50 protein-coding genes and 3 pseudogenes (2 of these 53 cut by a window edge) are annotated in these 55,954 nt (G+C 61.3%); 20 read left to right on the top strand and 33 right to left on the bottom strand.

What is annotated here, in order from left to right:
* Positions 1-961, top strand: the 3' portion of a protein-coding gene (locus tag ACEPAJ_RS04120; protein WP_425913718.1) for a PilT/PilU family type 4a pilus ATPase. Its footprint begins 170 nt before the window's first position; the window shows 961 of its 1,131 coding nt (coding positions 171-1,131); the start codon falls outside the window, past its left edge; its stop codon occupies positions 959-961.
* A 105-nt stretch (positions 962-1,066) separates the two neighbouring features.
* Positions 1,067-2,713: a Na/Pi cotransporter family protein gene (locus ACEPAJ_RS04115; protein WP_425913716.1), complete on the top strand. Its 1,647-nt coding sequence runs from the start codon at positions 1,067-1,069 to the stop codon at positions 2,711-2,713.
* A 59-nt stretch (positions 2,714-2,772) separates the two neighbouring features.
* Here ACEPAJ_RS04115 and ACEPAJ_RS04110 read toward each other — a convergent pair whose 3' ends face one another.
* From ACEPAJ_RS04110 to ACEPAJ_RS04085, 6 genes and pseudogenes are all read right to left on the bottom strand, one after another.
* Positions 2,773-3,135, bottom strand: a complete 363-nt coding sequence (locus ACEPAJ_RS04110) for a DUF2237 family protein (RefSeq protein ID WP_425913715.1) — start codon at positions 3,133-3,135, stop codon at positions 2,773-2,775.
* A gap of 26 nt (positions 3,136-3,161) precedes the next feature.
* Entirely contained in the window at positions 3,162-4,256 is a 1,095-nt protein-coding gene (locus ACEPAJ_RS04105; protein ID WP_425913713.1) for a lipocalin-like domain-containing protein, read from the bottom strand.
* Complete coding sequence (locus ACEPAJ_RS04100) at positions 4,246-6,717, bottom strand: FtsX-like permease family protein (protein WP_425917928.1); 2,472 nt, start codon at positions 6,715-6,717, stop codon at positions 4,246-4,248. Before ACEPAJ_RS04100 ends, ACEPAJ_RS04105 begins: the two co-directional genes overlap by 11 nt.
* Positions 6,717-7,381, bottom strand: a pseudogene (locus ACEPAJ_RS04095) (ABC transporter ATP-binding protein). The gene ACEPAJ_RS04100 and the pseudogene ACEPAJ_RS04095 overlap by 1 nt, the downstream one beginning before the upstream one ends.
* 142 nt (positions 7,382-7,523) lie before the next feature.
* Positions 7,524-10,091: a TRAP transporter permease gene (locus ACEPAJ_RS04090; RefSeq protein WP_425913711.1), complete on the bottom strand. Its 2,568-nt coding sequence runs from the start codon at positions 10,089-10,091 to the stop codon at positions 7,524-7,526.
* Positions 10,092-10,279: 188 nt separating this feature from the next.
* Positions 10,280-11,251, bottom strand: a complete 972-nt coding sequence (locus ACEPAJ_RS04085) for a TAXI family TRAP transporter solute-binding subunit (RefSeq protein ID WP_425913710.1) — start codon at positions 11,249-11,251, stop codon at positions 10,280-10,282.
* Positions 11,252-11,445: 194 nt separating this feature from the next.
* On the opposite strand from ACEPAJ_RS04085, the gene ACEPAJ_RS04080 reads away from it, so the two are divergent.
* The gene (locus ACEPAJ_RS04080; protein WP_425913708.1) at positions 11,446-12,471 is read left to right on the top strand and encodes an AraC family transcriptional regulator; all 1,026 of its coding nucleotides are present in this window, start codon (positions 11,446-11,448) and stop codon (positions 12,469-12,471) included.
* A gap of 4 nt (positions 12,472-12,475) precedes the next feature.
* Here the strand turns inward: ACEPAJ_RS04080 and ACEPAJ_RS04075 are convergent, their stop codons facing one another.
* Complete coding sequence (locus ACEPAJ_RS04075; RefSeq protein ID WP_425913706.1) at positions 12,476-13,426, bottom strand: SDR family oxidoreductase; 951 nt, start codon at positions 13,424-13,426, stop codon at positions 12,476-12,478.
* A 253-nt stretch (positions 13,427-13,679) separates the two neighbouring features.
* On the opposite strand from ACEPAJ_RS04075, the gene ACEPAJ_RS04070 reads away from it, so the two are divergent.
* Entirely contained in the window at positions 13,680-14,693 is a 1,014-nt protein-coding gene (locus ACEPAJ_RS04070; RefSeq protein ID WP_425913704.1) for a DUF5924 family protein, read from the top strand.
* 235 nt (positions 14,694-14,928) lie between these two features.
* On the opposite strand, the gene ACEPAJ_RS04065 is transcribed toward ACEPAJ_RS04070, so the two are convergent.
* The 5 genes from ACEPAJ_RS04065 to ACEPAJ_RS04045 form a co-directional block, all read right to left on the bottom strand.
* A complete protein-coding gene (locus ACEPAJ_RS04065; protein WP_425913703.1) occupies positions 14,929-16,158 on the bottom strand; it encodes a nucleoside recognition domain-containing protein in 1,230 nt (409 codons plus the stop codon).
* Positions 16,159-16,356: 198 nt separating this feature from the next.
* Entirely contained in the window at positions 16,357-16,815 is a 459-nt protein-coding gene (locus tag ACEPAJ_RS04060) for an inhibitor of vertebrate lysozyme family protein (RefSeq protein ID WP_425913701.1), read from the bottom strand.
* A gap of 10 nt (positions 16,816-16,825) precedes the next feature.
* Positions 16,826-16,990 (bottom strand): DUF1328 domain-containing protein, encoded by a 165-nt coding sequence (locus ACEPAJ_RS04055; RefSeq protein ID WP_274087370.1) that lies wholly within the window; start codon positions 16,988-16,990, stop codon positions 16,826-16,828.
* An 84-nt stretch (positions 16,991-17,074) separates the two neighbouring features.
* Positions 17,075-17,509 carry a ferritin-like domain-containing protein gene (locus ACEPAJ_RS04050; RefSeq protein WP_274087371.1) on the bottom strand — a complete coding sequence of 145 codons (435 nt, stop codon included), beginning with the start codon at positions 17,507-17,509 and terminating at the stop codon, positions 17,075-17,077.
* Between the two features lie 79 nt (positions 17,510-17,588).
* Positions 17,589-18,425, bottom strand: coding sequence for a BON domain-containing protein (locus ACEPAJ_RS04045; protein WP_425913699.1), 837 nt, complete (start codon positions 18,423-18,425; stop codon positions 17,589-17,591).
* A gap of 232 nt (positions 18,426-18,657) precedes the next feature.
* Between ACEPAJ_RS04045 and algB the strand changes: the two genes are divergently transcribed.
* Together algB and ACEPAJ_RS04035 are read left to right on the top strand one after the other, a co-directional pair.
* Positions 18,658-20,004, top strand: a complete 1,347-nt coding sequence (algB, locus tag ACEPAJ_RS04040; protein WP_425913698.1) for a sigma-54-dependent response regulator transcription factor AlgB — start codon at positions 18,658-18,660, stop codon at positions 20,002-20,004.
* Positions 20,001-21,776: an ATP-binding protein gene (locus ACEPAJ_RS04035; RefSeq protein ID WP_425913697.1), complete on the top strand. Its 1,776-nt coding sequence runs from the start codon at positions 20,001-20,003 to the stop codon at positions 21,774-21,776. The genes algB and ACEPAJ_RS04035 overlap by 4 nt, the downstream gene beginning before the upstream one ends.
* Positions 21,777-21,902: 126 nt before the next feature.
* On the opposite strand, the pseudogene ACEPAJ_RS04030 reads toward ACEPAJ_RS04035, so the two are convergent.
* The 3 genes and pseudogenes from ACEPAJ_RS04030 to ACEPAJ_RS04020 all read right to left on the bottom strand — a co-directional run bounded on the left by ACEPAJ_RS04030 (position 21,903) and on the right by ACEPAJ_RS04020 (position 24,969).
* Positions 21,903-23,386 (bottom strand): annotated as a pseudogene (locus tag ACEPAJ_RS04030) (nucleobase:cation symporter-2 family protein).
* Between the two features lie 207 nt (positions 23,387-23,593).
* Positions 23,594-24,379, bottom strand: coding sequence for an N-acetylmuramoyl-L-alanine amidase (locus tag ACEPAJ_RS04025; protein ID WP_425913696.1), 786 nt, complete (start codon positions 24,377-24,379; stop codon positions 23,594-23,596).
* Positions 24,376-24,969, bottom strand: coding sequence for a MarC family protein (locus ACEPAJ_RS04020; protein WP_274087377.1), 594 nt, complete (start codon positions 24,967-24,969; stop codon positions 24,376-24,378). Before ACEPAJ_RS04020 ends, ACEPAJ_RS04025 begins: the two co-directional genes overlap by 4 nt.
* A 178-nt stretch (positions 24,970-25,147) precedes the next feature.
* Between ACEPAJ_RS04020 and ACEPAJ_RS04015 the strand changes: the two genes are divergently transcribed.
* On the top strand, positions 25,148-26,566 hold the full coding sequence (locus tag ACEPAJ_RS04015; protein ID WP_425913695.1) for a DASH family cryptochrome: 1,419 nt from the start codon (positions 25,148-25,150) through the stop codon (positions 26,564-26,566).
* Positions 26,567-26,577: 11 nt separating this feature from the next.
* Here the strand turns inward: ACEPAJ_RS04015 and ACEPAJ_RS04010 are convergent, their stop codons facing one another.
* From ACEPAJ_RS04010 to ACEPAJ_RS03990, 5 genes are all read right to left on the bottom strand, one after another.
* Positions 26,578-28,503 carry a diguanylate cyclase gene (locus ACEPAJ_RS04010; protein ID WP_425913694.1) on the bottom strand — a complete coding sequence of 642 codons (1,926 nt, stop codon included), beginning with the start codon at positions 28,501-28,503 and terminating at the stop codon, positions 26,578-26,580.
* Between the two features lie 15 nt (positions 28,504-28,518).
* On the bottom strand, positions 28,519-29,382 hold the full coding sequence (locus ACEPAJ_RS04005; protein WP_425913693.1) for an endonuclease/exonuclease/phosphatase family protein: 864 nt from the start codon (positions 29,380-29,382) through the stop codon (positions 28,519-28,521).
* A 24-nt stretch (positions 29,383-29,406) separates the two neighbouring features.
* Positions 29,407-30,036, bottom strand: coding sequence for a thiol:disulfide interchange protein DsbA/DsbL (locus ACEPAJ_RS04000; protein ID WP_425913692.1), 630 nt, complete (start codon positions 30,034-30,036; stop codon positions 29,407-29,409).
* Positions 30,037-30,189: 153 nt separating this feature from the next.
* On the bottom strand, positions 30,190-30,795 hold the full coding sequence (locus ACEPAJ_RS03995) for a c-type cytochrome (protein ID WP_274087382.1): 606 nt from the start codon (positions 30,793-30,795) through the stop codon (positions 30,190-30,192).
* Between the two features lie 45 nt (positions 30,796-30,840).
* On the bottom strand, positions 30,841-31,131 hold the full coding sequence (locus tag ACEPAJ_RS03990; RefSeq protein WP_425913690.1) for a c-type cytochrome: 291 nt from the start codon (positions 31,129-31,131) through the stop codon (positions 30,841-30,843).
* Positions 31,132-31,379: 248 nt separating this feature from the next.
* On the opposite strand from ACEPAJ_RS03990, the gene yihA reads away from it, so the two are divergent.
* On the top strand, positions 31,380-32,033 hold the full coding sequence (yihA, locus tag ACEPAJ_RS03985; protein WP_425913688.1) for a ribosome biogenesis GTP-binding protein YihA/YsxC: 654 nt from the start codon (positions 31,380-31,382) through the stop codon (positions 32,031-32,033).
* Positions 32,034-32,323: 290 nt separating this feature from the next.
* On the opposite strand, the gene polA is transcribed toward yihA, so the two are convergent.
* Positions 32,324-35,173 (bottom strand): DNA polymerase I, encoded by a 2,850-nt coding sequence (gene polA, locus ACEPAJ_RS03980; protein ID WP_425913686.1) that lies wholly within the window; start codon positions 35,171-35,173, stop codon positions 32,324-32,326.
* A gap of 74 nt (positions 35,174-35,247) precedes the next feature.
* Between polA and ACEPAJ_RS03975 the strand changes: the two genes are divergently transcribed.
* Positions 35,248-35,532 carry a DUF2782 domain-containing protein gene (locus ACEPAJ_RS03975; protein WP_274087386.1) on the top strand — a complete coding sequence of 95 codons (285 nt, stop codon included), beginning with the start codon at positions 35,248-35,250 and terminating at the stop codon, positions 35,530-35,532.
* A gap of 15 nt (positions 35,533-35,547) precedes the next feature.
* A complete protein-coding gene (locus tag ACEPAJ_RS03970) occupies positions 35,548-36,498 on the top strand; it encodes a homoserine kinase (RefSeq protein WP_425913685.1) in 951 nt (316 codons plus the stop codon).
* Between the two features lie 15 nt (positions 36,499-36,513).
* Here ACEPAJ_RS03970 and ACEPAJ_RS03965 read toward each other — a convergent pair whose 3' ends face one another.
* Positions 36,514-37,467 (bottom strand): zinc ABC transporter substrate-binding protein, encoded by a 954-nt coding sequence (locus ACEPAJ_RS03965; protein ID WP_425913684.1) that lies wholly within the window; start codon positions 37,465-37,467, stop codon positions 36,514-36,516.
* A gap of 66 nt (positions 37,468-37,533) precedes the next feature.
* On the opposite strand from ACEPAJ_RS03965, the gene ACEPAJ_RS03960 reads away from it, so the two are divergent.
* The 7 genes from ACEPAJ_RS03960 to ACEPAJ_RS03930 all read left to right on the top strand — a co-directional run bounded on the left by ACEPAJ_RS03960 (position 37,534) and on the right by ACEPAJ_RS03930 (position 43,252).
* Complete coding sequence (locus ACEPAJ_RS03960) at positions 37,534-38,019, top strand: Fur family transcriptional regulator (RefSeq protein ID WP_425913682.1); 486 nt, start codon at positions 37,534-37,536, stop codon at positions 38,017-38,019.
* Entirely contained in the window at positions 38,016-38,822 is an 807-nt protein-coding gene (gene znuC, locus ACEPAJ_RS03955; protein ID WP_425913680.1) for a zinc ABC transporter ATP-binding protein ZnuC, read from the top strand. Before ACEPAJ_RS03960 ends, znuC begins: the two co-directional genes overlap by 4 nt.
* The gene (znuB, locus tag ACEPAJ_RS03950; protein ID WP_425913678.1) at positions 38,815-39,603 is read left to right on the top strand and encodes a zinc ABC transporter permease subunit ZnuB; all 789 of its coding nucleotides are present in this window, start codon (positions 38,815-38,817) and stop codon (positions 39,601-39,603) included. Before znuC ends, znuB begins: the two co-directional genes overlap by 8 nt.
* Before the next feature lie 68 nt (positions 39,604-39,671).
* Positions 39,672-40,517 (top strand): PA5502 family lipoprotein, encoded by an 846-nt coding sequence (locus tag ACEPAJ_RS03945; RefSeq protein ID WP_425913677.1) that lies wholly within the window; start codon positions 39,672-39,674, stop codon positions 40,515-40,517.
* A 201-nt stretch (positions 40,518-40,718) separates the two neighbouring features.
* On the top strand, positions 40,719-41,726 hold the full coding sequence (locus tag ACEPAJ_RS03940) for a methionine ABC transporter ATP-binding protein (protein ID WP_425913676.1): 1,008 nt from the start codon (positions 40,719-40,721) through the stop codon (positions 41,724-41,726).
* A complete protein-coding gene (locus ACEPAJ_RS03935; protein WP_425913674.1) occupies positions 41,726-42,403 on the top strand; it encodes a methionine ABC transporter permease in 678 nt (225 codons plus the stop codon). Before ACEPAJ_RS03940 ends, ACEPAJ_RS03935 begins: the two co-directional genes overlap by 1 nt.
* A 78-nt stretch (positions 42,404-42,481) precedes the next feature.
* Positions 42,482-43,252, top strand: a complete 771-nt coding sequence (locus ACEPAJ_RS03930) for a MetQ/NlpA family ABC transporter substrate-binding protein (protein WP_425913673.1) — start codon at positions 42,482-42,484, stop codon at positions 43,250-43,252.
* Between the two features lie 59 nt (positions 43,253-43,311).
* Here the strand turns inward: ACEPAJ_RS03930 and ACEPAJ_RS03925 are convergent, their stop codons facing one another.
* From ACEPAJ_RS03925 to ACEPAJ_RS03910, 4 genes are read right to left on the bottom strand one after another with little or no spacing between them, the layout of a single operon-like run.
* Entirely contained in the window at positions 43,312-44,715 is a 1,404-nt protein-coding gene (locus ACEPAJ_RS03925; protein ID WP_425913672.1) for an ABC transporter ATP-binding protein, read from the bottom strand.
* Positions 44,712-45,509: an ABC transporter permease gene (locus tag ACEPAJ_RS03920; protein WP_425913670.1), complete on the bottom strand. Its 798-nt coding sequence runs from the start codon at positions 45,507-45,509 to the stop codon at positions 44,712-44,714. The genes ACEPAJ_RS03925 and ACEPAJ_RS03920 overlap by 4 nt, the downstream gene beginning before the upstream one ends.
* Positions 45,509-46,447, bottom strand: a complete 939-nt coding sequence (locus ACEPAJ_RS03915; protein WP_425913669.1) for an ABC transporter permease — start codon at positions 46,445-46,447, stop codon at positions 45,509-45,511. The genes ACEPAJ_RS03920 and ACEPAJ_RS03915 overlap by 1 nt, the downstream gene beginning before the upstream one ends.
* The gene (locus ACEPAJ_RS03910) at positions 46,435-47,970 is read right to left on the bottom strand and encodes an ABC transporter substrate-binding protein (protein WP_425917926.1); all 1,536 of its coding nucleotides are present in this window, start codon (positions 47,968-47,970) and stop codon (positions 46,435-46,437) included. The genes ACEPAJ_RS03915 and ACEPAJ_RS03910 overlap by 13 nt, the downstream gene beginning before the upstream one ends.
* Positions 47,971-48,172: 202 nt before the next feature.
* Here ACEPAJ_RS03910 and ACEPAJ_RS03905 point away from each other — a divergent pair, with 202 nt between their 5' ends.
* Positions 48,173-49,531, top strand: a complete 1,359-nt coding sequence (locus tag ACEPAJ_RS03905) for an OprD family porin (RefSeq protein WP_425913667.1) — start codon at positions 48,173-48,175, stop codon at positions 49,529-49,531.
* Here ACEPAJ_RS03905 and ACEPAJ_RS03900 read toward each other — a convergent pair.
* A complete protein-coding gene (locus ACEPAJ_RS03900) occupies positions 49,526-50,395 on the bottom strand; it encodes a LysR substrate-binding domain-containing protein (RefSeq protein ID WP_425913666.1) in 870 nt (289 codons plus the stop codon). The genes ACEPAJ_RS03905 and ACEPAJ_RS03900 overlap by 6 nt on opposite strands.
* A gap of 109 nt (positions 50,396-50,504) precedes the next feature.
* Between ACEPAJ_RS03900 and ACEPAJ_RS03895 the strand changes: the two genes are divergently transcribed.
* Positions 50,505-50,930 carry a VOC family protein gene (locus ACEPAJ_RS03895; protein WP_425913665.1) on the top strand — a complete coding sequence of 142 codons (426 nt, stop codon included), beginning with the start codon at positions 50,505-50,507 and terminating at the stop codon, positions 50,928-50,930.
* A 4-nt stretch (positions 50,931-50,934) separates the two neighbouring features.
* Here ACEPAJ_RS03895 and ACEPAJ_RS03890 read toward each other — a convergent pair whose 3' ends face one another.
* The 5 genes and pseudogenes from ACEPAJ_RS03890 to ACEPAJ_RS03870 form a co-directional block, all read right to left on the bottom strand.
* Positions 50,935-51,567: an SCO family protein gene (locus ACEPAJ_RS03890; protein WP_425913663.1), complete on the bottom strand. Its 633-nt coding sequence runs from the start codon at positions 51,565-51,567 to the stop codon at positions 50,935-50,937.
* Between the two features lie 192 nt (positions 51,568-51,759).
* Complete coding sequence (gene cyoE, locus ACEPAJ_RS03885; RefSeq protein ID WP_425913662.1) at positions 51,760-52,659, bottom strand: heme o synthase; 900 nt, start codon at positions 52,657-52,659, stop codon at positions 51,760-51,762.
* A 24-nt stretch (positions 52,660-52,683) separates the two neighbouring features.
* Positions 52,684-53,724, bottom strand: a complete 1,041-nt coding sequence (locus ACEPAJ_RS03880) for a COX15/CtaA family protein (protein ID WP_425913660.1) — start codon at positions 53,722-53,724, stop codon at positions 52,684-52,686.
* 25 nt (positions 53,725-53,749) lie between these two features.
* Complete coding sequence (locus tag ACEPAJ_RS03875) at positions 53,750-54,334, bottom strand: hypothetical protein (protein WP_425913658.1); 585 nt, start codon at positions 54,332-54,334, stop codon at positions 53,750-53,752.
* Positions 54,309-55,039: pseudogene (locus ACEPAJ_RS03870) on the bottom strand (SURF1 family protein). Before ACEPAJ_RS03870 ends, ACEPAJ_RS03875 begins: the two are co-directional and overlap by 26 nt.
* Before the next feature lie 85 nt (positions 55,040-55,124).
* On the opposite strand from ACEPAJ_RS03870, the gene ACEPAJ_RS03865 reads away from it, so the two are divergent.
* Complete coding sequence (locus ACEPAJ_RS03865; protein ID WP_425913657.1) at positions 55,125-55,328, top strand: twin transmembrane helix small protein; 204 nt, start codon at positions 55,125-55,127, stop codon at positions 55,326-55,328.
* A gap of 5 nt (positions 55,329-55,333) precedes the next feature.
* Here the strand turns inward: ACEPAJ_RS03865 and ACEPAJ_RS03860 are convergent, their stop codons facing one another.
* Positions 55,334-55,954, bottom strand: the 3' portion of a protein-coding gene (locus ACEPAJ_RS03860) for a cytochrome c oxidase subunit 3 (protein ID WP_425913655.1). The gene runs 276 nt beyond the window's last position; only the last 621 of its 897 coding nucleotides appear in the window; its start codon lies beyond the right edge, outside the window; it ends in the stop codon at positions 55,334-55,336.

Here is a 55,954-nt window from a genome sequence, read left to right as displayed (position 1 = left end):
GCAGCTGGCCTATCAGCTGATGAGCCAAAAACAGATCATGGAGTTCGAACGTGATCTGGAGATGAACCTGGCGGTCGGCGTGCAGAATGCCGGGCGCTTTCGGGTCAACGTTTATTATCAGCGCGGCCAGGTCGCCATGGTTGTACGCTCAATTAAGAGCAACATCCCTAATTTCGAAGCGCTCGGCCTGCCGCGTCTGCTGGAAAAACTCAGCATGCAGGACCGCGGTTTGATTCTCGTGGTGGGCGCGGCCGGCTCGGGTAAATCAACCACCCTGGCGGCCATGCTGGATTTTCGTAACCGCCATAAAGGCGGGCATATCGTCTGCATTGAAGACCCGATCGAGTTTCTCCACGCGCACCAGCTGTCGATCATCGATCAGCGCGAAATCGGCTTGGATACCCACAGCTTTGCGGATGCGCTGCGTAACGTCCTGCGCGAAGCACCTGACGTGATCATGCTCGGTGAAATTCGCGACGCCGCGACCATGCAGCATGCGCTGCATTACGCCGAAACCGGCCACCTGTGCATCGCCACCTTGCACGCCACCAGCAGCAGCCATGCGATCGAGCGTATTGTGCGGTTTTTCCCCGATGACGCCCGCAAACAGGTGCTGGCCGACCTGGCGCAAAACCTCTTGGCGGTAGTGGGTCAGCGTTTGGTGCCGGGCGTGCAGCAAAAGCGCGTGGCGGCGATCGAAATGCTGCTGGGCACAGCCTATATCCGTGACCTGATCCAGCGCGACCAGCTCAGTGACCTGCGCGAAGCCACCGCCCGCGGGCAAGAACAGGGCCTGCAGACATTCGATCAACACCTCTATCTACTGCTCGAAGCGGGCCGCATCACCCTGGCCGAAGCGCTCAAGTTTGCTGACTCACGCACCGACCTGGGCCTCAAGGTCAAACTGCAGCGCGGCTTCTCTGCCGAAGACAACGAACTCAAGGTGATGCGCGACGCCTGAGCACGCCTGACGCGGCTCAACGAAACGACTAATAGCCCGTACAACGCCGCCATCACGTACTGGGCACATAACAAGCGCCAACAAGGCGCGTAAGAGACGGCCACCATGCTGACGCTGCTCAACCTGCTTTCCGCCATCGCCCTGCTGATCTGGGGCACCCACATCGTCCGCACCGGCATCCTGCGCGTGTATGGCTCGCACCTGCGCAAAGTGCTCAGCCATAACGTCAGCAAACGGCCCATGGCCTTTGCCGCGGGCATTGGCGTGACCGCGCTGGTGCAGAGCAGCAACGCCACCGCGCTGCTGGTCACCTCCTTCGTATCCCAGGGGTTGATGGCGCTGACCCCGGCGCTGGCGATCATGCTCGGCGCGGATGTCGGCACCGCGTTAATGGCGCGGGTGCTGACCTTCGACCTGAGCTGGCTGAGCCCGCTGCTGATCTTCCTCGGAGTGATCTTCTTTCTCTCGCGCAAGCAGACTCGCGCCGGCCAGCTCGGCCGCGTTGGTATTGGCTTGGGCCTGATGCTGCTGGCGCTGGAGCTGATCGTCGCGGCCGCCACACCGATCACTCAGGAACAAGGCATCCGCGTGCTGTTTGCTTCGCTGACCGGCGACCTGCTGCTGGATGCCCTGGTCGGCGCGCTGTTTGCGCTGATCTCCTATTCCAGCCTGGCCGCCGTGCTGCTCACGGCCATGCTCACCGGCGCAGGGCTGATCAGCCTGCCCGTGGCTATCGGCTTGGTAATCGGCGCAAATATCGGCAGCGGCATACTGGCCTTTCTCACCAGCAGCCTGCAGACCCCAGCCGGTCGGCGGGTGGCCCTCGGCAGCCTGCTGTACAAGCTGATCGGCCTGCTACTGGTCATGCCTTTCCTCGACCCCTTGGCCAACTGGCTGGACAGCCTGAACTGGCGCCCCGAGGAAGTGGTGATCGGCTTTCATGTGCTCTATAACAGCCTGCGCTGCCTGCTGATGCTGCCCAGCGTCGGGCTGATGGCGCGCTTCTGCAATTGGCTGCTGCCGGATCGCGTCGAGGAAAACGGCGTGGCCCGCCCACGCCACCTCGACCCCACCGCGCTGTCTACGCCGAGCCTGGCGCTGGCCAATGCTGTGCGCGAAACCCTGCGCATCGGCGACCTGATCGAAACCATGCTCAGCCATTTACTGGAGGTGCTGCAGGGTGGGCAAGTAGCCCTCAGCAAAGAGCTACGCCGCCTCGATGATGATGTGGATGCCCTCTACAGCGCGGTCAAGCTCTACCTTGCCCAGGTATCACGTGACGGCTTGAGCGAGCACGACAGTCGACGCTGGGCGGAAATCATCGAACTGGCGGTCAACCTGGAACAGGCCGGCGACATTATCGAGCGCATGCTCGGCAAGGTGCAGGATCAGAAGACCGCCCAGCGCCACGCCTTTTCCGACAGCGGTCTGGAAGAGCTGGCCAGCCTGCATCGGCAACTAACGGCCAATCTACGCTTGGGCCTTTCGGTATTTCTTTCCGGCGACAAGGAAAGCGCCCGCCAACTGCTACGCGAAAAACGCCGCTTCCGCGCCCAGGAGCGCCGCCTGGCCCACGCGCATGTCGGGCGCCTGCACCACCAAGTGGTGCAAAGCATCGAAACCAGCGGCCTGCACATGGAACTGATCGCCGATATGAAACGCCTCAACTCGTTATTTTGCGCCAGCGCCTATGTGGTGTTGGAGAGTGGTGAGACGGGGGCCCTGCATCACGAAGACAACGGCGCGGAGTAAGGCCGCACGCGCAACACTGCTGCGTCCCCGGTAACGGCGCGCCTTAAGGCAGCATCCCGTCACTCATAGGCTTGCAGCACATCCAGGCTGATAATTTCAGTGGCTTTTTCGTGGCAGGCATCAAGCAACACCGGCGGCGCTACGCCCGCTTCATGCGCCTCCAGCCAGCGGCTGGCGCACAGGCACCATCTGTCACCCGCTTTAAGGCCCGGAAAATCCCACTCAGGCCTGGGCGTAATCAAATCATTACCCTGCGCCAGGCTGAATTGCAGGAAGGCGTCGGTGACGACAGCGCACACCACATGCCGGCCCTTATCTGAGTCGCCGGTGTGACAAAAGCCATCGCGGTAGAAGCCCACACGGCTCTGACCGCAGCATGGCTCCAGCGCCGTGCCCAATACATTTTTGGCTGCTGACTTCATCTCACCCTCTTTCTTAGGTCGTTGCTTCAATAGCCGGTCATTTCGAGGTAGCCGACCGCTGTATGGCTGCCTGTGACATTGACCGGCCCCTCCCAATAGGGAATACCGGTGCCCATCCAGGCATTTGGGTTGAGCGCTTGCGCAGTCACATCGAAATTTTTATGGGCTATCTGCAGCCGCCACTGCGTCGGCAGCGTTCGACCTGCCACTTTACTCTCGGCTAACGGCGTCATGCTGATCGCCGAGGCATCCAGCGGCTCTGCCAGGCCTTCGGGCGTGATCCAGGTGCCCGAATAGAAGTGGCTATCGTCATCGCTGCGCAGGCGGAACAGCATCAGTTTGCTGCCATCGTGCAGGTGCAGGGAAAACCAGTCCCAGCCTTGTTGATCCGCCGCCAGCGGCTGGCTGCTCCATTCTCTATCCAGCCAGGCTTTGCCGCTGACCCGGCGCGTTTCGCCTTGCCATTGCACCTCGCCATCGACCTGGAAAAATGGCTGGCTGTAATACCACGAGGCCTGGCCCCGCTCAGATTTTTGGCTGAAACCACGGTCGCCGTGCAGCACCAGCGGCGTGCTCGTGTGCAGGTTAAGGTCGTAGCTAAAGTTCGCTCCAGCGGCCCGGACCTGCAATGGACTGAGCTGCAATGAATTGACTGGCTGGGCGGCGTCGCCAGCCAGCGACCAGTCATCGATCCATGCTTGGAAAGGCTGCGCACGCACCCCAGCCTGGCCAATACCGCCACGGGCTAAACGGTCGGCGTGTTGATGACCGTCTGCGCGGGTCAGCGCGGCGTGACCGAGCCACACTTGGGCGCTTTGCCAGCCTGCCTCGGCCTCGCTGCTATTTTGTGGCGCCATGGCTTGGCGGAACAGGGTCCACTGCACGCCCCATTGCTCACCGCTCTCGTCGGTCAGGTTGGCGGTGACGTACCACCATTCAATCCGGTATCCGGGGTGCGCAGCGAAATCCGCTGGGAAAGCCAACGGCTCACCGCGCGTCACAGCGCTAAAACCCTGAGCCTCACTGCCCAGGCCGGCAAAACCGGCTGGCGCAGGCGCCTGCGCGCCATCGCAACCCAGCAACACGCTACAGCTGAGCGCTACCAGCCACCTACGCATCATGGGCAAAGCTCCTAAGCAGTCGGGTTGGCCCGGTGCGCAAAATACGCCAGGCAGGGCCGATACTTGCCAGCAACACCGCGAGCAACGCCAGCAGCACCAGGGTCAGCCACTGCCCGGGAAACCAATGCCACGGCAGACGCCAGCCAAAGGCTTGAACGTTGACCACCTCGACCAGACACCAGGCCAGTATCAAGCCCAGCGGGATCGCCAGCAGGCAGGTAAACGCTGCTAGCACCAGCATCTGCGCCACACTCAGCGTAGCCAGCTGAGCGGGCCGCAGGCCCATGGCCCACAGCGGCGCAAGCTGGCTCAGGCGACTGTCGGCCAGCCCCAGCAGGCTGGTAAACAAGGCCACGGCGGCCACTCCGAGGGTGAGGGTGTTGAGCGCGGCGGTGGCGGCAAAGGTCTGCTCGAAAATGGTTTGCGAATAGGCCTTAAGCGCCGCCTGATCGATCACACGACTGTCGCCCAACTCGAAGGCGTCACGCAGCGCCGCCACCAGCGGCGCTGCTCTGTCCGGCTTGGCCAAAATCCCGATACCGCTTACCGGCTGGTCGGGCCAGCGTTGTTGCAGGCCTGCGGCGCTGACCAACAGCTGCCCCTTGGGATTGCCGTAGTCGGCATAGCGCCCGAGTATCCTCAGCGGCCAAGAGCCCGCGGGGGTATCCAGCGTCAGGGTGTCGCCCAGTGACAGCTTCAGGCGAAAGGCCAGTTGCTCGCTGACCAGCGCGCCCTCACCTGCCGCCAGCTGTGGCCAAGGATTGCTGATTGATTCGAGCAACGGCCAGGTTTGCGCATACAGCGGATGATCGATCACACCGCTCACCTGAGTAGGCCAGCCACCGACACGCGTCTCCAACTCCCAGGTCGGCAGCTGCGCGCTGACCTGCGGCTGCTGATCCAACCAGCGACCGATGGCCGACGCCTGCGCTGCATCTTGCGGGCGCACATAGATATCGGCCGCCAACCGCTGATCCAACCAGCCGGTAAAGGTCTGGCGAAAACCCTCGGTCATGCTGCCGACACCAATATTGGCGGCCAACGCCAGCAGCAGCGCCATCAGCGCGATGCCCAGGCCTGAGACCTGCTGTTGGCTGTCCGCCCAGAACCATTGCCGCACTGGGCCTGCGGGGCACATCTGGGCAAGGCGCAACAGCGTTTGCAGGCATAAGGGCAGCAATAAGGCCGCTCCGAGCAGCAGGCAGGCGAGCAAGCCGAAGCCGCTGCGCAGGGAGTCACCCCACACCGCCAGCAACGCTGCCAGCGCAAGCAACATTATGCCAAGCAACGTTTGCAGCCTGATTGCCCGCCCCTGCGCTTCACGCCAGGCTTGTGGTCGAGCCCAGGCCAATACCGGCAGGCGCATGGCCGCTAGCACACTGCTACCGCCGGCTATCAGGGTGCCGAGCAGGCTCATGCCCAGCCCGGTCAGCCACCAGCTGGCATTCAGCGCTAATTGACCGGCCACTTGCGCGCCATACAGGCCGCGCAGGCTGGCGGCGATGTCGCCAATCAGCAACGCGGCCAAGGCAAAACCGCTGAGTACGCCCAGGCTGCCGCCGATCAGGGCCAACACCAGCAACTCTAGCAGTAGCACCGCGAGCAGGGTTTTCAGGCTGACGCCGCAGGCGCGCAGGGTCTGCAACAGGCCACGGCGCTGCTCCATGGCCAACCCTGCGGCAGAGTGGACAATAAACAGCCCGACCACGAAGGCCAGCAGGCCAAGTGCTGTCAGGTTGAGGTGAAAGCTGTCGGTAAGGCGCGCCAGGTCAGCCTCACCGCTCTCTTGCCACACCAATGGCAAGGTGTCCGGCAGCGGCGGACGAGTCGCCGCGAAAGACGACTCAACCAAGAGCTGGCTGACCTTGCCGGGCTGGTCGAGCAAGCGCTGGGCCTGGCTGATGTCCACCAGCAACATACCCGGCGGCAAGCCCGGCACCACGTGCAAAGGCGGCAGGGGTTTACCGTCGACCAAGAGCGGAGTAGCCCCGGGTTCAAGGCCCAAGTCGGCCAGGGTGTCCGCCGCTATCCAGGTCATCCCAGGCGCCAGCATAAAGGCACGCAAGCTGTCCTGATCCTGCACTTCGGTCTCGACTGCGCCGCCAGCCGGCAGGGTCAATGGCTCAATACCGGTGAGCTGTAAACGCTGCACTGCGGTAGCACCCGCCACCTGCACGCTGCCCTGCAACATCGGCGATACCGGCCAACCTGCACGCCTTAGGGTGACGAAGTGCTGTTGCGCGAAAACCTGTCCACCAGGGGCGACCAGCACCGTCTGCGCGCCACCGGCAAACAGCTCGGCGGCGCGGTCATAGCTGTCCCGCGCCTGACTGTTGAGCGCCTGCACGCCGGTCCAAAGCGCGGTCGCTAACCACAGGCCCACCAGCAGGCAGGCGGCCTGAAGTGGATGCCGACGCCAATGGCTGAGCAGCGTGTGCAGCACCCAGCCGGCATGGCGGATCACGCCTCAGCCCCGTGCACGCGGCCGGCCTTGAGCACCATCTGCCGGTCTAACCGAGCCGCCAGGCGGGCGCTGTGGGTGACCATCAGCAAACTCGCACCGGCCTGCTGCACCAGATCGAGCAACAGGGTCATCACCTCGTCCGCCGTGCTTTCATCGAGGTTACCGGTCGGCTCATCAGCCAGAATCAGCGGTGGCCGTACGGCCAGTGCGCGCCCCACAGCAACGCGTTGTTGCTGCCCCCCGAGAGTTGCTCCGGGTAGCGCTGCAACAGTTCACTAAGGCCCAACTGCTGCGCCAACTTGCTCAGCCAAGCTTCATCCTCCCGCCCGGCGAGACGCGCCTGAAACGCCAGGTTATCGACCACGCGCAGCGACGGAATCAGGTTGAACTGCTGAAAGATCACCGCCACGTGGCTGCGCCGAAAGGCTGCGCGGGCCGCTTCATCCAGCCCGGCAAGTGATTGGCCACCTACATGGATGGCGCCACTGTCAGCCTGGTCCAGACCGGCCACCAGGTGCAGCAACGTACTCTTACCGCTGCCAGATTCGCCCATCAGCGCAAGACTCTGCCCAGCCTCGAGGCGCAAACTCACCCCATCCAGCACTGCAAGCTTGCCCTGCGGCCCGCTGTAGGTTTTTTTCAGGTTCTTTACATCTAGCATCTTGAGTGCCTCCCGAGCTGACGTGAACCCGCGCATCAATCAATGGCTGCAGACGAATAATCCACCCTATCAGGCTTTATAAAACAAACGGCTAAAACTACAAAGGCAGCCGAGGCTGCCTTTGTAGGACGAGGTTAGCGCATCACGCGTGCGCTGTGCCTAAGGCGGAACGCCTCCGGCGCTGTAACCAGACCACCAACGCAAACAACAGGAAGCCGGGGATCCACATCAGTTCTTTGGTCATACGCTGAGTAGGCGCACGCACCTTGAGGATTTGCTGGTCGAACTCCAGACCGGCCTCGGCGGCGGGGCTGGCGAAGGTCACGCTGTCGACCAGCACCTTGTCGCCGTCCTCATAGGTCAGCAAGCCGAGCTTCTGTAGACGCTCTTCGCCACTGGCACCCTCAGGCACTGGTAGCAACAGGCTGAACTCGCGCGCATCACCCACGGCATCTTCACCTTTGATGCGCAAACGCAGCTGGCTACCCGCCTCAACATCACCCAGGGCCTGAGCCAGTTGTGCCGGCGGAATGTCGCGGTAAGGGTCGTGCACGATATCCATCCAGAAGCCTGGGCGGAACAGGGTGAAGGCAACCAGCAGCAGCATGACGTTTTCATACCAACGGCTGCGCACCAGGAAGAAGCCCTGGCTGCCTGCGGCGAAGATCAGCATCGCGACGGTGGCGATGATGAAGATCAGCACGCCGTGCCAGAAGTCCACGTCGATCAGCAACAGATCGGTGTTGAAGATAAACAGGAACGGCAAGATCGCCGTGCGCAGGCTGTAGTAGAACGCCGCGATGCCGGTCTTGATCGGGTCACCCTTGGACACCGCCGCCGCGGCAAACGAGGCCAAACCCACCGGCGGCGTCACGTCGGCCATGATGCCGAAGTAGAAAACGAACAAGTGCACGGCAATCAGCGGCACGATCAAGCCATTCTGCTGGCCGAGGGTGACGATCACTGGCACCAGCAGGCTAGACACCACAATGTAGTTGGCGGTAGTCGGCAAGCCCATGCCCAGCACCAGGCTGAAAATGGCGGTGAGCACCAGCATCAGCAGCAGGTTGCCCATCGACAGCAGCTCGACCAGATCGGCCAAGACCAGGCCCACACCGGTTTGCGAGACCGCACCGACGATCATCCCCGCCGCAGCGGTGGCAATGCCTATACCGATCATATTGCGCGCACCGGCAATCAGGCCTTCACGCAGGTCGATCACGCCATCCATAAACGAGCCGTGAGCATGCGTGCCGTCGGTGCGCAGCCAGGTCAGCAGCGGGCGCTGGGTAAGCAGGATGATCACCAGCATCACGCTGCCCCAGAAAGCCGACAGACCGGGGGACAGGCGCTCGATCATCAGGCACCAGACCAACACCACCACCGGCAGCAAAAAGTGCAGACCGGACAGCAGTACGGCGCGCGTTTGCGGCAGTTTGTCGAGCGGCGCGTCCGGGTCTTCGGCAGGCAACACCGGTACGCTGGCGGCAATTTTCAGCAAGCCGAGATAGACCAGCGCCAGCAGCGCGCCGATGCCCGGCAACGCGTAATCACCTAGCGTTGGTTTGAGCCAACCGAGACCGTAGTAAACCGCCAACGACAGGCCACTGATCAAGGCAGCGCCGAAGGCAAAGCCGGTCAGGCGGCGTAACCACGGCTTGGGCTGATGGCCGCCAATGGGCTGCAGGCCGAGCTTGAGCGACTCCAGGTGAACGATATACAGCAGCGCGATGTAGGAAATCGCCGCTGGCAGGAAGGCGTGCTTGATGATCTCGACATAGGGCATGCCGATGTATTCGACCATCAAAAAGGCCGCTGCGCCCATCACCGGCGGCATGATCTGACCGTTGACCGACGAGGCCACTTCCACCGCCCCGGCTTTCTCGGCCGAGAAGCCGGTGCGCTTCATCATCGGGATGGTGAAGGTGCCGGTGGTGACCACGTTGGCAATCGACGAGCCGGAGATCAGCCCGGTCAAGCCGGATGCAACCACGGCCGCCTTGGCCGGGCCGCCACGGAAGTGCCCGAGCATGCTGAAAGCCAGCTGAATAAAGTAATGCCCGGCGCCGGCGCGATCCAGCAGTGCGCCAAACAGGACAAAGAGGAACACGAAGCTGGTGGACACCCCAAGGGCAATGCCAAACACCCCTTCGGTGGTGATCCACTGGTGGTTGGCCAGCGCATTGAGGCTAACCCCACGGTGCGCCAACAGCCCCGGCATATAGGGCCCGGCCAGGCTGTAGATCAGGAACAGCACAGCAATAATCGCCAACGGCGGGCCGAGCACCCGGCGCGTGGCTTCCAGCAGCAATGGTATGCCAATACAGGCCGTCAGCATGTCCGCAGTGGTCAGGCTGCCCGGACGCAAAGCCAGCTGCTGGTAGAAAATAAACAAGTAGGCGGCACTGGAAGCAGCGACCAGGCCTAGCGCGATATCCAGCAGCGGCACGCGATCGCGCGGCGACTTCTTGAACGCCGGGTAGGCGAGGAAGGCCAGCAGCAAGGCAAACGCCAGGTGGATAGAGCGAGTTTCGGTGTCGTTGAACACACCAATGCCGAAGACAAACGGCAGCGGCGAGGCGATCCACAGTTGAAACAGCGACCAGAGCAGGGCCAGGCCGGTGATCACCTGGGCCATGGCCCCCAGCGGGGTGCGCGCACCGACATCCTGGGCGATCAGTTCTTCGGTGGACAGTTGCTTGTCATGCATGGGTCGAACCTGCATTCGAGAGTACGGAAAACGGCAAAACCCGCAGCCTCGCAGCTGCGGGTTTGCTTATGTATAGACGCTAGCCTGTTTCCAGACAGTGAGCCGTCTTAAACCTGCTTTCGATCCTACGAGCTAGACACTGTTGTTAATCCAACAGAACCTGCGCGCAGCAGACCGAAATCAGGTTTTTACAGCCAGCCGCGCTCTTTGTAGTAACGCACTGCACCTTCGTGCAGCGGCGCACTGAGGCCGACTTTGATCATGTCTTCTTCTTTCAGGTCGGCAAACGCAGGGTGCAGACGCTTGAAGCGATCAATGTTGTCGAACACCGACTTAACCAGCTGGTAAACCACTTCCGGGCTGGCCTTGGCCGAGGTCGACAGCACAGCCTTGCCGCCGATCGACGGAGTCGGTGCATCGTTGCCCTTGTACACGCCGCCTGGGATCTCAGCCTTGGTGTAGTAGCTCTTAGCCGCCAGCAGCTTGTCGATTTCCGCGCCGGTCACCGGCACCAGCACCGCGTCGGTGGTGGTGGTGGCTTCCTGGATCGCGCCATTCGGATGGCCAACGAAGTAGGTCATCGCATCGATGTTGTTGTCGCCCAGCGCCGAGGCTTGCTCAGCAGGCTTCAACTCAGCCGCTAGGGAGAACGCCGAACGGTCCCAACCTTTGACCTGCATGATTTCTTCCAGGGTGTCGCGCTGACCGGAACCTGGGTTGCCGATGTTGACGCGCTTGCCTTTGAGGTCATCGAAGCTGGCGATATTGGCGTCACGGCGAGCGAGGATGGTGAACACTTCGCTCTGCAGCGAGAACACCGCGCGGATGTCATCCATCGCGCCTTCTTTCTCGAACGGTGTTACGCCTTTCATGGCCTTGAACTGGTGGTCCGACTGCATGATGCCGAAGTTGAATTCGCCACTGCGGATACCGTTAACGTTGGCCACGCCGCCGCCACTGGCTGGGGCGTTGCACTTGATACCGTGGTCAGCTGCGCCACGGTTAAGGAAACGGCAGATAGATTGACCAGCCACGTAATAAACGCCGGTTTGACCGCCGGTGCCAATGGTCACGAATTGTTCTTCGGCCTGTACGGCGCTGCTCAGGGTAATACCCGCGAGTGCAGCTGACAGGGCCCATGCCAGGGATTTACCTTTCATGGGAGTTCTCCTTTTCTGTTTATTTTGGACCCGCACGCCCCTTTTGAGTGCGCCCGGAAGGACAAGAGTCTAACCGCTCAGGCGCAGGTTGCACGACGTAATAGCGAACAACGCTGGTAACCAGGTATTTATTACCCCGCGCACCGGGCGTCTTAACGCTACCGCCAAGCCACGGCTTTGGGCAGAATCAGGCCATGCTCAAACACTCGCTCGACTCACCACACACCTCGGTTAGCGCCAGCATCACCCTTGCGGTGCTGCATGCCGCCAGCCGCCTGGGCATTGATCGCAGCCAATTGATGAGTGCATGCGCGCTCAGCGACAGCCAGCTCAGTGACCCCGATGCCCGCGTGCCCTTCGCCACCCAGGAACAGCTGTGGCAACACCTCAGCCGCATCGAACATGCCGAACCCGGCCTAGCCCTGGGTTGCAACCTCGCACCAGGCCCGTTCAGCGTGCTCGGTTATCTGCTGCAAAGCAGCCCCACATTAGGTGATGCGCTGGCCGCTGGCCGCCGCTATCAGCGCCTGGTGGGCGAAGGCGGCGAAGTGCAATTGCACGAACAGGGCGATGAACTGCAACTGCTCTACCGCCCACTGCACCCCGAGCTACCTGCTACCCGTACCCGCGTCTTGGCGCTGATGGCCTGCTGGGTGCAGATGCTGCATCCGTTGCTGGATAACTGGCAGCTGCTGCGTGCGCAGTTCGCCCACGCGCAACCGCCGGCGCTCGACAGCTACACCGCAATTTTCGCCTGCCCGTTGCAGTTTGCCGCCAGTGATTACGGCATCGTATTGCCACGCAGCCTCGCCAGCGCGCCGCTGATCCAGGCCAACCCGCCGTTGCAAAACCTATTGCGCCAGCATGCCGAAGCCCTGCTCGCACGCCTACCCAGCGAAGGGCTAAGCGCCCGTGTGGTGGCCTTACTGGGCGAACAACTGGCGCGGGGCGAACCGGACCGCAGCGAACTGGCGCGCCATCTACACCTGAGCGAACGCACCCTGCAGCGGCGCCTGGCCGAGGAAGGCTGCCACTACCAACAATTGCTCAGCGACACCCGCCGACAACTGGCCGAACAACACCTGAGCAGTGGCGACTTACCCGCCGCAGAAATTGCCCTGCTGCTGGGCTACTCGGAACCCAGCGTGTTCTTCCGCGCCTTTCGTCAATGGACAGGGTTAACGCCGGGCGAATATCGCGCTCGGCAGAAAGCGCTCTAGCGCCTCAAAGCCCCTGCGCCTGCAAGAACGCCAGAAAAGCCTCGCGCGAGCTGTAGCGGGGGCTAAAGCCGAAGTCCTGTTTAAGCCGGCGATTGCTCAGCACTGGGCGATAGCGCAGAAAATCCACCTGCTCCGGGCCGTATGGGCTTAAGCCGAGGGGGTTTAGCACGCGTAACGCGGCGCGAATCAACCAGGCCGGCAGAGCGCGATACGGTTTACCGAGCAGTTCGGCGATTTCCTTCAGTGACAGCGCGCCGTCGCCGGCCAGGTTGAAGATGCCGGCGCTCTGCTGGCGCAGACCGCGGCAGAAGATGTCCACCACATCTTGATCCCAGATGAACACGAAGCGGCTGTCGCTGCCGCGGATGCCCAGTACTGCGGACTTCTTGAACAGCTCGGTAATCTGATTGTTCACCCGTTTACCCAAAATGGTGCCGGGGCGCAGCACCAGCTGCTTGAGTTGCGGGTGCTGCACCCTTGCCTCAGCCAGCAGCAGCTCTACTTCGCGCTTGTGCTTGGCATAGGCAAAGTGGGCGTGTCCGCGCAGCGGTTGGTCTTCGTCCAGCCACTCGGCATTTTGCGGGTCATAGCCATAGGCGGCGCCGGAGCTGGTGACGATCAACTGTTCGACGCCATGGGCCGCCGCCGCGCGGATCAGCGCCTGGGTGCCGCCGACATCAATGGCATGCAAGTGCGCCTCGCTCATACCGGGCGGCGGGGTGACCACCGAAGCCAGGTGCACGATCGCTTGCGGCTTCCAGGTGGCCACACAGTGTTCCACGGCGGCCGGCTGGCTGATATCGAGCAGCACCGGCTCGATATTCAGCTTCATGCCCGCGCGGTTCTGCGGGCGGATATCGGCGGCAATCAGTGTCCACTGCGGGTGCTGAATAGCCAGTTGGTTAAGCAGCTGCTGGCCGATATAGCCGGCTGCACCTGTGATCAAAACGCGCATTACCCTCTCCATACGCAGCGCGGCCCGAGGGCGCGAAGGCTGCGTTTCTACCGACTGTGATTTCCCATTGCAGCCTATCCAGCGGGTTGCGGGGAGGCAGTGGCAAGGCTGGCCAAACAGCGTGGCCAAAGGCGACAGATGCTTACGCCCCGGTGCGCTGGGCGCGCTATGCTCTGCGCCCCGTGATTGATCCAGGCATGCCCACACAAGCCTGACGGTAGAACCTGCGCACCGCCTACATCGAGTTCATCCAATGCCCGCACTGAAACAACAGCTTTTCAAGCTGATCGCCCTGGTACAACGCAACCCGGGGCTGGTCGCGATTTTTGGCTTTGCCTCGGGGCTGGCGAGCTTTCTGCTGGTCGAGCGCCAGGCCGAACTGGCGCGGGTGCTTGCATTGGTGATGCTGGTCAGCTGGCTGTGGCTGATCATGGAAAATATCCTGCGCGAGCGCATCGCCCAACGCTTTGGCTTCGAATTACCGCCGCCGTTGTTGCGTTATGCCACGCAGATGATCCACCAGGAGAGCCTGTTCTTCGTACTGCCGTTCTTCTTTATCACCACCACCTGGAACAGCGGCCAGTTGCTGTTCAGCGGCCTACTGGCGGCTGCTGCGCTGATCTCGATCATCGACCCGCTGTACTACAAGTGGCTGGCGCCGAAACGCTGGCTGTTTCTCGCTTACCACACCCTGACGCTGTTCGCCGTGCTGCTCACGGCGCTGCCGATCATCTTCAAACTGACCACGCCGCAGAGCTATCAGCTGGCGCTGGCGGCGGCGGTGATCCTGTCATTCCCCTCACTGTTCACGATCATCACCGTACAACGCTGGTGGCGGGGCTTGCTGCTGGTCGGGATGACCCTAGCGATAGGTGCTGGCGGCTGGCTGGTACGCGTCTGGGTGCCGCCCGCGACCCTATGGCTGACCGAGGTGGCGGTCACCAGCGAATTCGACAACCAGAACCGCGCGCCGGGCGAAAGCATCAAGGAGTTGAGTGTGGCGCAACTGCGCAGCCAGGGCCTGTTCGCCTACACGGCGATCAGCGCGCCACGCGGGCTGAATGAGCGGATTTATCACGTCTGGCGCCGTGATGGTGGCGAAGTCGAGCGCATCGCCCTGGATATCCATGGCGGGCGCAAGCAAGGCTATCGCGCCTGGACCCACAAGCAGAACTTCCCCGCCGAGGCCGTTGGCCGCTGGCAGGTGCAGGTGCTAACCGAGGCCGGACAGATGATTGGCGTACTGCGGTTTAAGGTGGTGGAGTAACGGGTAGGTTGACGTTGAGGAGCAAAGCGCCGACGCCCAACGCGGCTACTACGCTTCGGTGTGGTGGAGTAAGCGTAGCTAAACCTATCTGAGATCTCGCGAGCTAGAGTCCTGCAAGGCAAAAACAGGCGAGGAAGCGGAGTGTACTTTTGTACCTGAGCATTCCGACTGGGCTCGCATACGAGCCCGTTTTTAACGCCGCAGGGCCGACGCGCAGCAGATCGCTGCCATACACCTAACCGAAGAACCAGTAGCAGACGGATATGGCAGCTACGACACCGGCAAACTCGGCCAGTAGCGCACAGCCCACGGCATGCCGCACGCGCTGAATGCCGACCGCACCAAAGTACACCGCCAGCACGTAGAAGGTGGTTTCTGTGCTGCCCTGCACCGTGGCGGCAATCAGCGCAGGGAAGCTGTCGACGCCCTGGGTTTGCATGGTTTCAATCAGCATGGCGCGCGCCGCACTGCCGGAGAAGGGTTTGACCATGGCCGTGGGTAGCGCTTCAACAAAGCGCGTGTCCCAGCCAATCGCCTCGACCAGCCAACGAATGCCGTCGAGGCCAAACTCCAGCGCGCCAGACGCACGCAACACACCAATCGCGCAGAGCATGGCCACCAGATAGGGCAGCAGGCTCTTGGCCACGTCGAAGCCTTCTTTCGCGCCTTCGATAAATTCCTCATACACCGGCACTTTCTTCAACGCGCCCATCAGCAGAAACAGCAGGATGATGCCGAACAGGGTGAGGTTGCCGGCCAGCGACGAGAGGGCCGCCAGCGCCGTGGCTGACATGCCGGCGAGCAGCGCCATAAAGGCACCCAGCGCCAACGCGCCGGGCACCAAGTAGGCCAACACCACCGGGTCCCACAGGCGCAGGCGCTGCATCAGTGCCACGGAGAGCAGGCCGACCAACGTCGAAGCGCTGGTGGCCAACAGAATGGGTAGGAATACCAGGGTTGGATCAGGCGCACCCTGTTGGGCGCGGTACATAAAGATGGTCACCGGCAGTAGGGTCAGCGATGAAGCATTCAGCACCAGAAAGAGTATTTGCGCGTTACTTGCAGTGGTGCTGCTGGGGTTGAGCGTCTGCAGCGCACGCATGGCTTTTAGGCCGATTGGCGTGGCGGCGTTGTCCAGGCCCAGGCCATTGGCGGCGAAGTTCATGGTGATCAGGCCGAGAGCCGGGTGGCCACGCGGCACCTCGGGCATCAGCCGCGAAAACAGCGGGCCGAGCATCCGCGCCAGGGCATCGACCAAACCGGCTTTCTCGGCGATACGCAGCAGGCCGAGCCACAGGGTCAGGGTGCCGAACAGCAGCACCATCACCTCAACCGACAGCTTGGCCATGGCAAACAGGCTTTCCACCATGGCGGCAAACACCGCGGGGTCATCACCGAGTAACCAGCGCGACAGCCCGGCAATGGCCGCCACCACGAAAAACCCCAGCCACAAGCCGTTGAGCATGCTGTCTCTCCCCAATCAATGGGCGCGATGATAGCGCGGCTGATGCAGATGGGGTGTGGTGTTGGGGCTTTTCATCGCGCCCATGTGGCGTATGGGTGCGATATGTCGAGGTTATATGGGAGGCGCTCCGCTTGAGCCGCGATTGGCCTTGAAGACGCTGAAAGCATCGCGGCTAAAGCCCCTCCCACAGGCGCAACACTAATACCAGTTAGGGTCGCTCTTCAGCTGCTCTTGCAACAACTGTTGGGTCGCTTCGTCCGGTTCACCCAGCCAGCGCAAGGTGGCATGTTGGCTGGGGGCTTTATCCGCTGGCAGGCCGTCGGGCAGTTGCACATACAGGCCATAGGCGTCTTCCTTGTCCCAGCTGAAGGCTACGTAGAGGCGCTGGTTGAAGCAGTTATTCTCCTCACACAGCTGGCCGACCAGGTACTTGTCACCGTCGTCATCCAGGCCCTGCATCGGGCTGGCGATGCCGTTGAGGTTGATCACCCACTCCGGCAGACGGCTTTCGTCTTCTACCAGTTCCTGCCAGCTCTGCTGGTAGGCCGGGTCACTGGACAGCAGTTCATTGAGGCGGAATTGGCCATCGGTATCCGCGGCCAAAGCCGCCGCACTGCCGCCCAGCAACAGGGCGGCAAGCAGCGTCTTGATGGTCATGGGAACTCCTTTAACCACGTGGCCGACGGCCGATGATAAAGGACACGATAAACATCACCAGGAACACCACGAAGAGAATCTTCGCGATACCCGTAGCGGTGCCGGCGATACCGCCAAAGCCCAGAACGGCAGCGATGATGGCAATGATCAGAAAGGTAATGGCCCAACTCAACATGGCGAAACTCCTTCTCTACTCAAGTGTGCGCCGCGGCGCGAGATGGACCGGTGTGGTACTGGCCACACCGGGCCGGGCTTGCTGTTACTGCATGGACTGCTTCAGATTGCGCATGCGGTCATGGCTGGCGCGCACTTTGGGCATTTCGGCCGCGAGCAGGGCTTGCACGCCCGGCTCGGCACTTTCCAGCGCATCCTCAAAGGCATGCAGGATGCGGTCTTCAGCCTCTTCCAGTTGCGCCACGTAGGTGGCCTCGGTGTCGCTGACCAAGTTGGCCTTGGTATCGGCATACACTTGGCGCAGCTTGCCGATGAAGGTGCCGCCGTCAGCGGGTTTCTGCTGGTTGGCGGCGACTTTTACCGACAGCGCGCGAATCAGCTCGGTCTTGTTCTGCGACATGTCGCGGAACAGCGCCTGCAAGCGCACATCTTTCACTTCGTCGTGGGCGTGCTGATAAAAGCGCTGGCCGTCACGGGTAATTTCAATCAGCTCGTTCAGTTGCTGGATTTTGTCAGTCATGGTGACGCTCCTCTGGCTGTAACGGCGGCGGTAACCGCCTTAAAAGTTGACTGCCGCGGATAAGCGACAGCCCGCTGAATTAACTCTCGATGCGCAATCCATCAGCGTCTACGCCGCGCACACCACGAATGTTGCGCGCGGTTTCTACGGCCAATTGTTTTTCGGCATTACTCAGCACCAGGCCGCTCAGGTTGACCATGCCGTTCTGGGTATCCACGGTGATGCTCAGGCCGTCCAAGTTGCGGCTGTAGATCAGGCTGGATTTAACCTTGCTGGTAATCCACGCATCACTGATCGCGGCAGCCGCATCATCCGCCGCGTCTTGCGCCTTGGCCGCGGTGCTGTCGGCGGCGCTCACGCTTAACAGGTTGCTCACCTCGCGCACGCCATCGGTGTTGGCGGCCAAGCGGCCGGCCAGCTCCTTGGCCTCCGGCGTTTGTGCGCTACCGTTCAAGGTCACCTTGCCGTTCTCGGCATCAACATTGATGTCCAGGCCCTCGGTGTTGCTGTTCCACAGCAGCTTGGACTTAACGGTGGCCGCCAGCGTGGCGTCTTCAAAACGCTGCGCCATATTCGGTTCGCTACTGGCTTTGGCCTCGAACTTCGGGTCCAGCTTGAGCTGGTTGTCGACCTTGTTCACGCCATCGACACCCAGGGCAATCTGCTCAGCCAAATCACGTTCGACCGAATTTTCCACGGTGCCGCTGATGGTCGCAGTGCCGTTCTCGACATCCACATCAATGGCAAACGGGTTGAGATGACGATTGAGGGCGAATGCAGTCCACACCGAGCCTTCCTGGCGAGCCGCACTGAGCTCACGGCTCATATCACCCTCTGCGGCAAATGCGCTGAACGGCACCAGTGCGATCATCCCGGCGGTCGCGGTGGCCAAGGCCAGAGTCTTCAACTTATGCATGGCAGTTCCTCCAATGGATTGCAGTGTCTGTGTCGCTGTGGGCGACTTACACCTCACTGTCGCAAGGCCCATGCCAGGCCATAAGAAAATAATAAAACTATTAAAAACAATTAGTTATGACAGAAAAAAGAAACCGGCCAGTGTGCAAGCTGCATGATTGCCTACTCTGCGCCGTGCAACTTGCACGACAGATCACGGACTAAGCCTCAGTACCCCCGCCAAGGAGAGCACTATGAACACCTCTTCACAGCCCCTCGGTCGCATTCTGCTAGTCGATGATGAGCCCGCCATCCTGCGCACCTTCCGTTATTGCCTGGAAGACCAGGGCTATCAGGTCAGCACGGCCAACAGCGCCGCTCAAGCCGACGCGTTATTGCTACGCCAGGTGTTTGATGTGTGCTTTCTCGACCTGCGCCTCGGCAACGATGACGGCATGGAAGTCCTCACCCACATGCGCGTGCAGGCACCCTGGATGCGGGTGGTGATGATTACCGCGCACTCCGCGATCGACACCGCCGTGGACGCCATCCAGGCGGGCGCGGCGGATTACCTGGTGAAGCCGTGCAGCCCCGAGCAATTACGCCTGGCCGCCAGCAAACAGCTGGAAGCTCGGCACATGGCCGAGCGCCTGGAGCACCTCGAAGGCCATGCGCGTAAGCCCGGCGAAGGCTTGGACTCGCATAACCCCGCCATGATGACGGTGCTGCAAACCGCGAAGCAGGTGGCCGACACCGATGCCAATATTCTGATTCTCGGCGAGTCCGGCACCGGCAAGGGGGAGCTGGCCCAGGCCATCCACAGCTGGAGCAAGCGCGCGAAAAAGTCCTGCGTGACCATCAACTGCCCCTCCCTGAGCGCCGAGCTGATGGAAAGCGAACTGTTCGGGCACAACCGCGGCTCGTTTACCGGCGCCACCGAAAGCACCCAGGGCCGGGTCAGCCAGGCCGATGGCGGAACCCTGTTTCTCGATGAGATCGGCGACTTCCCACTGGCCCTGCAACCGAAGCTGCTGCGCTTTATTCAGGACAAGGTCTATGAACGCATTGGCGACCCGCAAACCCGCGAGGCTGATGTGCGCATCGTCGCGGCGACCAACCTCAACCTCGACGAAATGGTCAAACAAGGCCAGTTCCGTGAAGACCTGCTGTACCGCTTAAATGTCATCACCCTGACCCTGCCTGCGCTGCGCGAGCGCCGCGAAGACATCATGGTGCTGGCCGAGCGCTTTCTCGCGCGCTTTGTCAGCGACTATGCACGGCCCGTGCGAGCCTTCAGTGATGAGGCGCGCGAGGCGCTGCTCCGCTACGCCTGGCCGGGCAACATTCGCGAATTACGCAATGTGGTCGAGCGCGCCAGCATCCTCTGCGCAGAGGAGCAGGTGCAGGTCAGCCACCTCGGACTCACCCCCACTACTGAGTTGAACAGCCCCCAGGCCGGTGCCCAAATGAGCTTGGAGGCATTGGAGAAAGCCCATATCAGCGCGGTATTGGCCAATAGCGGCACGCTAGACCAAGCCGCTAAAACACTGGGCATCGACGCCTCAACGCTGTACCGCAAACGCAAGCAGCTCGATCTATGAGGTTGCGTAACCAGCTGTTTATCAGCGGTGGGGCCTTGGTCACGGCCGCTTTGGTCGGGTTACTCCTAGGCATGTTCAGCATCTGGCAGCTGAGCAAAAACCAGAATGAAGCCATGACCCGCAACATGAACATCATCGATGCCTCACTCGGTTTGCGCCAAGAGATGGGCATCCAGGTCAGTCTGATGATTGCCGACAAGCTCGACCGGCCAGCATTGAAAGCCTCGGATGCACGCTTCAATGAATGGCTGCGCAAAGCCGCAGACGATTCTACAAGTGCCAACGATCATCAGGCGGTGATCGAGATTCAGCGCACCTATGGCGACTATCAAAATTTTCTAGACTCGCCGGCAACGGTGCGCCGTAATCTGCTTAAGGACGACAATTTCACCCAGGCCTTGAGTGCGCTGCGTGACAGCATCAACACCATGCAAATGCATTACGTCAGCCAGGTGCATTTTGAACAACAGAACATGCGCGAACGCACCTGGCTGATTACCGCGCTGCTCGGCGTGATCGGCCTCGCGGTGTTATTGATCAGCTTTGTCACCGCACACAGCGTTGCCCGGCGCCTTGGCCGTCCGATTGAGGAACTGGCCATCGCCGCGGATCAGATCGGCCGCGGCGACTTTCACGTCAGCCTGCCCACGCCCCCGGTCACCGAAATCGCATCACTGAGCCGGCGCTTCGGGTTAATGGCCGAAGCGCTGCGGGCCTTTAAAAACAGTGATATCCAGGCCCTAAAAGCCGAGCAACAACGCCTTAACGCGGTACTCGACAGCATCGACGATGGCCTGCTGATCTTCGATCGCCAAGGTGACGTCGAGCATTTCAACCCGGTGGCGCAGCGCCAGTTGGCCTGGGACGAAAGCCAACTCGGCCAACGCGCGGCATTGACCCTGCAGCACTCAGACCTACAAACCCAGTTGTACCGGGTGCTGCAAGGCAAACCGCTTGAAGAGGCGCTGGACGACCTGCAAGTCGACATCGATGGTGAGCAACGCCTGCTGGCCTATAGCCTCGCGGCGGTTAGCCACGACGGCGAACGCCCCTCTGGCGCGGTGATGGTGCTGCGCGATGTCACCGAACAACGCGCGTTCGAACGGGTGCGCAGCGAGTTCGTGCTGCGCGCTTCCCATGAGCTGCGCACCCCGGTGACCGGCATGCTGATGGCGTTCTCGCTGCTGCAGGAGCGCATGAAATTCCCCGAGGACAGCCGTGAGGCGGACCTGCTCAGCACCGTGGATGAGGAAATGCAGCGCCTGTTACGCCTGATCAATGACCTGCTGAATTTCTCGCGCTACCAGAACGGCCTGCAAAGCCTTGAGCGAGTCGAATGCAGCGTCGAGCCACTGCTGCGCCTGGCCCAGCAGCGCTTCAGCATGCAAGCGGCGCAGTTGCAGGTGGCGCTGCACTTCGAAGCAGAAGAGGACTTACCGCTGTTGCAGGTCGATCCACTGCAAATCGAACGGGTACTCGACAACCTGATCGGCAATGCCTTACGTCACACGCACCCTGGCGGCACCGTGCACCTGCGTGCCCGCCGGCGTGATAAGCAGGTCGAGCTGAGCGTGAGCGACGATGGTGAGGGGATTCCCTTTCGCCAACAGGCGCGGATTTTCGAGCCATTCGTGCAGGTCAGCCGCAAGAAGGGCGGTGCAGGCCTGGGCTTGGCGCTGTGCAAGGAGATTGTGCAATTGCACGGCGGTTACATCGGGGTGAAATCTCAGGTGGGGCAAGGCACGCAGTTCTACGTACTGCTGCCCACCTAAGACGCTATTGCTTGTGCAGCCTGGCACCCGCCACATATGAGAACGCCGCCTTAACGGCGGCGTTTCTCAACGTACTGGCGACGCGTACCGGCTCACCCTTGGCTCAGGTTTAGTCGCGGGAGCGGCCTAATGGCTAGCCGCATCCTTGATCAGCGGCACTTCTTTGCCTTCAGCATCGAACAACTTACCGCCTTTGAAGTAGTCACCGTCGTTCAGGGCAGCCACATCCTGGAAGCCCAAGGTGCGTTCGCTGGCAGCCACGAAGACTGACTGGTTCTCTGAGTTGCCGGTCTTGAAGTGGTTGAACAACAGGTTGAGTGCAATGGCCATGATCGCGGCCGAGCTGATGCCCGAGTGGAAAATGGTTTCAAACCAGGATGGGAACTGGTGATAGAAGGTCGGCGCGGCGATGGGGATCATGCCAAAACCGATCGAGGTGGCAACAATGATCAGGTTCATATTGTTGCGGTAATCAACCTTGGACAGGGTGCGAATGCCGCTCGCCGCCACGGTACCGAACAACACCACACCGGCACCGCCCAAGACTGACGTTGGCACCGCCGCCACCAGGCGCCCCATGATCGGCAGCAGCCCCAGGGTTACCAGAATCAAGCCCGCCGACGCCACCACGTAGCGACTCTTGACCCCGGTCACAGCCACCAAACCGACGTTTTGGGCAAAGGCACTCTGGGTGAAGGAGCCGAAGATCGGCGCGAATACGCTGGAGATCATGTCAGCCCGCAGGCCATTGCCGAGGCGCTTGGAGTCGACCTTGGTTTCGATGATGTCACCGACCGCCAGGATGTCCGCCGAGGTTTCCACCAGGGTGACGATGATCACAATACACATCGAGATAATGGCCGCGACGTGAAAGGTCGGCATGCCGAAATGGAACGGCGAAGGCAAGGCAAATATCGGCCCTTGCGTCACCTTGGAAAAATCCGCCATCCCCAGGGCTACGGCGACCAGGGTACCGATGATCATGGCCAGCAGGATCGACAGGCGCGAGATGCTGGCACTGCCCACTTTGCTCAGCAGCAGCACGGTGGCCAGGGTCAGCGCGGCCAAGCCGATATTGGCCATGCTGCCGAAGTCGGCGGCCTGGCTGTTGCCCCCATCGCCCAACGCGCAGCCACCGGCATCAGGGTCAGGCCGATGATGGTGATGACAATACCGTTGACCAGCGGCGGGAAGAATTTGGTAATGCGCGAAAACACCGGGGTGATCAACAGCCCGATCAGCGAGGCGGCAATCACCGCACCGAATACGGCTGGCAGGCCACCCTCACCGCCACTGCCGAGGATCGCGACCATGGTCGCCACGCCGGCAAAGGACACCCCCTGGACCAGCGGCAATTGCGAACCGAAGAAGGGTAAACCGAGGGTTTGTAACAAGGTTGCCAAGCCACCGGCAAACAGCGAAGCCGCGATCAGCAGGCCGATATCCGCCGGCGACAGCCCTGCGGCCTGACCAATGATCAGCGGTACTGCAACGATGCCGCCATACATGGTCAGCACATGCTGCAGGCCATAAGCGAAGTTGGCACCGATACCGAGGTTTTCATCTTCCGGACGCGACGTAGAAGACGGCGTAACAGGTGAAGTCGTCATGCTGAGGATCTCGCTGTTGTTCTTGTGCGTACAATGTAGACAAAGAAAAAACCTCTTGGCTACAACTTTGTATACATTTTACAAAATAACAGTTTCAACAGAACGATTACTAGAATCTCAGTCAAAAAACAGACATCCATACATAAAAAAACGCCGAAGAAGTCACTGCTTCGGCGTTTGTTAGCAAGTAGCACCCCGGCTAGGAGCTCAGTGCTGTGCAGCCATCCCGGCCAGAACCACCAATAACGCAGCCGTCTGCGCATCCGGCTCGCCGTCATAACGGGCTGGGCGGTACTTCATCTGCAAGGCGGCAATCACGTTGCGCGTGGCCGGGTCCAACTCACCGTGCAGGGGCACGGCATAGCCCTGACGCGCCAATTGCTCCTGAAACCACTGCACACTCGGCAGGCTGGCACTGAACAGCCCCTGCTGGCGCGCCACCTCGGCGGGATCCGGCCAAGGCATCAGGCCAGCATCGGCGAGGCGCTTCCAGGGGAACAACGGGCCGGGATCGACCTTGCGCTGTGGGGCAATATCGCTGTGCGCGATGATGCTGCCGGGCGCCAGCTGATGACGCTGCATGATGTCCTTGAGCAAGACGATCAATGCATCGATCTGCGCTGGAGCAAAGGGCTGCCAATGACGCCCCGTGGGGGTGTCATAAAACCCCTGGTTGACCAGCTCAATACCAATGGTTGTGCCATTTAGCCATGTGCGCCCCTGCCACTCGCTTACTCCGGCATGCCAGGCGCGGCGATTCTCATCGACCAGCCGGTAGATGGTCGCCGGCGACTCGCCGATCAGGTAATGGCTGCTCACCTCTTCTTCGGTGAGTAACTGCAGTGAGCGTTGCAGATCGGCGGAGGTGTAATGCAGCACGATGTATTGCACCCGGCTGTTCTGGCCGGTGGCGGTATAACTGTCATCAATGCGCGGGCCGCTGCTGCAACCCGCCAACAGCAGGACTAAAACACTCAAAAAAAAAGCTTTCATGGGCTGATATGCAACACGCTTTGCAGGTTATCCAGCAGCATATCGACGCTGAGCATAATCAACAGCATGCCCATCAACCGCTCCACTGCGGTCAACCCGCGAGGTCCTAGAAAACGCTGCAGAAACGAGGCCTGCAACAGAATAAAGGCGGTCAACGCCCAGGCCAGTAGCACCGCCGCGTAAAGCTCCCAGAGCGGCCCTTCATGAGTGTTGCGCAGGGTCATCAATACCGCCAGAGCAGAGGGCCCGGCCACCGCCGGCGTGGCCAGCGGCACCAGCATCGGCTCGCCATCTGGCACATCGCCCAATACCCCCTGGGGGCCGGGAAAAATCAGGCGCATGGCGATTACGAACAGGATGATACCGCCCGCAATTGCCGTTGCCTCGCGCGACAGGCCCAGAGCGCTGAGTACTTTGTCGCCAAAGGTAAGAAACAACAGCAGCAGGGCCAGGGCGAACAACAACTCGCGCGCGGCGACCCACAAGCGGCGCTTGGCCGGTACATTCTTCAGTGCGGCGATAAAAATGGCGATGTTGCCGAAGGGGTCGGTGACCAGAAAAATCAACGCGGCGATGCCGAAAATATCCATGACTACTCCTCTACAGATCGACACAGTTTAGTGCCTCTCGCAGCAGAAAACGCCTTTGATCAAGTAGAACAGCCATAGGCCTGAGGGCACAGGCAAGCTTCGTCTGACACTGCTAGACTGACAGTTGTACAAAGAATATTATTCTGTACAACTTATGTATCAATCTGGAGGACGCCCAATGCGCGCCTTGCTGTGGTTCAAACAGGATCTGCGTCTTGATGACCACCCCGCCCTCCAGGCGGGCCTCACGGCCGAGTGCCTGCTGCCGGTGTATGTACTGGACCCCGCCTTGCTCCAGCTCAACGCGTTTGGCATGCGCCGCATGGGTGTGCATCGCGCGCGTTTTTTACTGGAAAGCCTGGTGGCGCTGGAGGCTGAACTGCACCAGCGTGGCTCGCATCTGCTGGTGGTTATCGGTACACCGGAGCAGGCCATCCCGCAATTGGTCGCGCAGTTCAACCTGGACCAAGTGCTGACCCTGGCGGAAATCGCGCCCGACGAACAAGCCCAAGTGGCACACGTAGCCCAACAACTCGGCCCTATTCCCCTGCAACAATTGCCCGCCAACAACCTACTGCACAGCGAAGAATTGCCTTTCACCCTGGATCAGTTGCCATCAGTGTTTAGCCATTTCCGCAGCCTGGTTGAAGAACGTTTGCACGTGTTCCAACCGCGTCACGCACCAGAACGAATCCCGGTATTGCCTGATGGCGCGCTGGCACTGATGCAGCCGCTGCCGACGCTCTCTCAGCTGGGTCTGGGTGAGCCACTCAGCGTACCGTCCAGCGCCTTTCCCTTCTCCGGAGGCGAACCAGCCGCCCTCGCCCGACTGCGTGACTACCTGTGGAAAACCCAAGGCGTGCGGCAGTACAAGGACACCCGTAACGGCATGCTCGGCACCGAGTATTCATCGAAGTTCTCACCCTGGCTGGCCAATGGCAGCCTGTCGGCGCGCCGGGTAATCGCTGAGCTGCGCCGTCACGAGGCGCAATACAAACGCAATGAATCAACGCACTGGCTGTGGGTTGAGATGCTTTGGCGGGATTTCTTCCGCTGGACCCTGCTGCGCCACGGTAGCGCGCTATTCAAAGCCGGCGGCCTCAAGGCTAGCGCGGATACAGCGCAACCCTTGGATCAACGGTTTCAGGACTGGTCACGCGGGCGTACCGGTATGCCGTTGGTGGATGCCAATATGCGCGAGCTGGCCGCCACCGGCTTTATGTCCAACCGCGGTCGGCAGGTGGTTGCCAGTTACTTAATCAATGACCTGGAACAGGACTGGCTCCATGGCGCGGCCTGGTTCGAAGAACACCTTATCGATTACGACCCGGCCAGTAACTGGGGCAACTGGGCCTACTTGGCTGGCGTGGGCAATGACCCACGGCAGAATCGAGTGTTCAATGCGCTGCGCCAAGCCCGCATGTACGACCCCGACGCCCAATACGTCAGCCTCTGGCTACCGGAGCTGCGCGACGTACCGCAGGCGCTGCGGCATACACCCTTCCTCCTCGCGGGCGGGCATCTACGCAACCTCGGTTACCCGCAGCTGGGGAACATTCCTGAAAGCTGGAAGCCCTACCTCTACGCCGTGGCTTGAGATGGCCGGGTTCAGCCCAGCACAACCTGATTACGCCCACCGCCTTTGGCACGGTAGAGCGCCTGGTCGGCGCGCTCGAATACCGTGTCGCTGCCCTCATCATTGGCAAAGGCGGTCAGGCCAGCCGACAGGGTGATGGTCACCCGCTCACCGCGAAAGTGGAACGGGCACTGTTCGACGCCATCCAGCAGGGTTTGCAGCAGTTGCTGGCCGCCCTCCAGAGGTGTCGAAGGGATCAGCAGGACAAACTCCTCGCCGCCAAAGCGCGCAATAAAATCTGTTTTACGCAGGCGCTTGGATAATTCACCGGCAATGATCTTCAGTACCTTGTCGCCGGCCAGGTGGCCGTAGCCGTCATTGATCCGCTTAAAGTGATCGATATCCAGCACGGCCAATAGCAACTCACCGCCATAGCGCTTCCAGCGCGCCATTTCCAACTCCAGACGCTCGCTCCAACCGGCACGATTGGGCAGACCGGTCAGCGGGTCGATCAGAGCCTTTTGTCGCTGCTCTTCGAGATGATCACGGAAGCTCTGCGCCTCCTGCTCCATATCCGCGACCTTTTGGGTCAGGCTTTGCAGGCGCTGCGCCACTTGTTCTTCATGGCCGTCCCGGTGCTTCTGGTGCGCGCTAACCGTGCTCAGCAAGCCATCCAGTCGCGCCTCCAGAGATTGCTTGAGCGTCGGCAGGTCGACGGCATCGAGCACACTGGCCTGCAAACCACTGACTTGTTCACGCAGCTCCTGATTAAAGCTGCGGGCGCTCTCTACAGACTCGCTATAGCCCTCGTGCGCCTCACTAAGGGTGCTGAGAAACGATGCTAAGCGCTCATTCAGCTGCTTCAAGTAACCGGCAAACTCACGCTGACCGCTGTCGGTGACGGCCAGCACCAGCACCGCCAAATCGTCCAGCACCGCGACCAATTCGTACCAGTTCAAGCCGCCCTGCACGCGCTGGCGCAGCGCCTCGCCCTGCGGCTGATGCCGCTCCGGCAGGTCCAGCTCATCAAGCAGGCCCAACAGGCTGCTGCCGATATGCGGCGCAACAGCGCTGTAACCTGGCTCGGGAATAGCCGGCAGCGCGTAGGCCGGATCGCCCTCCTCTTGCATCGACAAAACTGCTTCAGAGGCTGAGAGCGTTTGGGGGATCGACACGGCGGTTGTCGGCGACTCTGACGCCGATTCTGGCTCAGCACTTAACGCAGCAGATTCTGCGGGTGCGGGAGTAGGAACGGATGCAGGTGCAGGTGCAGGTGCAGGTGCAGGTGCAGGTGCAGCATTGCTCGGGCGGGGCAACGGCTCAACCGCAGGCGCAGGACTCTCAAGTTGTGTGTCGGGTGCAGGCTCTAGCGCCGCTGGTTGTGGCCTATCCGCCTGGGCAGGCGAGCTATCAGTAGGGCTGCTTGATGCCGCCTCCTTGCTACCAAACAAGCGCTGCAGAAAACCTGGACGCGCCGTATCCGCCTCATTCTCAATTGTTGCCAGGGCTTGCTGCTGCAGGCGGCTCAACTCACTGAGCAGCGCAGGCAGCTCGCGCGGCTGACTGGCACGCTCTTCGATGCGCTTGGCAAACTGCTTCAGCGCTTTGCGAACCTCACGCGGCGGATCCAGAGCCAGCAGCTGATCGGTCAGGCTGGTCACCCCTGATACGTTCAGCTCAAGCCGCTCCTGACGACTTTTCTCAGAGTCGAGTACGGCTTTTTCCAAGCGTGGAATAAGCGCAGACAGGCCGGAATCAATATCGTCGCGCCGCAGAATATCGCGCAGCTCCTGCATACACTGGTCGACCGATTTGTCACTGCCCTCGGCCGCCAGCGAGCTGCGCACCAACCCACGCCTCAACAGGTCGAGGCGGGCATTCCAGCGGCGTTCAAGTTTCTCTTGCTGCTCCAAGCTTTCCAGGTACTTACTTTTCCAGCGCTGGGCATCATCGGTCATGGTTACAGTCCACGTTCAAGGCTCAATCAGCATAGGCGTTGCAGGCGCAAAGAGTGAAGTAGGCAGGCGAATTTGCACCGCCACAGGCAGGTGGTCAGAAATCGGCTGCGACAGCACCTCGCAGCGCTCCAGCGGCAAGCTGGGGCTGAGCAGAATATGGTCAAGGCAGCGTTGCGGCCGCCAACTGGGGAACGTGGCCTCGATTTGCGGAGCAAACAGCTCAAGATCGCGCAGCGGCGAGAACTGCAGCAGGTCGTTGGCATGGGTGTTCATGTCGCCCATCAGCACAACATGCCGATAATCACTGAGCAACTCACGGATATAGGCTAACTGACGGGTGCGGGTACGCGCGCCAAGGGACAGGTGCATCATCACCACAGCCACTGCATCCGGACCTTCGCCAAGACGCAACAGCATCGCGCCACGGCCAGGCGGACCGGGCAGCGGATGGTCTTCCATCAGGCTGGGGCGCAAACGACTGAGCACACCATTGCTGTGCTGGGCCAGGCGACCGAGATTGCGGTTAAGTTGCTGATACCAATAAGGGAAGGCGCCAAGACGAGCCAGGTGCTCGACCTGATTGACGTAACCCGAACGCAGGCTGCCGCCATCGACCTCCTGCAGCGCCACCAGGTCAAAATCACCGAGTAGATCGCCAATCCGTTGCAGATTGCCGCTACGCCCGGCAGCCGGTAGCAGGTGCTGCCAGCTGCGCGTCAGGTAATGGTGGTAACGCTGAGTGCTAATACCCACCTGAATATTGAAGCTGAGCAGGCGTAGGCGGCCATTTTGCGGCCAGTCATCCGTGGGCACGTAACACGGATTGACCTGTGCATCGCACAGGCCAATCGCGCGCTTGGCTGGCCAGCGCCGGAGCATTAACGCGTGATCCGCGCGCGCCTGTTACTGCGCGGCGCGCTCTTTGGCGATCAGGTGATCGGCCACTTGCAGGGCCTGCTGGGGGCCACCCGAGCTGCCGATATCGAAACGATATTTGCCATTGACGATCATCACCGGTACGCCCGTGATCTGGTACGCCATGGCCAGTTTCTTGGCCTTTTCCAGCTGGCTCTTCACGCCAAAGGAGTTGTACGTCTTAAGGAAGGCGTCTTTGTCGACACCTTCAGCCGCGAGAAAATCGGCCATTTCTTCCGGGGTCGCGAGCTTCTTGCCCTGCATGTGGATGGCATCGAATATCGCGCCATGCACCTTGTGCTCAACCTTCATCGCCTCAAGGGTGATGAACAGCTGGCCGTGAACGTTCCACATGCCACCGAACATGGCCGGGATACGCACAAAGTTGACGTCTTCCGGCAGTGTTTCGATCCACGGGTTGATCGTCGACTCGAACTGATAGCAATGCCCACAGCCGTACCAGAACAGCTCAACCACTTCGATTTTGCCAGGCTTGGAAATCGCAACAGGGTTGCTCAACTCAACATATTGCTTGCCTGCTTCAATCGGCTCGGCATGAGCGCTCAGGCCAAACAGACTGGCGGTGACGAGAGTGGCACTGAGAATCAGGTTACGCATGCGTTACTCCTTGGCTATAAACGGTGCGTGGTGACGAACGGAAGTTCGACCCACAAGACAAACTGGGGTTCCGTGCATTGTAGCGAGCCACACAACGAAAAAGGGCGGCCTGAGCCACCCTATTTCATTACAGCATGTCGCGTTGTCAGCCGATCAATGCAGACCCTGAATGAAGCTAGATACCGCTTCCATGTCCTTGTTGCTCAGCTTGGCGGCGATCGAGCGCATGATCATGCTGTCGCCGTCATTGGTGCGATTACCTTCGCGGAAATCAGTCAGCTGCTTAGCGATGTAAGTCGCGTGCTGACCACCCAGTTGTGGGTAACCGGCCGCATCCAAGCCCGCGCCGTTAGGCCCGTGGCAGCCGATGCAAGCAGGCATGCCCTCAGCCAACTTGCCACCACGGAACAGCTCGCCGCCACGCTCGACCAGTTTCGGGTCGGCAGCGCCAACACTCATTTTCTGGCTGGCGAAGTAGGCCGAGATATCTTGCAGATCTTGATCGCTCATGTTGTCCAGCAAGCCGGTCATTTCCACAATAGGACGTGCACCGGACTTGATGTCATTCAGCTGCTTGAGCAAGTAACGTTCGCCCTGCCCAGCCAGTTTAGGGAAGTTCGGCGCTGCGCTGTTGCCATCGGCACCATGACAAGCACCACATACAACAACCTTACCCTGACCGGCTTCAGCATTGCCTGCGGCATGTGCCAGACCGGTGATGCCTAGGGTCAACAGCAGACTCACGAGTACTTTGTTCATCAGCTAATCCAATTTGCGACTAAGAAAAAGAGTTTATGGCCAGGCTTACTCGGACATCAGTTTGATGACCGCTTGGTAATCCTCGGCCGAGCAATCCATACACAGACCGCGAGGCGGCATGGCATTCAGACCATTGGTGACGCTCAGTACCAGCGCATCCATGCCCTTGGCCAGACGCGGCTCCCAGGCAGCTTTATCACCACGCTTCGGCGCGGTTGGGATGGCGCCGCTATGGCACACACCGCACGCACGGGCGTAAACGGCTTCGGGGTCTTGCGCGGCATGCGCACTCAACGACAGTGTCAATGCAGCGGCTACAGTCAGTATTTTTTTCATCAGATCAACCTCATCAGGGAGGGGAACGTACTGCTTTCTACGGGCAGATGATCTAAATCGTTCCCGTGGCCACTTATCCAACTAAAGGGAGAAAGCGCACACAAAATCTGCGCCATTATATACTGGCGTCATTGAAACGGAAACGACGCAGCTTGCCGCGCTTCGCACAGACAGGCAGGCTGCGCGCAAATGTCGCAAGGGCATCGCGCCTGTAACGCCACCCTACGCTCGCCCTCACGGATACTCAGATGCAAGCCAAGAACCCAATTATCGGCCTGTGCCAACAGGCTACTTTCCTTATCAGCGCAGCCAAAGTTGACCAGTGCCCAGAAGATTTCGGCCATGAAGTGGCCTTTGCAGGGCGCTCCAACGCCGGTAAATCCAGCGCACTGAATACCCTGACCCACGCCAGCCTGGCGCGCACCTCGAAGACCCCAGGGCGTACCCAGCTGCTCAACTTCTTCAAGCTGGACGAAGAGCGCCGCCTGGTCGACCTGCCAGGTTACGGCTATGCCAAGGTGCCAATCCCGCTGAAGCTGCACTGGCAGAAACACTTGGAGGCCTACTTGGGTAGCCGCGAGTGCCTGCGCGGGCTGATGTTGATGATGGATATCCGCAAGCCACTGACCGAGTTCGACCTCCTCATGCTGGATTGGTCCGTTGCCAGCGAAATGCCCATGCACATTCTCCTGACCAAAGCCGACAAGCTGGCTTTTGGTGCAGCGAAGAACACCTTGCTCAAGGTGCGCCAGGACATTCAAAAAGGCTGGGGCGATCGCGTTAGCATCCAACTGTTCTCGGCGCCCAAGCGCATTGGCATTGAGGAAGCACAAGCGGTGCTGGCCGAATGGATGCAGCTGGGTGAGTTTGCCCTTGAGGATGATCAGGACACTGAAGCCTGAGCCATACGAGCGACTTTCTTACAGGCAAAAAAAACCCCGGACTTCTATGGGGGAGGGAAGTTCGGGGTTCAACATCTGGACCGCTAGGGCGGGGTCCAGAATCTGCCAACACTTAACACAACAAAGGAGTACTGAATGGTTGTCTAGGCCATCCACAAACTCTGAGTGGTCGAGTCAAAACAAAGTTCAGGCCCGCGGAATAATTAATTAGTTATAAGCACTTCTGCGCTAATACTCTTAAATATCAACCCCCATCGCGCTAGCGCTGCAGCCCGGTGCGAGGGGGAGTATCAATGGGCTTCGTCCCAGTTATTGCCTACGCCCACTTCCACCAGCAGCGGCACATCCAGCGCAGCGGCATTACCCATCAGCGACTTGATCTGCTCGCGCACCGCGTCGACTAAGTCCTCACGCACTTCCAGCACCAGTTCATCGTGCACCTGCAGGATGACCTTGGCATCCAGACCCGACTCACTGAGCCAGTTATCCACCGTGACCATGGCGCGCTTGATGATGTCCGCCGCCGTGCCCTGCATCGGCGCGTTGATCGCCGTGCGCTCAGCACCTTTGCGCAGCGCCTGGTTCTTCGCATGAATATCCGGCAGATACAGGCGACGACCAAACAGGGTTTCCACATAACCCTGCTCCGAGGCCTGCTCACGGGTACGCTCCATGTAGGCCAGCACGCCGGGATAACGCGCAAAGTACACATCGATATACGCCTGCGCCTGCTTGCGGTCACAGCCGATCTGCTTGGCCAGACCGAAGGCGCTCATGCCGTAGATCAAACCAAAGTTGATCGCCTTGGCACTGCGGCGCTGATCAGTCGTGACCTCATCCAGCGGCACGCCGAAGACCTCCGCCGCCGTGGCTTTGTGCACATCACGGCCGTGGCGGAAGGCATCCAGCAGGCTTTCGTCCTTGGCCAAATGGGCCATGATGCGCAGCTCGATTTGCGAGTAATCCGCCGCCAGTAACTTATAGCCTTTAGGCGCAACAAACGCCTGGCGGATGCGCCGACCTTCGGCCGTGCGGATCGGGATGTTCTGCAGGTTTGGATCAGTCGACGACAAACGACCGGTCGCAGCCACCGCCTGGTGGTAGCTGGTGTGGATGCGTCCGGTGCGCGGATTGATCTGCTCTGGCAGGCGGTCGGTGTAGGTGCTTTTCAGCTTGCTCAGGGAACGGTACTGCATCAGCACCTTGGGCAGCTCAAAGTCCTGCTCGGCCAATTCGGCCAGCACCGCTTCGGCAGTCGACGCCTGACCTTTGGCGGTTTTACTGATAATCGGCAGGCCGAGCTTTTCATAAAGAATCACCCCGAGCTGCTTAGGTGACGCCAGGTTGAACTCCTCGCCGGCAATTTCGAACGCTTGACGTTCCAGCGACACCAGCTTTTCACCCAGCTCGTTGCTTTGCAGGCCGAGCAGGTTGGCATCGACCAGCGCGCCCTGGCGCTCGATGCGCGCCAGCACCGACACCAAGGGCATTTCAATTTCGCTCAAGACTTTGGCCAAGCTTGGCTCGGCGTCCAACTTAGCCCACAAGTGCTGATGCAGGCGCAGGGTGATGTCGGCATCCTCGGCGGCATAAGGGGCGGCCTGGGCCAGATCGATCTGGTCGAAGGTCAGCTGCTTGGCGCCTTTGCCGGCGATGTCCTCGAAGCGAATGGTGCTGTGATCCAGGTACTTGAGCGCCAGGCTGTCCATGTCATGACGGGTGGCCGTGGAATCCAGCACATAGGACTCAAGCATGGTGTCGAACTTCACCCCCTGCACGTGAATCGGCGTGCTGGCATTGGCGAGAATATTGATGTCGTACTTGGCGTGCTGGCCGACTTTGGCCTTATTCGGGTCTTCAAGAATCGGCTTTAGCGCCTGGAGCACGGCATCGCGATCCAGCTGCATCGGCACGCCCATGTAGCTGTGCGCCACCGGGATATAGGCCGCTTCGCCAGCCTTGACCGCAAACGACAGCCCGACCAACTGCGCCTTTTGCGCATCCAGGCCGGTGGTTTCGGTGTCGAAGGCAATCAGCTCGGCGTTGCGCAGCTTCTCCAGCCAACTATCGAACTGCGCCTGCTCAAGGATGCACGAGTAATCACCCAATGCCTCTGCCGCCTGAGCGTCGACAAGCGTATCAGCAGCGACCGGTGCAGGCGCTGCAACTGCAACTTCCTCGGCCACAGCATGGGCGCTCGGGGCCAGGGCAAACAGATCATCACCGGTGGGCTTGGCCGGCGGCTTAACCGCCGACGCTGGGTTGTTACGCAGTAACTCATCACGCCAGGTTTTGAATTCCAGCTCGGCATACAGCTCGACCAAGGCCGGCACATCCATCTCGCCGGGGTGCAACGACTCGATCTGGATATCCAGCGGCACATCCAGTTTGATGGTGGCCAAGGCATAAGACAGGTAGGCCATGTCCTTATGCTCAGTGAGCTTGGCCGGCAGGGTCTTGGCCCCGCGGATCGGCAGCGCTGGCACTTTGTCGAGATTGGCGTAGAGCACATCCAGGCCACCGCCGATACCGACCAATAGACCCAGCGCGGTCTTTTCACCCACGCCCGGCACGCCGGGAATGTTGTCGACTTTGTCGCCCATCAGCGCCAGGTAGTCGATGATCAGCTCGGGGCCGACGCCGAATTTCGTCTTCACGCCCTCGATGTCATACACACTGCCGGTCATGGTGTTGACCAGGGTCACGTGCGGGCACACCAACTGGGCCATATCCTTATCGCCCGTGGAGATCACCACGTCGCGCCCTTCGGCCGCGCACTGGCGGGCCAAGGTGCCGATCACATCGTCAGCCTCTACACCTTCAACGCACAGTAGCGGATAGCCCATGGCCTTGACGCTGGCATGCAGGGGCTCGATCTGCACCCGAAGCTCATCCGGCATCGACGGGCGATTAGCCTTGTAATCGGCAAACATTTCATCGCGAAACGTCCCACCTTTAGCGTCGAACACCACGGCAAACGGGCTTTTCGGATATTGCTTGCGCAGGCTCTTGAGCATGTTCAACACACCCTTAACCGCGCCAGTCGGCAAGCCTTTGGACGTGGTCAGCGGCGGTAAGGCATGGAAAGCACGGTAAAGGTAAGAAGAACCGTCAACCAGGACTAAAGGAGTTTGGCTCATGAGCAGGATCAACCTTTTCGGCGGGGGCGGCGTTAGAATGGCCACACCATTGAAATCAAAGGGACAAGGTTACCATGCGCACACTCAATCGCCTGTTGCTGGCCAGCCTGCTGGCATTCACCACGCTTGCCGTTCAAGCCGAAGATCCGGTATCGGCAGACCCAGACGTAACCATTCGCCAGGAAGGCGACCGCACCGTCCAGGAATACCGGGTTAACGGTTTTCTCTACGCGGTAAAAGTCATCCCTAAAAACGGTAAGCCGTACTTTTTGGTACGCGCCGATGGCAGTGATGGCAACTTTGTTCGCTCGGACAGCCCGGATATGTTGATTCCGGCCTGGGAAATTTTCAGCTGGTAATAAGGCAGTTCAGTAATGTCGGTGTTTACCCCGCTTGAGCGCCACGAGCTCGAGACGTTTCTCGCCCCGTACAACCTGGGTCGCTTACGCGACTTCCAGGGCATTGCGGCCGGCAGCGAGAACAGCAATTTCTTCGTCAGCCTGGAACAGGGCGAGTTTGTTCTGACCCTGATCGAGCGGGGCCCAAGTGCTGACCTACCGTTCTTTATTGAGCTGCTCGACGTGCTGCATGACGCAGGGCTGCCCGTTCCCTATGCCCTGCGCACGGTGAGCGGCGAGGCGCTGCGCAGCCTGGCAGAAAAACCGGCGTTGTTGCAGCCGCGCCTGGCCGGCAAGCATGTGCATGAGGCCAATCCGCATCACTGCCAGGAAGTTGGCGCACTGCTGGCACGCATCCACTTGGCCACCCGCGCACAACCCCTGCCGCGCAAGAGTGATCGCGGGCTGGAGTGGATGCTCGCCGAAGGGCCAAGCCTGGCGCTGCAACTGCCGGACGGGCAAGTGCCCTTGCTGCGTGATGCGCTAGCGGAAATTCAGGCGCTCAAGCCACGCATTCTCGCCTTGCCACAGGCCAACCTGCATGCCGACCTGTTCCGCGACAACGTGCTGTTCGACGGCAACCACCTGGCCGGGGTGATCGACTTCTACAACGCCTGCTCAGGGCCAATGCTCTACGACCTGGCGATCGCCCTGAATGACTGGTGCTCGCAGGAGGATGGCCGCCTCGACCACAAGCGTGCCCAAGCTTTGCTCGGCGCTTATGCGGCGCTGCGGCCCTTTACCGCCGCCGAAGCCGAGCTGTGGCCGGCCATGCTGCGCATCGCCTGTGTGCGCTTCTGGCTGTCACGCCTGATCGCTGCCGAATCCTTCGCCGGGCAGGAAGTACTGATCCACGACCCCGATGAATTCCAGCGTCGCCTGGCGCAACGCCAGCAGGTCGAACTGGCGCTGCCGTTTGCCTTCTAGCGCAGCCCGTCGCCGTTACAACGTCTCTAAACAGCCTGCCAACTCGCTCGCGAGGTTCTCCAGCAAGGCTTCATAGCCACTGGGGTCAACCGGCAAAGTGCCGCCCATGGCATCCAGTTCGGCCAGGGTTACTGGCAGGCCTGCCGTCAGGGTTTGCGCCAGGCGCGGCAGCAGCGGCGGCTCGCTGAATACGCAGGTTGGCCCGGCCTGCTGCAAGCGCTCACGCATGGCAGCGACGTGCTGGGCACCCGGCTGGACCTCACCGAGCACGCTGAACACGCCGGCATGTTTGAGGCCATAAGCGGCCTCGAAATAATCGTAGGCTTCGTGGAAGACGAAGTAGGGTTTGCCCGCCAAACGCTGCAAACGGCTATTCAGGCGTTGATCCAGCACCGCTAAACGGCCCGCAAACGCCTCGACATTGGCCTGGTAGCGCGCAGCATTAGCCGGATCGGCGACAACTAAGTCAGCCTCCATCTTGCGGGCAATCACCAACGCATTGGCCGGCAGCAGCCACAGGTGCGCATCAAGGCTGCCAGGGCGGTGGTCGTGATCATGCTGATCGACCATCTGCGCGGGCGCGTCATGATCGGCATGCTCATCTGCGTGGCCCTGCGCATGTTCATCCGCGAAATGACGCAGGCTCATGCCCGGCAGCTCCTGCACCTTCACGCTGGCTTTAGCACGGCTGCTGAGCACCCGCGGCAGGAAACTCTCCAGGTCAGGGCCAACCCAGTACAGCAGGTCGGCACTCTGCACACTGCGTATATCGGAGGGGCGCAGCGCGTAATGGTGTGGCGACGCGCCAGGCGGCAGCAGCACGTCAGGCTGGCCAACACCGTCCTGCACGGCCGCTGCGATCAACTGCAGCGGCTTGATGCTGGTCAACACGCGCACCTCGGCCTGAGCGACAGCGCTGAGGGAAAACGTGACGAATAGCAGGCAAGCAGTAGAAAAAAGACGTAACACGGGGAGCACTCATACGGGCGGGAACAGGTAATATAATAACGTCTCTTACCTTATTCGTCGTTGCCCATGACTCAAGCACCCCTGGCCTCACGCCCACACGACCACTCACGCTGCGTCAGCCACGCCCTGACTGAAGCAGAAAGCATCTGCACGCGTCAGGGTCTGCGTCTGACCGCCTTGCGCAAACGCGTACTGGAATTGGTCTGGCACAGCCACAAGCCGCTGGGCGCCTATGACATCCTCGGCGTGCTGAGTGAGGAAGACGGCCGCCGTGCCGCGCCGCCAACGGTCTATCGCGCCCTGGATTTCCTTCTGGAAAACGGCCTGGTGCACCGCATCGCCTCACTCAATGCCTTTATCGGCTGCAGCCATCCCGAGCATCCACACCAGGGTCAATTTTTGATCTGCCGGACCTGCAGTGCGGCCATTGAGCTGGAACAGGCCGCGATCAGCGACGCCATTGTTGGTGCCGCTGCGGACGTCGGCTTCGTCGTCGAACGCCAAACGGTGGAAGTGGTCGGGCTGTGCGCCGGCTGTCGGGAGCACGCATGAGCGACGCGCTGATTCGCCTCAAAGGCGTAGGCGTGACCTTTGCCGGGCAACACGTGCTGCAGGATGTGCAGCTCAGCGTAAAGCCCGGCGAAATCGTCACCCTGATCGGCCCCAACGGCGCCGGCAAAACCACCCTGGTGCGCGCTGTACTCGGGCTGCTGAAACCCAACAGCGGCAGCGTCTGGCGCAAACCCAAGCTGCGTATCGGCTATATGCCGCAAAAACTCCACGTCGATGCCACCCTACCGCTCTCGGTGCTGCGCTTTCTGCGCTTGGTGCCGGGGGTTGATCGCCCCCGCGCACAAGCCGCGCTGGCCGAAGTGGGCGCCGAGCAGGTGATTGATAGCCCACTGCAAAGCATCTCCGGCGGCGAACTGCAGCGCGTGCTGCTGGCCCGAGCGCTGCTGCGCGAGCCGCAATTGCTGGTCTTGGATGAGCCGGTTCAAGGCGTCGATGTCGCCGGCCAGGCCGAGCTGTACCGACTGATCACCCAACTGCGTGACCGTTATGGCTGCGGCGTTTTGATGGTATCGCATGACCTGCATCTGGTGATGAGCACCACCGATCAGGTGGTCTGCCTGAACCGTCACGTTTGCTGTTCCGGGCACCCGGAGCAGGTCAGCTTTGATCCCGCCTTCGTCGAGCTGTTCGGCCAGGATGCACAGAGCCTGGCGATCTACACCCACCACCACGACCATGAGCATGACCTACACGGTGCCGTGGTCAGCGAAAATGCACCCGGGCTGAGTATCAAAGGCCCGGTTAAACCTCATATCCACGGAGATGGCTGCAAGCATGGCTGATTTTCTACTCAACGCCCTGCTCGCCGGCCTTGCCCTGGCGCTGGTTGCCGGCCCGCTGGGCTCCTTTGTGGTCTGGCGGCGCATGGCCTACTTCGGCGACACCCTGTCCCACGCAGCGCTGCTCGGGGTGGCGCTGGGTTTGATGCTGGACGTCAACCCGACCCTGGCGGTGACGGTTGGCTGCGTACTCCTCGCGACACTGCTAGTCACCCTGCAAAGCCGCCAGCCGCTGGCCTCCGACACGCTGCTGGGGATTCTCGCCCACAGCACGCTGTCGCTGGGCCTGGTGGTGCTGAGCTTTATGCAGGACGTGCGCATCGACTTGATGGGCTATTTGTTTGGCGACCTGCTGGCCGTCGGCCCGACTGATCTGGCCTGGATTATCGGCGGCAGCGCGCTGGTGCTGGTGCTGCTGGCTGTGCTGTGGCGACCGCTGCTGGCGATTACCGTGCATGAAGAGCTGGCCAAGGTCGAAGGTCTGCCAGTGGCGGCGATTCGCTTGAGCCTGATGCTGCTGATTGCCGTGGTCATTGCCGTGGCGATGAAGATTGTCGGCGTGCTGCTGATCACCTCGTTGCTGATCATCCCTGCCGCCGCCGCCCAGCGCCATGCCCGCACCCCGGAGCAGATGGCCCTTGGCGCCAGCCTGCTGGGGGTTGTTGCCGTGTGCGGCGGCCTCAGCCTGTCGTGGTTTCAAGACACCCCGGCGGGACCCTCGATCGTGGTGACGGCCGCCGGCCTGTTTTTGCTGTCCTTCGCCCTGCCACGGCGCACCGCCTGAACTGTTGGTGATGCCGTGGAACGCAGTGTAGACTTGCGCGTTTTTTGCACAATCCGAGACGCGCAGCCATGAAATCGTTCGTTTTCCGCGGATTTACCCTGACCCTGGTTCTGCTGCTGGGCGGCTGCCAGAGTGCGCCGCAACCGGCCAATCTCCCGGTTGATGACTTGGTCAGCGCCTTTCGTCAGCTCGACCAGCGCCTTAGCAGCGGCGACTTGAATGCGGCAGAAAGCCAGCTGGCAACCCTACAGCAACGCGCCGTCGGTGATACGCGCCTGGAGCACTATCAGCGCCAACTCGCCGAAGCGCACCTGCAGCAAGGGCAAAAAGCCCTGCAAAGCGGCGACCTGGATAACGCCACCAAAGCCCTGAGCCGTGCCCGCAGCCTAATGCCCCAGGCACCGGCGCTGACCACCGGCTTGGATGGTGCCATCGCCCAAGCCCGCGAAGCCGAACTGGCCGCCGCCGAGCAGCAACGCCAAGCCAGTCAGCAGGCGGCGGCCCGCGCCGAAGCCGCCCGCTTGGAGCAGGCCCGGCAACTGGCTGCCGCGCGCCAGGCCGCCGCGATTCAGGCCATCCAACCACTGAATACCCCGGCGGCCAAAGCACCCGTGCCAGCCAAGCCTATCGCCAGGCTGATTGATCCCGCCGCCGCCAGCAGCGTGATCGCCATACCGATGTTGGATAACCAGGACAACGAACGCTTGCGCAGCCTGCTCGATGGCGTCGCCGCCGATATCGTCGCGTTCAATTGCGCGGTGCGCATCGAAGTGCGTCAAAGCAAGGACTTCCCCTGGGTCGCCTCCCTGCTCAATGCCCGCATCAAACGCCTGGACCCGAGTTTCAGCCCGCGCATGAGCCAGGTGATCAACCCTGCTCAAGTGCCGCAACTGGTTCTCAGCCCCAAACGCTAGGCGGCGCGGTGCGTGACAACGACCGGGCTTGCCCGGTCGTTTGCATTGGCACTGGCTGCATTGGGCTGGACGGCAGCGTTTTTCATGAGATCTAGTTATAACCATAGGTCTACAAAGATTTTTGCGGCCTAAGCAGTGCCGGTTAAACTACCCGCCCGCTTATGCCTACCCGGCAATTCTGAAACCCAAAAGGTTTAACGCGTGATCAATTTTCATCAGGTCCACAAGGCGTATCGCGTCAGTGGTCAGGACATCACCGCTTTGCAGCCGAGCGACCTGCACATCGCCCGTGGCGAAGTGTTTGGCATCATCGGCCACTCCGGCGCCGGCAAGAGCACCCTGCTGCGCCTGATCAACCGCCTGGAAGAACCCTCCGGCGGACGCATCGACGTCGACGGCGAAGACGTGACCGCCCTGGATGCCAATGGCCTGCGGCGCTTCCGCCAGCGCGTCGGGATGATCTTTCAGCACTTCAACCTGCTGTCCTCAAAAACTGTCGCCGACAACGTGGCCATGCCGCTGAAGCTGGCAGGCGAGCTGTCGCGCAGCGCGATCACTGCCCGCGTCAGCGAACTGCTGGCCCGCGTCGGCCTGCAGGATCACGCCGATAAATACCCGGCGCAGCTCTCCGGCGGGCAGAAACAGCGCGTCGGCATTGCCCGCGCCCTGGCCACCGAGCCAAAAATCCTGCTGTGCGACGAAGCCACCAGCGCCCTCGACCCACAAACCACAGCCTCGGTGCTGCAGCTGCTGGCCGAGATCAACCGTGAACTGAACCTGACCATCGTGCTGATCACCCACGAAATGGATGTGATCCGCCGCGTCTGCGACCGCGTGGCGGTGATGGATGCCGGCGTGATTGTCGAGTCGGGCTCGGTGGCCGACGTCTTCCTGCACCCACAACACGCCACCACCAAGCGCTTCGTGCAGGAAGCCGAGCACGTCGACGAGCACGAGCAACATGACGATTTCGCCCATGTCGCCGGCCGTATTCTGCGCCTGACCTTTCAGGGCGAAGCCACCTATGCGCCGCTGCTGGGTACCGTCGCGCGCGAAACCGGAGTGGATTACAGCATCCTCGCGGGGCGCATCGACCGCATTAAGGACACCCCCTACGGCCAGTTGACCCTGGCCCTTACCGGCGGCGATCTGGACGCCGCGCTGGCGCGCTTTGCAGCCGCCGACGTACACCTGGAGGTGCTGCGCTAATGGAAGCCCTACTGACCCGCCTGCTGCCCAATGTTGATTGGGCGGAAATCGGCTACGCCAGCCTGGACACCCTGAGCATGCTCGGCGGCTCCATGCTGTTCACCGTGCTGCTCGGCCTGCCGCTGGGCGTGCTGCTGTTTCTCACCAGCCCCCGGCAGATGTTTGAACAAAAAGCCCTGTATGGCGTGCTGTCGCTGCTGGTGAATATTCTGCGTTCGGTGCCGTTTGTGATCCTGCTGATCGTGATGATCCCCTTCACGGTGATCGTCACCGGCACCTCGCTGGGCGTCGCTGGCGCCATCCCGCCGCTGGTGGTTGGGGCCACGCCGTTCTTCGCGCGCCTGGTGGAAACCGCGCTGCGTGAAGTCGATCGCGGCATTATTGAAGCGACCCAGGCCATGGGCGCGACCACCCGGCAGATCGTGGTCAACGCGCTGCTGCCCGAGGCGCTGCCCGGCATCATCGCCGCCATCACCGTGACGGCGATTACCCTGGTGTCCTACACCGCCATGAGCGGCCTGATTGGCGGCGGCGGCCTCGGTGACCTGGCGGTGCGTTATGGCTATCAGCGTTATCAGCCCGACGTGATGCTGGTCACCGTGGTGCTGCTGTTGGTGCTGGTACAGGTTCTGCAAACCGTCGGCGACAAGCTGGTGGTGCATTTTTCCAGAAAATAGAGCGCCCTTTAGGACGCACAAGACAGCGGCGCAGCGGTTATTCGCCGAACGCCGCCCCATCAAACAAGGAGCTTTATGATGAAAAAATTGATCGTCGCCGTTGCCGCCCTGGCAGCCTTCTCCGCCCAGGCCGAAAGCCTGAGCGTCGCCGCCACCGCTGTACCGCACGCGGAAATCCTCGAATTCGTTAAGCCAGCCCTGGCCAAAGAAGGCGTTGAGCTGAACATTAAAGTCTTCACCGACTACGTGCAGCCGAACGTGCAGGTTGCCGAAAAGCGCCTGGATGCCAACTTCTTCCAGCACCAGCCGTACCTGGATGAATTCAACAAGAGCCGTGGTACCGAGCTGGTCAGCGTGGCCGGCGTGCACGTCGAGCCCTTCGGTGCTTACTCCAGCCAGCACAAGAGCCTGGCCGACCTGCCGCAAGGCGCCAACGTGGTGATCCCCAACGACGCCACCAACGGCGGCCGTGCCCTGCTGCTGCTGCAAAAGGCCGGGGTGATCACCCTCAAGCCAGAAGCGGGCATCCTCGCCACGCCGAAAGACATCGTCGAAAACCCGAAAGCCATCAAGGTGCGTGAGCTGGAAGCGGCCACCTTGCCGCGCGTGCTGACCCAGGTTGACCTGGCGCTGATCAACACCAACTACGCGCTGGAAGCCAAGCTCAACCCAACCAAGGATGCGCTGGCCATTGAAGGCAGCGACTCGCCGTACGTCAACATCCTGGTCGCCCGTGCCGACAGCAAGGACAACGCTGCCCTGCAGAAGCTGGCCAAGGCGCTGCAGAGCCCTGAAGTCAAAGCCTTCATCCTGGAGAAGTACCAGGGCGCCGTCGTACCAGCGTTCTGATTAGCGGCACGCGCTGTACCCGAACCCCGCCTTCTGGCGGGGTTCTGCGTTTAGGGCACTTAGCCCAAGCGAATATGGCGGTCACACGCCCGCCCCAGGGCCTCGGCATCGTGGCTCACCAGTAGCAGCGCACAGCCGCGCTCACGGGCGCTTTGCACCAGTAGTTCGGTGACGTCACGGGCGGTGATCGGGTCGAGCCGCGACACCGGCTCGTCAGCAAATAACACCACCGGATCGAGCAACAGCGCGCGCGCAATCGCCAGGCGCTGCAGTTCGCCGCCGGAAACCTCGGTCGCCGGCCGCGCCAACAATTCAGGGCGCAAACTCAGCCGTTCCAGCAATGGCGGCAACCGCGCGGGATCAAGCCGATGCAAACGCAGCACATCGTCGAACAAACGGCGCAACGGTACACCCGCCGCGAAAGCCGCCGGCGGGTCCTGGTAAAGCTTGAGGTAGCGATGCGCGGCCACGCCCGCACGCCGCGTGACCATCCCACCATCGACTTGCAGCAAGCCAAGCAGCACATCGCCCAGGCTGCTCTTGCCGCAACCGCTGTCGCCGGCGATGCCGATGATTTCCCCCGCCTCGATACGCAGGTCCAGGCCTTCGAACAGTTGGCGACCGCCGCGCTGCAGACGCAGACCCTGCGCCTGCAGAACCGGCTCATTGGCTGGCGCGCCGGTCACGGCGGCAACCAGGGGCGTGGGCCAGTGACGTGGATCGGCGGCGATCAGCGCGCGGGTGTAGTCATGCTGCGGCGCTGCCAGGATTGCCTGCGCATCGCCAGACTCCAACAGCTGCCCGGCGCGCATCACCAGCAACGTGCCGCCCAGTTGGCGAGCCACTTCCACGTCATGGGTGATGGTCAGCAGCGCGCCGTGCTCAGCATGCTGGCGCAATAACCCCGCCACTTGGTCACGGCGGCTGGCATCCAGCCCCTTGGTTGGCTCGTCAGCGAGGAGGATCGGCGCACCAGCGGCGGTGGCCGCAGAAAATGCCACGCGTTGCGCCATGCCCCCTGACAGCTGACCGGGCAAGCGCGCACCGGCCTGCGCCAAGTCAACCTTGGCAAGCGCGGTACTCGCCGCCTGGCGCGCCTGCTCCGGTGGCAGGCCGTGGACGCACTCGTGCACCTCGGCCACCTGCTGCAAGGCCGGCATCAGCGGGTCCAGCGCATGCCACGGTTCTTGCGGCAACATGCCCAACTGCTGGCCCCAGAGCTGCTCGCGGGCGTGGCGGTCGAGGCTGCCGAGATCTAGATCGCCAAGCAGAATACGTCCGCTGGCAGTCAACGGTGGCGGCAACGTGCCCATGATGGCGTGCATCAACAGGCTCTTGCCGGCCCCGGTTTCACCGAGGATGGTCAAACACTCGCCAGCCGCCAGGCTCAGGCTCAGCGGTTCAAGCAGGGTTTTACCGTCTGCCTGGACGCTCAGCGCTTCAAGGCGTAACAAGGTGGTCATGCGCGCTTACCTGCTAGCAAATTGAGACCCAGCACCAGCATAAATACCGCCAACACTGGCTGTGCGAGCACCCAAGGTGCGTCGCTGTAATAGGGGAACAGCTCAACCATCATCAGACCCAACTCGGCGGTGGGTGGGCGCAGGCCGACAGCGACAAAGCCCAGGGCCGCCAGGGCCATGATCGAACCAGCCGCGCCAAAGGCGGCGAGCGTCGCCACCGGCCCACGCAGGGCTGGCCAAACATGCCGGCGCAAACAATACAGCCAGCCGAAACCGAGCATGCGCGAGGCCTGCATGGGCTGCGAGGCCACCACCTGGCGGGTGATCGCCCGCACCACGCGAAAGTATTCCACCCACAGCACCAGCGAGATGGCCACGTACAACGCCAGTAATGAACCAGGAGCCAGGCCGGCAACCAGCAAAATCAACACCAGGCCAGGCAGGGCCAGCAGCACATTGAGGACGAACGACAACACGCGGTCGACCCACCCCTGACGCCAGCCGGCAGCCACCCCCAGGGCAACACCGATAAAGGCCGAGGTGAACACGCACACCAGGCTGAGGCTCAGCGATAGGCGCAAGGCCGCGCCCATGCGCGCCAACATGCTGCGGCCAAAGGGGTCGGTGCCTAGGGGGTCGGCCAGGCTCGGCGTGGCAAAGCGCTGGGCCAGGTTCTGCAGGGCGGGATCGCCGCGGCCCAGTAAACCTTCAAGCACGGCGAACAGCACCAGCAGGGTGAGCAAGCCGGCCCCCACACGCTGGCTGTTGGACAACGAAGCGAACAAACGCGGCATCATTGGACGCTCCTCTGGCGCGGATCAATCCAATGGCAGGCCAGATCAATCAGCAGGTTAAGGGCCACAAACAGCAGCCCCAGGGCCATAGCGGCACCTTGAATCATCGGCACATCGCGGTTGAACACGGCATGGGCCAAGCCATGGCCCACACCCGGCCAAGAGAACAGCGACTCGATCATCACCACGCCCTCGATCACGCTGGCCAGCTGAATACCGAGAAACACCACCACCGGCAGCGCGGCGTTACGCGCGCCATGGCGCACCAGCGCCTGGCGCAGGCTCAGCCCCTTGACCCGGGCGAAGTTGAAGTGGGCCGAGCGCAACACCTCGGCGACACTGTGCCGAACCACCCGGCTGGACACCGCCGCCATCGCCAAGGCCAAGGTCAGCGCCGGCAAAATCAGGTAGCGCGGGCCGTCAAAACCCGCCACCGGCAACATGCGCCACTCCAGGGCGAACACCAGCAACAGGCCTAAACCGATGACGAACACCGGCTGAGCGCGCAACAACGCCGACACCAGCAGACTCAAACGGTCGAACCAGCCGCCAGCACGCAGCGCCGCCCAAACCCCAACAGGGGCAGCGATCAGCAGCGCAATCAGCATCGCGCTACCCGCCAGCAGCAGGGTATGGCTGAGTAAATGGGCAATTTCATGGGTGACCGGCAAACCGCTGACCAGCGAATTGCCGAAATTGAAGTGCAGCAAATCACCCAGCCAGTCGAGGTACAGCTGCCAACCGGGACGGTCCAGGCCCAGCTCGGCACGCACCGCTTCGGCAGCCGCGCGATCGACGTTGTCATAGCCATAGCGGCCGGCGGCAATACGGAACTCCATATCACCGGGTAATAGGCGCATCAGCACAAAGCTCAGGGTACCCACGCTCCAGGTGACGAAAGCCGCCTGCAGCAGGCGGCGCAGAATCAGTTGCAGCATGGCGAAAAACTCATCTCGGCAATCCGGTAATTACGTTCGTACGGGTCGAAGCTGAAGCCCTGCACGCGGCTCGATACAGCCGTCTGCTGGGTGTAATAAAGCACCGGGATCAGCGGCAACTCATCGACCAGGATTCGCGCCACACGCTGGGCGCGGGCGTGATAACGCGTGGGATCGCGCTCGATCTGCTGCGCCGCCAGCAGCGCCGGTAACTCACTGTCCTGCCAACCCATGGCCCCCCAGTCGCCGTTACCGCCATCACCGAAGTCGGCCAGCAGCAGGCCCAACGGGTCGGCGATGTTGCCGTAGTTGCGGGCGATCAGCGCCACCTGCAGGCTGCCGTTGTGGTGCCCGGCAGGGATGTCGCTGGAGTTGACCACTGACACCTGTAGATCGACGCCCAGTTCGCGCCATTGCGCCTGAATCGCGGTGGCCAGCTGGAACAGTTCAGGACGGTCGGCGTAGGTCATCAGCCTCAGCTGAAAGCGCTCGCCGCGGCGCTGCAAAACACCATCATCAGCGGCTTGCCAGCCCTGCGCGGCCAGCAGCGCACGGGCGCGCGCCAAGTCGCGTGGGGCAACGGGCAAGTCGGCCAGGTGCCAAGCACTGAGCGCCGGCGGCACCAACTGCCCGGCCTCGCCCTCGGGCACCCGTAACACGCCTTGAGTCAGGCCATGACGATCCAGGGCCAGGCTCAGGGCTAAGCGCGTATCGCGCGTGGCGAGCAGCGGATCAGCCAGGTTGAGCTTGAGCTGGATGGTGCGCGGGATGGCGTGCGAGTGCACCCGCACATTGTCGCGCCGACGCAGCAGGTCGAGGCTGGCCGGATCAAGCGTGTAGACGATATCGGTCTGCCCGGCCATCACCTGCAGCGCCCGGCTCTCCGCACGGTGTCCCGTCAGGTAGACCACACGTTGGATCTTCGCCGGCGCGCCCCAGTAACCGGCAAACCGCACCACCCCGAGATGATGCGGCGGGTCGAAGCGCTCGACTTGGTAGGGGCCGGTGCCCTGCAGCCGGGTGACTTGGCCCTGCGCGTCATAGGACGCCGGCGAGAGAATCACGCTGGTGTAATGCGCCAGCACGGCGGCGAGCGGATTGTAAGGGCGGCTCAAGCGCACGCGTAAGGTTCGCTCACCCTCGGCCTCGAAGGCCTCAACGGGCGCTGCCGCCAGCACACCCGGCTTGCTTTGCGCCACTTGCAGCGCGCGCACAACCGCTGTTGCATCCAGCAGCGCGCCATCATGAAAACGCACGCCTTCACGCAAGGTGAAGCGCCATATCAGGCCATCCTGCGAACGCGACCAGGCCTCGGCTAAACCGGGCAACAATTGGCCGTGCGCATCAACATCCAACAGGGTTTCCGCCACCTGTAAGCGGGTATATAGATAACCGTCGCGCGAGGGGTCTTGGCTGGTGAACTCGAACGGACCGCCAATCGATAATTGATCAGGGTCCTGATTGGGCGAACAGCCAACCAACACTATGGCCAGCAGCGTATATAGCAGGGCTCTCAAGGGCATTTCCAACAGCGGAATAAAGGAAAAATGCAGCAGAACAAAAACTGCCAGCACAACAAGGGCGCGAACTATAATGCGTTACAAGATAACATTACAAGCCATGCCGCGCCGGACCACCGCGCGCAAAGCGGCGTTCTAGAGCCGTAGAACCGTCTGGCTTATTCTGCAAAGGCTTGGCCAGCCGCTAACCGGAGTTCTTTTGCCCATGATCAAACGCCTGACCCTGCTGACTGTCGCCGCCTATGGTTTTAGCCCTGCGTGGTTAATGGCTCAGGACAATGCCCAAGAGGCTGCCAAAGGTTTTGTCGAAGACGCCGAATGGCAGGTGCTCAACCGCATGTTCTACGAGCGCCGCGACTTTGAAAACGGCGCGCGCAATGCCCGTGCACGTAACAGCAAATACCCGGACCGCCGCCAGCGCAGCGAGGTGGCCGAAGAATGGGGTTATGGCTTGATGGGCACCTTCACCTCGGGCTTCACCCAGGGCCGAATTGGCTTTGGCCTCGACGCTCAGCTGTATCAGGCCCAGGCACTGGACACCGGCGGCGGCCGCGCCGGGGCCATTCGCGCCCTACCGCTTGACCGTGACGGCTACCCATTGGATAACCTGACGCGGGGCGGCGCCGCACTCAAGCTGCAGGCGGCCTCCACCCGCTTACGCTACGGTGAGCAGCGCGTCAGCACGCCGATCTTTAGCGCCTCAGACAGCCGCCTGCTACCGGAAACCCATACCGGTTGGTACCTGGAAAGCGACGACATCAGCGTCCTGAAACTACAAGCCGGGTATTTCACCGGCTCCGCCGACCGGCACTCGCGCAGCAACAACAACCCACTGGTGGTTAACTACGCGAGCAACGCCAACGGTCAGTTGGGCAACGCCTTCCGCTTTCTCGGCGGGCGCTACAGCGGCATGCCTGGGTTAAGCCTTAGCCTCTTCACGGGCGAACTCGAAGACACCTGGCGCACGCATTATCTGGGCAGCACCTACCGCCTGCCATTGGGCGATACGCGCAGCCTGACAAGCGACCTGCACCTGTACCGCAGCCGCAACACCGGCCAAGCCCTGGCCGGCGCTGTCGACACCACAACCGGCAGCCTGCTGCTGACCTACCGCAGCGGCTATCACAGCCTCGGCCTGGGCTATCAACATGTGGCTGGTGATACACCGTTCGATTACGTGACACGTGGCGCAATCTGGCTAACCAACGCCATGCAAATGTCCGACTTCAACGCGCCCAACGAGCGCTCCTGGCAACTCAACTATGCATACGACCTGAGCGGTCTTGGCCTGCCCGGCCTTAGTACGACCGCCGCTTATGTGCGTGGCAGCGGCACCGACGGCAGCCACGCCGACCCGAATGGTAGCTACGCCGGCTTCTATGGCCAGGGTGGGCGGCACTGGGAGCGCGACCTGTCGCTCAAATACGTGGTGCAAGATGGCCCGGCCAAGAACCTCTCCCTGCAACTGCGTCACAGCCTGCACCGCGCCAACAGCGCGCAAGGTGAGAACGACGCTCAGCAGCTCAAGCTGGTGCTGCAGTACCCGCTCAGTGGTCGCTTATAAGGGCTTGTGTGCGGCCTGCAGGCACTGCAACAGACACGCCAGCGCCGGCTGCTGCTGGGCCCGGCGCAGCAGCGCCACCAGCTCGCGGTGAAACGTCAGCGCGCCCAGTTCAATCACCCGTAACTGGGTCGAGCGCTGCAGCCACAGCCCTGCGCGTGGAATCAGCGAGACACCCAGGCCGCACTCGACCATACGCACGATGGCATCAAGCTCATCCAACTCAAGCGCCTCGCGCACATGCAGACGCTGTTCACGGAGGAACTGGCTGACCTGGCGACCGCCGAACGAGTGCCGGTCGTAACGCACGAAGGGTTGTTCAGCGAGGATCTGCAGCGGGTCATCCTCCATCACACTGAGCGGCGTGATCAACACAAAAGGCTCACGGGCCAGGCTGATCTGCAGCAACTCCTTAGGCAAGTCGAAAGGCGGCTTGATCAGCAGCGCCAGGTCCAGCTCGCCTGCATCCACCTGACTCAGCAGTTGCAGCGACACCCCTGGCACCAGCTTCAGTTCAACGCCCGGTGCAGCCAGGCGAAAGGCCGGCAACGCCTCGGGCAGCAGGCCCGTTTGCACGCTGGCGATAGCGCCAACATTCAACTCGCCTTGCCAATCGGCCAAGCTCGCAGGCCTGGCCATTTGCGCATACAACGCGAGCATCTGCTCAGCCAGCGGCAAAGCATGCCGGCCCGCCGTATTAAGCACGGCAGCACGCCCACTGCGGTCGAACAGACGCACGCCCAACCCCTGCTCCAGCACCCGCATCTGCGCGCTCACGGCGGACTGAGTCAAGCCGACCTGCTGGCCCGCCGCCGCGAAGGTGCCATACCGCGCCACCGCCACAAAGGTTTTCAACTCACGCAACATCAGCGCCTCGACTGATCAATTTTAGGAGTGCTCGGCAGCAACAATATGCGCTTTTAATCAAAGTTACTGTTGCTGAGAATCCTCAGACACTGATCACAAGGAGCCTCACATGGCACTCGCACCGTTCCACCTGGCTATTCCCGTATACGACCTGGCGGCCGCTCGGCACTTCTATGGCAAAGTATTCGGCTGTACCGAGGGTCGCAGCAGCAACCACTGGGTGGATTTCAACTTCTTCGGCCACCAACTGGTGATTCACCAGGCGCCGAAGATGGCCTATCAGCAAGACGCGCACAGCAACCCGGTGGACGGCCACGACGTACCAGTGCCGCATTTCGGTGTGGTATTGGGCTGGGAGGATTGGCAAACACTGGCGGCGCGGCTCAAAGCTAAGGGCACGCAATTCGTGATCGAGCCCTACGTGCGCTTCGCCGGCCAGGTCGGCGAGCAGGCCACGTTGTTCCTACTCGACCCGTGCGGCAACGCCCTAGAATTCAAGGCGTTCAAGGACATCAGCCAGCTATTCGCCAAATAGCAGGTTATGGCCGCTCAAGCAGACCGGGCAACTGCGCGGCTAGCTTGGCGTTATTGATCGGCGCGCGGATAAAGCCGCGCTGCTTGCCATCCGGGCCGATCAACACCAGGTTACCGCTGTGGTCGACGGTGTAGTTTTCCTGGCTGGTGTCCGCCGGAATAAACGGGATGCTCACGCTGTTCGCCAGTTTCTGGATGATGGCCTCCTCACCAGTCCAGCCAATAAAGCCGGCGTCAAAGTAATCCAGGTACTTCTTCAACTGCTCCGGTGTGTCGCGGTTCGGGTCGACCGTAACCAGCACGATTCGCAACTTGGCCAAGGTTTCTGGCGGCAGCTGGCCTTGCAGCTGACGTAACTGAGCAAGGGTGGCTGGGCAGATATCCGGGCAGAAGGTGTAGCCGAAGAACAACAGGCTCCACTGATCCTTGAGCTGATCAACCGCTACCGCCTGGCCATCCTGATCGATCAGGCTTAGCGCCGGCAGGCTACGGCTTTGCGGCAACAATACGATGCCGGCATCGAGCAACGCGGTAGGATCCCCCTGCCCCTTGCTGGTCAGCACCTTGTTGACGGTCAGCCCCAGCACCAAGGCAACGATGGCAACGAGAACAAAAACGGTGATCTGGGTACGGGTCATAGGGCCTCAAAGTCTGTTTTGCGGTCTCGCGAGCTAGAGCCATGCAAGGCGCTACATTAGTAACAGCCTCCGGCTGGTCAAAACGGCGAGTAAGCGGAGTTTACTGGTGTAAATGAGTATTTTGATCGGACTCGCGCACGAGTCTGCTTTTAACGCAGCAGGGCCGACGCGCAGCAGATCGTAAACAGACTCTTAGATATTGAGCAGCAAGTAGTGATCCACCAGCAGGGCGATAAACAGCGCGAAAAGATACCAGATGCTGTATTTGAAGGTGTTGATCGCTGCATGCGGTTTGCTGTCACGGTACAACACCACGGCCCAGTGCAGAAAACGCCCGCCCAGAATCACGGCGCAGGCAAGGTAGAGCAGCCCGCTCATGTGGATGGCATAGGGCAGCAGGGTTACCGCGAACATCACCAGGGTATAAAGCAGGATGTGTACCTTGGTGTAGTGCTCGCCATGGGTCACCGGTAGCATGGGAATATCGGCCTTGGCGTATTCCTCCTTGCGGTGGATGGCCAGGGCCCAGAAGTGTGGCGGCGTCCAGGCGAAGATAATCAGCACCAGCAGCAGCGGTTCTGCGCTGATATGCCCCGTCACTGCCACCCAGCCGAGCAAAGGTGGCGCAGCGCCAGCCAGGCCGCCGATCACGATGTTCTGCGGCGTGGCGCGCTTGAGAAAGCCGGTGTAAAGCACCGCATAGCCGAGCAAGGAGGCTAGGGTCAACCAGGCTGCTAGCTCATTGGTAAAGATCAGCAGCAGCGCCATACCCGCGACCGCCAGCAGCAGGGCAAAACCCAATGCTGCGCTGGGTGAGATACGCCCCGAGGTAACTGGACGCTTGAGGGTGCGCGCCATGATTGAGTCGATCCGCCGATCCACCACATGGTTGACCGCCGCTGCGGCACCCGCACATAAGCCAATACCGAGGTTGCCGAAAATCAGCACCTGCCAGGCCACGCCCGCACGGGTGGCGAGGAACATGCCGACCAAGGAGGTGATCAGCATCAGCACCACCACCCTCGGCTTGGTCAGCTCCAGGTAGTCGCGCCAGCTGGCGTGGGCTTGCTGTTCGCGCGCTAGAGTAGCCATACGGTCTCTCCTCGATTGTTTTTGTTATTTGCTCGGCAGCATCGCAAGGTCAGCCTGCGCTTCTGCTGCCGGAGATGCCAGCCGTGCTGCGCTGCGCACCCGGTAATTGATTAGCACCAACGTCAGTAACAGAGCCGCGCCACCGAGGTTGTGCGCCACTGCCACCTGAAGCGGCAGGTGAAACACTACGTTGCTGATTCCCAGGCTGATCTGCACGGCCAGCGCCAACACCAACAAACCGGCCAACCGCCCCAAGCCATGGCGCTTGAGTTGCCAGGCCAATAGCAGCAGCACCAGGGTCACCAGCAGTGCGCCGATGCGGTGGGTCATATGAATGGCCGTGCGCGCGTCGCTGTCGAGCTGCCCGCCAAGGTAGTTGGGGCCGATATGTTGGGTCAGGTGAAAACCATTGGCGAAATCCATTGCCGGCCACCATTCACCATGGCAAGTCGGCAGATCAACGCAGGCAACCGCCGCGTAGTTGCTGCTAACCCAGCCACCCAGAGCGATCTGTCCGACCACCAGCAGCAAGCCGAACGCCGCCAGACTGCGCAACCGCGAGGGGAGATTGGGCAAAACCGGCGCTTTACCAGATAGTCGTAGCGTCAGCAGAAACAGCAGACTGAGGGTCGCGAAACCGCCGAGCAGGTGCGCCGTCACCACTTGCGGCCAGAGCTTCAGAGTCACCGTCCACATGCCGAAGGCGGCCTGCAAGGTCACCAAACCCAGCAATAAAAGAGGCAATTTAAGTGGCTGGTCGGCTTCGCCACGGCGGCGCAGCGCCTGTACCGCCAGACCGAGAATCACCAAGCCCAGGGAGCCAGCAAAATAACGGTGGATCATCTCGTACCAGCCCTTAGCGACTTCCACCGGCGCTTCGGGGAAACGTGCCTCGGCCAGGGTCTGTTTGTGCTCACTCATCGGCACGCCGATAAAGCCATAACAACCTGGCCAGTCCGGGCAACCCAGGCCCGCGTGAGTCAAACGGGTGTAGGCTCCGAGCAGCACCACCACGACCGCCAGCACGGTGGCGAACAGGGCAAAACGGTAACCGGGCTTGCTCATCATCAGTCCTTAGCCGCAAGCGGCATTAACCAATCTGCGAAATCTTAAGTAGGTGCCGCAGATCATCGAGAATCGCCTTGCCCTTGCTGCTGGCGTCATAGCGCAGCACCAGGTTGCCACGCGGGTCGACGATCCATAAATACGCGCCTTCGCCCTTGCCGGACGCCTTGTCGTAGGCCTGCAGCTCCAACTGATAGCGGGCTAGTTGTGGGTATTCACGGCGCAGTTGCGCGTCATAGTCATCCGGCAGCGGCTGGGCAGTGGCTAGGCCATGGGCGGCGCGAGCAACATCACGGCTTAGGCCGATATGCACTTGGCGGGCGAGAAACACCAACTCTTTGCAGGCGGTATCGCAAACATCCGGTACGGTCACCAGCAACTGCCAGCGCGGCTCGTCTGCACCGACTACGCCGAGGTCAGCACGGGTCTGCCCGGTGCCGATCAGCTCACCGTGGTAACTGCGGGTCTCCGGCACCCAGAAACGCCACTGGTACATGGCAGTGGCGAGGATCATCGGGCCGATTACCACGGCCAGAATCAGGATTAACTGCAACCGCCCACGACGACGCTGGCTGGGCGACACTTCAGGCAGGGCGATGGCTGGGTTCATGGCGAGTCTCCCGCGCGTTAGATAAACCTAAATAGATAAACAAGCCGAGCAAGGCCGCGGCCAGAGCAAACCATTGCACGGCATAGCCGGTGTGTTTGTCGGGGCTCATGGCGATAATCGGCCAATCACTCTGGAATGATGCGGGGCCCGGCTCAAGACGTACCTCATAAGCCAGCCCCCGCGCCCTAGTTGCTGCCAAAGGGCATCCGGCTTGACCTCGCTAATCAACCGTGGCCAATCCATAGACGGTTCGGCACCTTGCAACTGAAACGCCTCACCCAGCGGCACATACACCGTGGCCTGCAAACGCAGCGGTGTATCCGGGGTGGCAAAGGTTGGCGTAATACGCCGGTCGGGCCAGGGTAGCCAACCGCGATTGAGCAGCAGCCAGAGGCCGCTGGCCTGGTCATAGAAAGGCTGCAACACCTCCACACCGACCTGGCCGTCACGGGTGCGGTTGTCCAGCAGCAGGGTATGCCGCGCATCGAAGAAGCCCTGCAACTGCACACGCCTGTAAGCCGGGTTGGGCTGCTGCTCCAGCGCCTCGATGCTGATTGGCGTGGCCACTTGCTGAGCCTGATGTGCGGCCAACAGCTCGCGCTTTTCTTCGGCGCGTGCCAGCTGCCAAAAGCCCAGGGCGATAAGACAGGGAAACAGCAGCAGCACCAGCACGCTAGGCAGCCAGCCAGGACGGAAGGCACTCATATCCGCCTCCCTAAAACCCTGATCAAGCTGGCTATACTGCTGCTACGCATTTCCCTTCCCCCGAAGTTTCGCTTGGGAGTCACGCATGCTCAAAGCCGCGATCGTCCTGTTACTGCTGGCTACTCTGATCAGCCTATTCAGCGGCCTGTTCTTTTTGGTCAAGGACGAAGGTAAGACCTCCCGGGTGGTCAACGCACTGACTGTGCGCGTGACCCTTACCGCGTTGACTGTTGCCCTGATTGCCTGGGGTTTCTACAGCGGCCAACTGGTTTCACATGCCACCTGGTAACCGCGTTACAGCACATAAACGAAGACAAACAGGCCAATCCAAACCACGTCAACGAAGTGCCAGTACCAGGCGGCCGCCTCAAAACCGAAGTGCTGCTCGGGGCTGAAATGACCGCGAATAACCCGAATCAACATGATGCTCAGCATCAGTGCACCTAGGGTCACGTGGGCCCCGTGAAAACCGGTGAGCATAAAGAAGGTGGCGCCGTAGATACCCGACCCCAGGGTTAGGCCCAGTTCGGTGTAGGCGTGGATATATTCCTCGACCTGCAACACCAGAAAGGCAATGCCGAGAATCACCGTCAGCGCCAGCCAGAGAGTTAGCGGCTTGCGATGGTTCTTGCGAAGCGCGTGGTGAGCGAAGGTCAGGGTGAAGCTGGAGGTCACCAGTAGAATGGTGTTGATCAGTGGCAAGCCCCAGGCGCTGATAGTGCCACTCGGTGCCGGATAGAGCTTTGGATCAGGCGTGTTAAGCAGCGGCCAGCTGTACTCGAAACCCGGCCAGAGCATGTTGGCGATGCCCTTATCGCCCTCGCCACCCAGCCATGGCCCGGCCCAGGTGCGCACATAGAACAACACACCGAAGAACGCAGCGAAGAACATCACCTCGGAGAAGATAAACCAGCT

Source organism: Pseudomonas sp. GWSMS-1, assembly GCF_049847425.1.
Classification (GTDB): domain Bacteria; phylum Pseudomonadota; class Gammaproteobacteria; order Pseudomonadales; family Pseudomonadaceae; genus Aquipseudomonas.
This window is presented reverse-complemented; position numbering and strand designations above follow the sequence as displayed.

What these genes read in the sequence shown, in the direction of transcription:
- ACEPAJ_RS04115 (WP_425913716.1), top strand. Translation starts at nt 1,067, where the DNA reads ATGCTGACGCTGCTCAACCTGCTTTCCGCCATCGCCCTGCTGATCTGG.
- ACEPAJ_RS04110 (WP_425913715.1), bottom strand. Translation starts at nt 3,135, where the DNA reads ATGAAGTCAGCAGCCAAAAATGTATTGGGCACGGCGCTGGAGCCATGC.
- ACEPAJ_RS04105 (WP_425913713.1), bottom strand. Translation starts at nt 4,256, where the DNA reads ATGATGCGTAGGTGGCTGGTAGCGCTCAGCTGTAGCGTGTTGCTGGGT.
- ACEPAJ_RS04090 (WP_425913711.1), bottom strand. Translation starts at nt 10,091, where the DNA reads ATGCATGACAAGCAACTGTCCACCGAAGAACTGATCGCCCAGGATGTC.
- ACEPAJ_RS04085 (WP_425913710.1), bottom strand. Translation starts at nt 11,251, where the DNA reads ATGAAAGGTAAATCCCTGGCATGGGCCCTGTCAGCTGCACTCGCGGGT.
- ACEPAJ_RS04080 (WP_425913708.1), top strand. Translation starts at nt 11,446, where the DNA reads ATGCTCAAACACTCGCTCGACTCACCACACACCTCGGTTAGCGCCAGC.
- ACEPAJ_RS04075 (WP_425913706.1), bottom strand. Translation starts at nt 13,426, where the DNA reads ATGCGCGTTTTGATCACAGGTGCAGCCGGCTATATCGGCCAGCAGCTG.
- ACEPAJ_RS04070 (WP_425913704.1), top strand. Translation starts at nt 13,680, where the DNA reads ATGCCCGCACTGAAACAACAGCTTTTCAAGCTGATCGCCCTGGTACAA.
- ACEPAJ_RS04065 (WP_425913703.1), bottom strand. Translation starts at nt 16,158, where the DNA reads ATGCTCAACGGCTTGTGGCTGGGGTTTTTCGTGGTGGCGGCCATTGCC.
- ACEPAJ_RS04060 (WP_425913701.1), bottom strand. Translation starts at nt 16,815, where the DNA reads ATGACCATCAAGACGCTGCTTGCCGCCCTGTTGCTGGGCGGCAGTGCG.
- ACEPAJ_RS04055 (WP_274087370.1), bottom strand. Translation starts at nt 16,990, where the DNA reads ATGTTGAGTTGGGCCATTACCTTTCTGATCATTGCCATCATCGCTGCC.
- ACEPAJ_RS04050 (WP_274087371.1), bottom strand. Translation starts at nt 17,509, where the DNA reads ATGACTGACAAAATCCAGCAACTGAACGAGCTGATTGAAATTACCCGT.
- ACEPAJ_RS04045 (WP_425913699.1), bottom strand. Translation starts at nt 18,425, where the DNA reads ATGCATAAGTTGAAGACTCTGGCCTTGGCCACCGCGACCGCCGGGATG.
- algB (WP_425913698.1), top strand. Translation starts at nt 18,658, where the DNA reads ATGAACACCTCTTCACAGCCCCTCGGTCGCATTCTGCTAGTCGATGAT.
- ACEPAJ_RS04035 (WP_425913697.1), top strand. Translation starts at nt 20,001, where the DNA reads ATGAGGTTGCGTAACCAGCTGTTTATCAGCGGTGGGGCCTTGGTCACG.
- ACEPAJ_RS04025 (WP_425913696.1), bottom strand. Translation starts at nt 24,379, where the DNA reads ATGAAAGCTTTTTTTTTGAGTGTTTTAGTCCTGCTGTTGGCGGGTTGC.
- ACEPAJ_RS04020 (WP_274087377.1), bottom strand. Translation starts at nt 24,969, where the DNA reads ATGGATATTTTCGGCATCGCCGCGTTGATTTTTCTGGTCACCGACCCC.
- ACEPAJ_RS04015 (WP_425913695.1), top strand. Translation starts at nt 25,148, where the DNA reads ATGCGCGCCTTGCTGTGGTTCAAACAGGATCTGCGTCTTGATGACCAC.
- ACEPAJ_RS04010 (WP_425913694.1), bottom strand. Translation starts at nt 28,503, where the DNA reads ATGACCGATGATGCCCAGCGCTGGAAAAGTAAGTACCTGGAAAGCTTG.
- ACEPAJ_RS04005 (WP_425913693.1), bottom strand. Translation starts at nt 29,382, where the DNA reads ATGCTCCGGCGCTGGCCAGCCAAGCGCGCGATTGGCCTGTGCGATGCA.
- ACEPAJ_RS04000 (WP_425913692.1), bottom strand. Translation starts at nt 30,036, where the DNA reads ATGCGTAACCTGATTCTCAGTGCCACTCTCGTCACCGCCAGTCTGTTT.
- ACEPAJ_RS03995 (WP_274087382.1), bottom strand. Translation starts at nt 30,795, where the DNA reads ATGAACAAAGTACTCGTGAGTCTGCTGTTGACCCTAGGCATCACCGGT.
- ACEPAJ_RS03990 (WP_425913690.1), bottom strand. Translation starts at nt 31,131, where the DNA reads ATGAAAAAAATACTGACTGTAGCCGCTGCATTGACACTGTCGTTGAGT.
- yihA (WP_425913688.1), top strand. Translation starts at nt 31,380, where the DNA reads ATGCAAGCCAAGAACCCAATTATCGGCCTGTGCCAACAGGCTACTTTC.
- polA (WP_425913686.1), bottom strand. Translation starts at nt 35,173, where the DNA reads ATGAGCCAAACTCCTTTAGTCCTGGTTGACGGTTCTTCTTACCTTTAC.
- ACEPAJ_RS03975 (WP_274087386.1), top strand. Translation starts at nt 35,248, where the DNA reads ATGCGCACACTCAATCGCCTGTTGCTGGCCAGCCTGCTGGCATTCACC.
- ACEPAJ_RS03970 (WP_425913685.1), top strand. Translation starts at nt 35,548, where the DNA reads ATGTCGGTGTTTACCCCGCTTGAGCGCCACGAGCTCGAGACGTTTCTC.
- ACEPAJ_RS03960 (WP_425913682.1), top strand. Translation starts at nt 37,534, where the DNA reads ATGACTCAAGCACCCCTGGCCTCACGCCCACACGACCACTCACGCTGC.
- znuC (WP_425913680.1), top strand. Translation starts at nt 38,016, where the DNA reads ATGAGCGACGCGCTGATTCGCCTCAAAGGCGTAGGCGTGACCTTTGCC.
- znuB (WP_425913678.1), top strand. Translation starts at nt 38,815, where the DNA reads ATGGCTGATTTTCTACTCAACGCCCTGCTCGCCGGCCTTGCCCTGGCG.
- ACEPAJ_RS03945 (WP_425913677.1), top strand. Translation starts at nt 39,672, where the DNA reads ATGAAATCGTTCGTTTTCCGCGGATTTACCCTGACCCTGGTTCTGCTG.
- ACEPAJ_RS03935 (WP_425913674.1), top strand. Translation starts at nt 41,726, where the DNA reads ATGGAAGCCCTACTGACCCGCCTGCTGCCCAATGTTGATTGGGCGGAA.
- ACEPAJ_RS03930 (WP_425913673.1), top strand. Translation starts at nt 42,482, where the DNA reads ATGAAAAAATTGATCGTCGCCGTTGCCGCCCTGGCAGCCTTCTCCGCC.
- ACEPAJ_RS03925 (WP_425913672.1), bottom strand. Translation starts at nt 44,715, where the DNA reads ATGACCACCTTGTTACGCCTTGAAGCGCTGAGCGTCCAGGCAGACGGT.
- ACEPAJ_RS03920 (WP_425913670.1), bottom strand. Translation starts at nt 45,509, where the DNA reads ATGCCGCGTTTGTTCGCTTCGTTGTCCAACAGCCAGCGTGTGGGGGCC.
- ACEPAJ_RS03915 (WP_425913669.1), bottom strand. Translation starts at nt 46,447, where the DNA reads ATGCTGCAACTGATTCTGCGCCGCCTGCTGCAGGCGGCTTTCGTCACC.
- ACEPAJ_RS03910 (WP_425917926.1), bottom strand. Translation starts at nt 47,970, where the DNA reads ATGCCCTTGAGAGCCCTGCTATATACGCTGCTGGCCATAGTGTTGGTT.
- ACEPAJ_RS03905 (WP_425913667.1), top strand. Translation starts at nt 48,173, where the DNA reads ATGATCAAACGCCTGACCCTGCTGACTGTCGCCGCCTATGGTTTTAGC.
- ACEPAJ_RS03900 (WP_425913666.1), bottom strand. Translation starts at nt 50,395, where the DNA reads ATGTTGCGTGAGTTGAAAACCTTTGTGGCGGTGGCGCGGTATGGCACC.
- ACEPAJ_RS03895 (WP_425913665.1), top strand. Translation starts at nt 50,505, where the DNA reads ATGGCACTCGCACCGTTCCACCTGGCTATTCCCGTATACGACCTGGCG.
- ACEPAJ_RS03890 (WP_425913663.1), bottom strand. Translation starts at nt 51,567, where the DNA reads ATGACCCGTACCCAGATCACCGTTTTTGTTCTCGTTGCCATCGTTGCC.
- cyoE (WP_425913662.1), bottom strand. Translation starts at nt 52,659, where the DNA reads ATGGCTACTCTAGCGCGCGAACAGCAAGCCCACGCCAGCTGGCGCGAC.
- ACEPAJ_RS03880 (WP_425913660.1), bottom strand. Translation starts at nt 53,724, where the DNA reads ATGAGCAAGCCCGGTTACCGTTTTGCCCTGTTCGCCACCGTGCTGGCG.
- ACEPAJ_RS03875 (WP_425913658.1), bottom strand. Translation starts at nt 54,334, where the DNA reads ATGAACCCAGCCATCGCCCTGCCTGAAGTGTCGCCCAGCCAGCGTCGT.
- ACEPAJ_RS03865 (WP_425913657.1), top strand. Translation starts at nt 55,125, where the DNA reads ATGCTCAAAGCCGCGATCGTCCTGTTACTGCTGGCTACTCTGATCAGC.